Annotated in this window: 50 protein-coding genes and 3 pseudogenes (2 of these 53 cut by a window edge); 4 read left to right on the forward strand and 49 right to left on the reverse strand. The window is 37.0% G+C overall.

What is annotated here, in order from left to right; all coding sequences use genetic code 11:
* Positions 1-732, forward strand: partial view of an Ltp family lipoprotein gene (locus HCJ45_RS15120; RefSeq protein ID WP_376698128.1) — the 3' portion only. Its footprint begins 72 nt before the window's first position; 732 of the gene's 804 nt are visible here — the last part of the coding sequence; the start codon falls outside the window, past its left edge; the stop codon is at positions 730-732.
* Between the two features lie 221 nt (positions 733-953).
* Here HCJ45_RS15120 and HCJ45_RS05355 read toward each other — a convergent pair whose 3' ends face one another.
* The 5 genes from HCJ45_RS05355 to HCJ45_RS05375 all read right to left on the reverse strand — a co-directional run bounded on the left by HCJ45_RS05355 (position 954) and on the right by HCJ45_RS05375 (position 5,071).
* Positions 954-1,403: a hypothetical protein gene (locus HCJ45_RS05355; RefSeq protein ID WP_185380403.1), complete on the reverse strand. Its 450-nt coding sequence runs from the start codon at positions 1,401-1,403 to the stop codon at positions 954-956.
* A gap of 62 nt (positions 1,404-1,465) precedes the next feature.
* Complete coding sequence (locus tag HCJ45_RS05360) at positions 1,466-2,200, reverse strand: MurR/RpiR family transcriptional regulator (protein ID WP_185380404.1); 735 nt, start codon at positions 2,198-2,200, stop codon at positions 1,466-1,468.
* 97 nt (positions 2,201-2,297) lie between these two features.
* Complete coding sequence (locus HCJ45_RS05365; RefSeq protein WP_221636074.1) at positions 2,298-2,954, reverse strand: DUF1129 domain-containing protein; 657 nt, start codon at positions 2,952-2,954, stop codon at positions 2,298-2,300.
* 70 nt (positions 2,955-3,024) lie between these two features.
* Positions 3,025-4,155 (reverse strand): ABC-2 transporter permease, encoded by a 1,131-nt coding sequence (locus HCJ45_RS05370; RefSeq protein ID WP_185344200.1) that lies wholly within the window; start codon positions 4,153-4,155, stop codon positions 3,025-3,027.
* Positions 4,156-4,183: 28 nt separating this feature from the next.
* Complete coding sequence (locus tag HCJ45_RS05375; protein ID WP_185344202.1) at positions 4,184-5,071, reverse strand: ATP-binding cassette domain-containing protein; 888 nt, start codon at positions 5,069-5,071, stop codon at positions 4,184-4,186.
* Between the two features lie 175 nt (positions 5,072-5,246).
* Between HCJ45_RS05375 and gshAB the strand changes: the two genes are divergently transcribed.
* Positions 5,247-7,577, forward strand: a complete 2,331-nt coding sequence (gene gshAB / locus HCJ45_RS05380) for a bifunctional glutamate--cysteine ligase GshA/glutathione synthetase GshB (protein WP_185344204.1) — start codon at positions 5,247-5,249, stop codon at positions 7,575-7,577.
* A gap of 102 nt (positions 7,578-7,679) precedes the next feature.
* Positions 7,680-8,563 (forward strand): annotated as a pseudogene (locus HCJ45_RS05385) (IS3 family transposase).
* 87 nt (positions 8,564-8,650) lie between these two features.
* On the opposite strand, the gene HCJ45_RS05390 reads toward HCJ45_RS05385, so the two are convergent.
* From HCJ45_RS05390 to HCJ45_RS05545, 33 genes and pseudogenes are all read right to left on the reverse strand, one after another.
* Positions 8,651-9,007 carry a hypothetical protein gene (locus HCJ45_RS05390; RefSeq protein WP_185344208.1) on the reverse strand — a complete coding sequence of 119 codons (357 nt, stop codon included), beginning with the start codon at positions 9,005-9,007 and terminating at the stop codon, positions 8,651-8,653.
* Positions 9,008-9,085: 78 nt separating this feature from the next.
* Positions 9,086-9,583: a DUF2545 family protein gene (locus tag HCJ45_RS05395; protein ID WP_185344211.1), complete on the reverse strand. Its 498-nt coding sequence runs from the start codon at positions 9,581-9,583 to the stop codon at positions 9,086-9,088.
* 165 nt (positions 9,584-9,748) lie between these two features.
* Positions 9,749-10,849, reverse strand: coding sequence for a redox-regulated ATPase YchF (gene ychF / locus HCJ45_RS05400; protein ID WP_185380406.1), 1,101 nt, complete (start codon positions 10,847-10,849; stop codon positions 9,749-9,751).
* A 157-nt stretch (positions 10,850-11,006) separates the two neighbouring features.
* A complete protein-coding gene (locus HCJ45_RS05405) occupies positions 11,007-12,473 on the reverse strand; it encodes a catalase (RefSeq protein WP_185380407.1) in 1,467 nt (488 codons plus the stop codon).
* A 164-nt stretch (positions 12,474-12,637) separates the two neighbouring features.
* Positions 12,638-12,844 (reverse strand): DUF951 domain-containing protein, encoded by a 207-nt coding sequence (locus tag HCJ45_RS05410; RefSeq protein WP_185344215.1) that lies wholly within the window; start codon positions 12,842-12,844, stop codon positions 12,638-12,640.
* A gap of 6 nt (positions 12,845-12,850) precedes the next feature.
* Entirely contained in the window at positions 12,851-13,702 is an 852-nt protein-coding gene (locus HCJ45_RS05415; RefSeq protein WP_185380408.1) for a ParB/RepB/Spo0J family partition protein, read from the reverse strand.
* A complete protein-coding gene (locus tag HCJ45_RS05420; protein ID WP_185344219.1) occupies positions 13,695-14,456 on the reverse strand; it encodes a ParA family protein in 762 nt (253 codons plus the stop codon). The genes HCJ45_RS05415 and HCJ45_RS05420 overlap by 8 nt, the downstream gene beginning before the upstream one ends.
* A 223-nt stretch (positions 14,457-14,679) precedes the next feature.
* Entirely contained in the window at positions 14,680-15,402 is a 723-nt protein-coding gene (locus tag HCJ45_RS05425; protein ID WP_221636075.1) for a helix-turn-helix domain-containing protein, read from the reverse strand.
* Between the two features lie 188 nt (positions 15,403-15,590).
* A complete protein-coding gene (locus HCJ45_RS05430; protein WP_185380409.1) occupies positions 15,591-16,394 on the reverse strand; it encodes a purine-nucleoside phosphorylase in 804 nt (267 codons plus the stop codon).
* A 13-nt stretch (positions 16,395-16,407) separates the two neighbouring features.
* Positions 16,408-17,400 carry an adenosine deaminase gene (add, locus tag HCJ45_RS05435; RefSeq protein ID WP_185380410.1) on the reverse strand — a complete coding sequence of 331 codons (993 nt, stop codon included), beginning with the start codon at positions 17,398-17,400 and terminating at the stop codon, positions 16,408-16,410.
* Complete coding sequence (locus tag HCJ45_RS05440) at positions 17,397-18,257, reverse strand: ribokinase (protein WP_185344227.1); 861 nt, start codon at positions 18,255-18,257, stop codon at positions 17,397-17,399. The genes add and HCJ45_RS05440 overlap by 4 nt, the downstream gene beginning before the upstream one ends.
* 23 nt (positions 18,258-18,280) lie before the next feature.
* Positions 18,281-19,090: an energy-coupling factor ABC transporter ATP-binding protein gene (locus HCJ45_RS05445; protein ID WP_185380411.1), complete on the reverse strand. Its 810-nt coding sequence runs from the start codon at positions 19,088-19,090 to the stop codon at positions 18,281-18,283.
* Entirely contained in the window at positions 19,087-19,947 is an 861-nt protein-coding gene (locus HCJ45_RS05450; RefSeq protein ID WP_185380412.1) for an energy-coupling factor ABC transporter ATP-binding protein, read from the reverse strand. Before HCJ45_RS05450 ends, HCJ45_RS05445 begins: the two co-directional genes overlap by 4 nt.
* Entirely contained in the window at positions 19,944-20,684 is a 741-nt protein-coding gene (locus HCJ45_RS05455) for an energy-coupling factor transporter transmembrane component T (protein ID WP_185344233.1), read from the reverse strand. The genes HCJ45_RS05450 and HCJ45_RS05455 overlap by 4 nt, the downstream gene beginning before the upstream one ends.
* Before the next feature lie 16 nt (positions 20,685-20,700).
* Complete coding sequence (locus HCJ45_RS05460; protein ID WP_185344236.1) at positions 20,701-21,318, reverse strand: ECF transporter S component; 618 nt, start codon at positions 21,316-21,318, stop codon at positions 20,701-20,703.
* 19 nt (positions 21,319-21,337) lie between these two features.
* On the reverse strand, positions 21,338-22,249 hold the full coding sequence (locus HCJ45_RS05465; RefSeq protein WP_185344238.1) for a nucleoside hydrolase: 912 nt from the start codon (positions 22,247-22,249) through the stop codon (positions 21,338-21,340).
* 119 nt (positions 22,250-22,368) lie between these two features.
* Complete coding sequence (locus HCJ45_RS05470; protein WP_185344240.1) at positions 22,369-23,367, reverse strand: LacI family DNA-binding transcriptional regulator; 999 nt, start codon at positions 23,365-23,367, stop codon at positions 22,369-22,371.
* 73 nt (positions 23,368-23,440) lie between these two features.
* Positions 23,441-23,740 carry a hypothetical protein gene (locus tag HCJ45_RS05475; protein WP_185344242.1) on the reverse strand — a complete coding sequence of 100 codons (300 nt, stop codon included), beginning with the start codon at positions 23,738-23,740 and terminating at the stop codon, positions 23,441-23,443.
* A 12-nt stretch (positions 23,741-23,752) separates the two neighbouring features.
* Entirely contained in the window at positions 23,753-24,610 is an 858-nt protein-coding gene (noc, locus tag HCJ45_RS05480; protein WP_185344244.1) for a nucleoid occlusion protein, read from the reverse strand.
* Positions 24,611-24,938: 328 nt separating this feature from the next.
* Positions 24,939-25,643: an N-acetylmannosamine-6-phosphate 2-epimerase gene (locus tag HCJ45_RS05485; protein ID WP_185380413.1), complete on the reverse strand. Its 705-nt coding sequence runs from the start codon at positions 25,641-25,643 to the stop codon at positions 24,939-24,941.
* A 165-nt stretch (positions 25,644-25,808) separates the two neighbouring features.
* Positions 25,809-26,525 carry a 16S rRNA (guanine(527)-N(7))-methyltransferase RsmG gene (gene rsmG / locus HCJ45_RS05490; protein ID WP_185344248.1) on the reverse strand — a complete coding sequence of 239 codons (717 nt, stop codon included), beginning with the start codon at positions 26,523-26,525 and terminating at the stop codon, positions 25,809-25,811.
* A gap of 99 nt (positions 26,526-26,624) precedes the next feature.
* Positions 26,625-26,795: pseudogene (locus HCJ45_RS05495) on the reverse strand (hypothetical protein); the annotation flags it as partial.
* Positions 26,769-27,213, reverse strand: a pseudogene (locus HCJ45_RS14960) (hypothetical protein); the annotation flags it as partial. The pseudogenes HCJ45_RS14960 and HCJ45_RS05495, both read right to left, overlap by 27 nt.
* A 118-nt stretch (positions 27,214-27,331) precedes the next feature.
* Positions 27,332-29,221: a tRNA uridine-5-carboxymethylaminomethyl(34) synthesis enzyme MnmG gene (gene mnmG / locus HCJ45_RS05500; RefSeq protein ID WP_185344252.1), complete on the reverse strand. Its 1,890-nt coding sequence runs from the start codon at positions 29,219-29,221 to the stop codon at positions 27,332-27,334.
* A gap of 24 nt (positions 29,222-29,245) precedes the next feature.
* The gene (gene mnmE / locus HCJ45_RS05505) at positions 29,246-30,619 is read right to left on the reverse strand and encodes a tRNA uridine-5-carboxymethylaminomethyl(34) synthesis GTPase MnmE (RefSeq protein WP_185344254.1); all 1,374 of its coding nucleotides are present in this window, start codon (positions 30,617-30,619) and stop codon (positions 29,246-29,248) included.
* 388 nt (positions 30,620-31,007) lie between these two features.
* Positions 31,008-34,829, reverse strand: coding sequence for an immunoglobulin-like domain-containing protein (locus HCJ45_RS05510; RefSeq protein ID WP_185380415.1), 3,822 nt, complete (start codon positions 34,827-34,829; stop codon positions 31,008-31,010).
* Between the two features lie 313 nt (positions 34,830-35,142).
* Entirely contained in the window at positions 35,143-39,777 is a 4,635-nt protein-coding gene (locus HCJ45_RS05515) for a collagen binding domain-containing protein (protein ID WP_187124221.1), read from the reverse strand.
* A gap of 133 nt (positions 39,778-39,910) precedes the next feature.
* Positions 39,911-41,152 carry a DUF1015 domain-containing protein gene (locus HCJ45_RS05520; protein WP_185380417.1) on the reverse strand — a complete coding sequence of 414 codons (1,242 nt, stop codon included), beginning with the start codon at positions 41,150-41,152 and terminating at the stop codon, positions 39,911-39,913.
* Positions 41,153-41,239: 87 nt separating this feature from the next.
* On the reverse strand, positions 41,240-42,427 hold the full coding sequence (locus tag HCJ45_RS05525) for a phosphoglycerate dehydrogenase (protein ID WP_185380418.1): 1,188 nt from the start codon (positions 42,425-42,427) through the stop codon (positions 41,240-41,242).
* On the reverse strand, positions 42,420-43,511 hold the full coding sequence (gene serC / locus HCJ45_RS05530; protein WP_185380419.1) for a 3-phosphoserine/phosphohydroxythreonine transaminase: 1,092 nt from the start codon (positions 43,509-43,511) through the stop codon (positions 42,420-42,422). Before serC ends, HCJ45_RS05525 begins: the two co-directional genes overlap by 8 nt.
* 381 nt (positions 43,512-43,892) lie before the next feature.
* Entirely contained in the window at positions 43,893-45,041 is a 1,149-nt protein-coding gene (locus HCJ45_RS05535; protein ID WP_185344266.1) for a lmo2826 family MFS transporter, read from the reverse strand.
* Positions 45,042-45,055: 14 nt separating this feature from the next.
* Entirely contained in the window at positions 45,056-45,478 is a 423-nt protein-coding gene (locus HCJ45_RS05540) for a MarR family winged helix-turn-helix transcriptional regulator (RefSeq protein WP_038406312.1), read from the reverse strand.
* A 106-nt stretch (positions 45,479-45,584) separates the two neighbouring features.
* The gene (locus HCJ45_RS05545; protein ID WP_003721123.1) at positions 45,585-45,938 is read right to left on the reverse strand and encodes a hypothetical protein; all 354 of its coding nucleotides are present in this window, start codon (positions 45,936-45,938) and stop codon (positions 45,585-45,587) included.
* A gap of 192 nt (positions 45,939-46,130) precedes the next feature.
* Here HCJ45_RS05545 and HCJ45_RS05550 point away from each other — a divergent pair, with 192 nt between their 5' ends.
* Positions 46,131-46,730 carry a nitroreductase family protein gene (locus HCJ45_RS05550; RefSeq protein WP_185380421.1) on the forward strand — a complete coding sequence of 200 codons (600 nt, stop codon included), beginning with the start codon at positions 46,131-46,133 and terminating at the stop codon, positions 46,728-46,730.
* Between the two features lie 58 nt (positions 46,731-46,788).
* Here the strand turns inward: HCJ45_RS05550 and HCJ45_RS05555 are convergent, their stop codons facing one another.
* From HCJ45_RS05555 to HCJ45_RS05605, 11 genes are all read right to left on the reverse strand, one after another.
* Positions 46,789-47,109, reverse strand: a complete 321-nt coding sequence (locus tag HCJ45_RS05555; protein WP_185380422.1) for a thioredoxin family protein — start codon at positions 47,107-47,109, stop codon at positions 46,789-46,791.
* A gap of 127 nt (positions 47,110-47,236) precedes the next feature.
* A complete protein-coding gene (pgmB, locus tag HCJ45_RS05560) occupies positions 47,237-47,899 on the reverse strand; it encodes a beta-phosphoglucomutase (RefSeq protein WP_185344272.1) in 663 nt (220 codons plus the stop codon).
* Entirely contained in the window at positions 47,899-49,017 is a 1,119-nt protein-coding gene (locus tag HCJ45_RS05565) for a glycerate kinase (protein ID WP_185344274.1), read from the reverse strand. The genes pgmB and HCJ45_RS05565 overlap by 1 nt, the downstream gene beginning before the upstream one ends.
* Positions 49,014-51,191, reverse strand: a complete 2,178-nt coding sequence (locus tag HCJ45_RS05570; protein ID WP_185380423.1) for a glycoside hydrolase family 65 protein — start codon at positions 51,189-51,191, stop codon at positions 49,014-49,016. The genes HCJ45_RS05565 and HCJ45_RS05570 overlap by 4 nt, the downstream gene beginning before the upstream one ends.
* Positions 51,188-52,219, reverse strand: a complete 1,032-nt coding sequence (locus HCJ45_RS05575) for a Gfo/Idh/MocA family protein (RefSeq protein WP_185380424.1) — start codon at positions 52,217-52,219, stop codon at positions 51,188-51,190. The genes HCJ45_RS05570 and HCJ45_RS05575 overlap by 4 nt, the downstream gene beginning before the upstream one ends.
* Before the next feature lie 56 nt (positions 52,220-52,275).
* Positions 52,276-53,070, reverse strand: coding sequence for a sugar phosphate isomerase/epimerase family protein (locus tag HCJ45_RS05580; RefSeq protein WP_185380425.1), 795 nt, complete (start codon positions 53,068-53,070; stop codon positions 52,276-52,278).
* 12 nt (positions 53,071-53,082) lie between these two features.
* Positions 53,083-54,135, reverse strand: a complete 1,053-nt coding sequence (locus HCJ45_RS05585; protein ID WP_185380426.1) for a zinc-dependent alcohol dehydrogenase — start codon at positions 54,133-54,135, stop codon at positions 53,083-53,085.
* Positions 54,136-54,153: 18 nt separating this feature from the next.
* Positions 54,154-55,005 carry a carbohydrate ABC transporter permease gene (locus HCJ45_RS05590; protein WP_185344284.1) on the reverse strand — a complete coding sequence of 284 codons (852 nt, stop codon included), beginning with the start codon at positions 55,003-55,005 and terminating at the stop codon, positions 54,154-54,156.
* Positions 54,992-55,873, reverse strand: coding sequence for a carbohydrate ABC transporter permease (locus HCJ45_RS05595; protein WP_185344286.1), 882 nt, complete (start codon positions 55,871-55,873; stop codon positions 54,992-54,994). The genes HCJ45_RS05590 and HCJ45_RS05595 overlap by 14 nt, the downstream gene beginning before the upstream one ends.
* A gap of 80 nt (positions 55,874-55,953) precedes the next feature.
* On the reverse strand, positions 55,954-57,255 hold the full coding sequence (locus HCJ45_RS05600) for an ABC transporter substrate-binding protein (RefSeq protein ID WP_185344288.1): 1,302 nt from the start codon (positions 57,253-57,255) through the stop codon (positions 55,954-55,956).
* Positions 57,252-57,671, reverse strand: partial view of a sugar phosphorylase gene (locus HCJ45_RS05605; RefSeq protein ID WP_185380427.1) — the 3' portion only. 1,281 nt of this gene lie beyond the right edge of the window; only the last 420 of its 1,701 coding nucleotides appear in the window; its start codon lies off the right edge, out of view; it ends in the stop codon at positions 57,252-57,254. The genes HCJ45_RS05600 and HCJ45_RS05605 overlap by 4 nt, the downstream gene beginning before the upstream one ends.

Consider the following 57,671-nt stretch of genomic DNA (forward strand, 5'->3'; position numbering starts at 1 on the left):
GACACAGAAGACGCTAAGAAAACGGAGCGATACGGAGATGCAATTAAAGAAAAGACAAAAACGAGCAACAACACTATTAAAGCGAATATTGATACAGATTTACCGAGTGGCATGTTATTCGAAATTTCCGCGAAATCTGATGATGGTACCAGATTAGAAAAACAGACCGGTGAAATTGGCGTTCTGGGCGGCATGAAAGGAACTTTTAAAAATGTAAAACCTGGTAAATATACACTCACATTTACAACATTGCCACTCCATAAACAAAGCGAAAAAGTACAAGAGAAAATAAAAGAAGCTGATAAAACTTTTGATGGACAATTTATTAAAAATGGCGTATTGAATAAGGTGGAAACTGTTACTCTTATGGAGAGCGATATGGAACTCACGGAAGATTCAGATGATAATTTAGATGAGTCAAGTGTTCCAGCAGAATATAAATCAGCCTTAACAAAAGCAGAACAATATTCTTCTATGATGAACATGTCCAAAGCTGGTATATACAATCAACTTACATCAGAGCATGGTGAAAAATTCTCCGCAGAGGCTGGTCAATATGCTGTTGATAATTTAAAAGCAGATTACAATGCAAACGCCCTAGCCAAAGCAGAGGAATATCAAAAGACTATGTCTATGGCACCCGAAGCAATTCGCGATCAATTAACATCTGATGCTGGTGAGCAATTCACTGCTGAAGAAGCTGATTATGCAATCAAAAATTTATCTAAATAAAAAATAAGTCCTGATAAATGTGTAGTGTGCGTCATGAATGTGAAGCGATTAACGAATTCGCTTAATTTATATGTCTACTTTTCTCTTGCCACTCCACTTTTTTGACAGCTCCAATTTTAAATAAAACAAATAAGGCTTCCACCCCTAATTTTGGCTGGAAACCTTATTTGTTTTCTCTACTAGAATTTTTAAATCATTCCGTATACCATTTTCAATTTCTATCAAGCATTTTCTTTCTTAATTCTAGAAATATTCACTAATGGCAGTATTGCTAAAAAAAGATAAATTAACTCAATTATTGGGATTGACCAACTAATAATTGTTGCTATTAAAGAAAGCCCCATACAAATAATAATGATAATGTACATTCGTTTTTTGGGAAGTCCCAACCGACGCAAACGGGCAAAATTTTTGAAACAAAAATAACTGAAAACGAAATATGCTGTAGTAATAAGCAGCATAATTATCCCAAAAACATATAATAATAAATTACCAGAGATAATAAGTAGTCTACCAACCATAGGAACCGTAGTAAATAAAGTAAAAACCCCTATCAGCAAACTCATAATACCTAGAGCCACTGTCAACTGGCGCACAACCGCACTTTTTTTCCAAAAATTTTTTTGTTCATCTGGCGCATCCTGACTTTCAGAATTAAATGGTTGTTCCAACATAATCTTCTCCTTTATTAAATAATATGTTAATCACGATGTATAGAAAAAATTTTATGAAGTTATTCTACCTGCTCCTGATTATAGTTCTTTTTTGCCATTGCCTCTAGTAAAAATAATACCGGGATTTGTGTTGTAATATTCGTTCTATCAACCATTTCCTGTGTTACATAGTACGGAATATTGACATCTGATAATCCTGCAAGTGTATTGTGACTTGTATTGGTGATACTAATAATCCGGCTACCATATTGCTGCATATTCTGCGCCTGCTCAAGTACCTGATCCGTTTCCCCTGATACAGATAAAATAATCATTACAGCTTTATTTTTAAATTGTTCTCCCGGATTAGGATAAAATGGATCTTTAATATAAAATGTCCGTTTTTTCATATTGGAAAAAAAGCGACTGCCATATTCCGCTAAAATTCCTGATGTCCCAATTCCAAAAAACACAACTAAGTCTGCCTCATTAATAATTTCAGCAGCTGCATCTAGGACTTGATCATAATCCCGATTCATCGTTCGTTCAAAAAATTCTTCTAAGACTTCGACTGTGTCTGCTGTTTTTTTCTTTTCACCTCGAGTTGCTTCTTGCTTCAGCTTCACTTTAAACTCCGAAAACCCCTCACAACCAACTTTTCTAGTGAAACGCACAATAGAAGCTGGTGATACATGGGTTGCTTCCGAAAGCTCACGAACCCGCATAAACATAACTTTATCTCTATTATCCATTATGTATCGGTATAAATGATGTTCTGTCTCTGTAAACTGCCTAATTACTTCATAGGAAAACATAAATCTATTCACCTCATCCAAATCAGTATTTCCCGGGAAATAAAAAACAGATGACCACCTCGCAATATGCAAATTAGGTCATCTGTCCGTATCCTTCTTATAAAGATGGAATATTTTTCTTTTTCTTTACATAGAATCGAAGGGCAATAATAATCGCACCGCCAACCGTATTAACCATCGGACTTAATGCTACGTTGATATTTGGAGGAATTGTCACTTGAACAATGGTCATTACAAACATCCATACAGCAATGACTCCAACTGCAACAAGTAAGTATTTTACTGTGCCGCCTTTTTGCCCAGCACGCATATTGGAAGCATATTTACGTAAAATCAGCATTGCAAAACCGCCGACTACTGCTGTAATTAGAAGTACAATAATCCCCAAAGTCTGCGCATTTTTTTGAAAAAAAGCACTAACTCCAGAAATTAACATCATCGCTCCAAGTACGAGCAAACCACCGTCTAGTACTAGCCACCATTTATCGGTATTTTGTTCTACTTGTTCTGCTTTTACGTCTAAAGAAACAACATATTCTGTTGGTGTTAAATTAAATAATTTTCTTGCTGTTATGCCTTTTTTCTGTTCTGCTAAAATCTTTTCACACATTTCATAGATGATGGTTTCTCGCTGTTCTTCACCGTAATGAGTGCCGCGCAAATGCTTTTCGACTTCCATTACATATTGCAAATTCCGCTTTGTTAATTCAGCCTTTAGTTCAGCCAATTGCGGTTTATTCGTTTCTGTGGTCAATGCTAAATCCTCCCTCACTTATACTACCTTCTATTATACCGGACTTATCAGCTATAAAAAAGCTATTTTTTCAATTCATTTTCGCTCCTTGAAAAAGTCCCCGTAATTTGCGCAAAAGATACATCATTAAAATAAAAATAACAATTATTGAACCTATCCCCCAACAAATATAGGCAACAAAACTTAAATCTGTATTCGCGGTAGCCAAATTCGCTATTGCAATACCAAGAACTAATGACAATATTATAAGAAACGGCCATTTTACCCAAGGAAATGCAAATAAGTAGCCACTACGCTCGATATGCTGTTTTTTATATAAAATTAAAATAGCTAGAACCATCATTATATTTAAAATGATACTAAATATCACTGGCCCAATCGCAACAGATTCAAACGAAAACAATGTAAAAACATTTAAATAATCTTCAAATCTAAGTAAAGTAGCCATTCCTGCTTCACCAGCATTCGGCCAAATATAATTATAGATATTATCAAGCATCGGATTTATCACATTAGGTGATAAAGTAACCCCAAAAGCCACTGCTGCAGCTGCAATCGGCGAACCAATTAACAATCCAATTAATACTGCTACTAAAAAAATAAGAATAAACGATGATAATCCACCTGCTATATCCATCCAAAATTTCGCTATATCTAGTTGAATATATTCACTTGGCACATGTTTTAAAAAATATAGCCAACCAAGTGCAGTTGAAATAATATAACTTAATGTAATCGTCGCAATCCCCAAAATCAATTTTACACCAACAATATGTGTTCTTTTATACGGCAGTGCTGCTGTAATCCGATTTCCTCGCGTATACCGTTCAAAAATAATAGCTAAAACGCCTAAAATAAACACACTTATCTTAATCAATGAAAAAAACATATCCATTTGAAAATAAAACATAAATGGCATATATTCTTGATATTCCTCTGCCACAAAAGTTGTATACATTGGGACAGCCAAATAAGCAACCGTCAAACTAGTATTTATCTCTTCATCCGAAGTCTTAAACTCTGGATCTGCTTTTTGTTGCTCCAAAAATTCACTAGTCTCATAATAATTTTTTTGACTTTGCCATCTGTCCGCATCTAAGACAAGACCCAAACTAATTCCTAAGAAAAATAATATTGCTACACCTAATAGCATCCACCTCATATTACGCCATTCTCTATACCACAAACCTCGATTAAACATTGCTAGCCTTCACCCCTCACTTTATGTCCTAAATCTCGTAATAATCAATTTTATCATTCGTTAAATGGCTCGTAAAAATATCTTCTATGGTAATTACCATCTCTTCATACAAAATTGGCTCTTCTTGCCGTAATTGCTTTGCGAATTCACTGGCATTTTCAGTAACCAAAAGCGTATATATTCTTCCGTTTCGATAAAGTAACCTTGCTTTTTCTTTTACAAAACCCGGAATTGTCTTTGTTTTAAAAGCCACTTGTATTTTCAACGCATTATCGCGCATATTCGCCAGATAATAGTCTAACTCCACACTAGCACCTTTTAAAACAATCACCCGGTCTGCAATTGCCTCAAGCTCATCTAAGCGGTGTGAAGCAATAACCACACTTGTTTCACGCATTTTAACCGTATTCGTAATGAGTGTTAAAATCTGTTTTTTAATAATCACATCCAGACCATCCATCGGCTCATCTAACAGTAAATAACGAACATTAAGCGAAAAAGCTAAAATAATGAAAAATAAAGCTCTTCTCCCCTTCGAAAAAGACATTAATTTTGCCTTTTTAGGAAGCTCAAATTGCTCCATTAAATCATTAAAAAAAGGCTCATCAAACGTCGTATAAATATTTTTATAAATTTTGACAACTGCATTCACACTATATGTATTATAATGGTTCATATTGTCTTCCAAGAAAAACAAATCACACTTTACTTCGGGATGCGCATAGATGCTTTTCCCATTTAAAAAAACGTCCCCCTCATCAGGTAAGTAAATTCCCGTCATCGTTGAAAATAGCGTCGTTTTCCCCACACCATTTCGACCAATAAGCGCAGTCACTTCTCCACCTTTTAAATCAAATGAAATATCCTTCAGCACTATCTTGTCTTCCATCTTTTTTGTTATCTTTCGAATTTCCATTTTTTCACCTCTCCAAACCATTATATAAGCTCCATGATAATTTTTCTATACTTTTTAAAATTTTCTACTAATTCCTTTCACAAACTTAAGGCCCAAACCAATCATTATACTAATTTCACATATTGCGGTAAAATACTTCTATATGAATTTATTTAACTCTCCCTGAGGTGAAAACATGATAAAACTAGACACTACTATGCTTGATTATTTTAAAGAAAACCCAACTCTCCGGAAATATTTATTTTCTGGTCATTTTGGCTTGGAAAAAGAAAATGTTCGCGTAACTGCTGATGGAAAATTAGCCCTTACCCCTCATCCAGCCATTTTTGGACCGAAAGAAGATAATCCATATATCAAAACTGATTTTTCTGAGAGCCAAATTGAAATGATTACACCAGTGACAGACTCCATTGACACTGTTTATGAGTGGCTTGAAAACCTCCATAACATCGTTTCCTTACGCTCTAAAAACGAACTTCTTTGGCCTTCTAGTAATCCACCAATTTTACCAGCTGAAGAAGATATTCCAATCGCTGAGTATAAAACACCCGATAGTCCCGACCGGAAATATCGCGAACATTTAGCAAAAGGATATGGCAAAAAAATCCAGTTATTATCCGGTATTCATTATAATTTTTCCTTCCCAGAAGCGTTGATTGATGGTCTTTATTCAGAAATCAGCTTACCAGAAGAGTCCAAACAAGCTTTTAAAAACCGCTTATATTTAAAAGTCGCCAAATACTTCATGAAAAATCGCTGGTTATTAATCTACTTAACTGGTGCTAGCCCCGTTTATCTAACTGACTTTACCAAAACAGAAAACGAAGAAACACTAACTGATGGAAGCAGTTCTCTCCGTGACGGAATTTCGCTTCGTAATAGCAGCGCCGGTTACAAAAATAAAGAAACACTTTTTGTTGATTACAATTCTTTTGATGCCTATATCGCTAGCATTTCTAATTATATTGAACAAGGTAAAATCGAAAGCATGCGCGAATTTTACAATCCCATTCGCCTCAAAAATGCCCATACTGATCAAACCGTTGAAAGTTTAGCAGAGCACGGCGTTGAATATTTAGAAATCCGCTCCATTGACTTAAACCCACTAGAAGCAAACGGCATTTCAAAAGACGAACTTAACTTTATTCATCTGTTTTTAATTAAAGGGCTGCTGTCCAAAGACCGTGAACTATGCGACAACAACCAACAATTAGCCGATGAAAATGAAAATAATATTGCTTTAAATGGTCTGGCACAACCAGCCATCAAAAATTGTGACAATGAGAAAATCAGCCTTTCTGAAGCTGGACTCCTAGAACTTACAAAAATGGATGACTTTGTTAGCGCCCTTCTTCCAAATGATACCTATTTTTCTAGTATCATCGAAAAACAAAAAGAGCGCTTGCTACACCCTGAAAAGACCATTGCTTATCAAGTAAAAGAGCAAACAGCAACAAACGGCTATATCAATTTCCATTTAAATCAAGCCCAATTATTTATGGAAGAAACCGATGCGCTAGCCTATAAACTGATTGGCGCTGAAGACATGGAACTATCCACACAAATCATTTGGAAAGATGCCATCGCACGGGGTATAAAGGTAGATGTTCTCGACCGCGCCGAAAATTTTTTACGCTTCCAAAAAGATAACCATGTTGAATACGTTAAACAAGCAAGCAAAACCTCCAAAGATAATTATGTCTCCGTCTTAATGATGGAAAACAAAGTCGTCACCAAAATGGTTTTAGCAGAAAATGGCATCCGCGTCCCATTTGGCGACAGTTTTAGCGACCAACTTCTGGCAAGTGAAGCCTATCCATTGTTTAAAGATAGAAAAATCGTTATTAAACCTAAATCCACCAATTACGGATGGGGTATCAGTATATTTAAAAACACCTTTACGCTGGAAGACTATCAAGCAGCTTTAAACATCGCTTTTAGTTATGATAGTTCCGTCATTATTGAAGAATTTATCCCCGGTGATGAGTTTCGCTTTCTAGTAATTAACGACAAAGTAGAAGCAGTATTAAAGCGCGTTCCCGCTAATGTTACTGGTGATGGCATCCATAGTATTCGCGAACTAGTAAACGAAAAAAATACCGACCCATTACGTGGAACAAATCATTTAAAACCACTTGAGAAAATCCAGACTGGCCCAGAAGAAACCCTGATGCTTTCTATGCAAAAACTTTCTTGGGATAGCGTTCCAGCACCCGGCGAAACCATATACTTGCGTGAAAACTCCAACGTCAGCACTGGTGGCGATAGCATTGATTACACTGCTGAAATGGATGATTACTTTAAAGAAATTGCAATTCGAGCAACACAAGTGCTTAATGCCAAAATTTGCGGCGTTGATATAATTGTTCCACGTGAAACAATTGATCGTGAAAAACATGCTATCATCGAGCTTAATTTCAATCCTGCGATGCATATGCACTGCTTCCCATATCAAGGTGAACAGAAAAAAATTGGCGATAAAATTTTAAATTTCTTATTTGATTAGAAAAGACCCCTTAGCTATTAGGCACTGCCACTAAAAAATGAGAATAAAAGAAAAACACTTTCGTTGAATTCATGTAAAATGAAATTAATGGAGGTGTTTTTTGTGCGTACAAGAGTTATATATCCAGTAGAAATAAAAGAAGAAGCAATCAAAATGAAGCTAGCTGGCAAAGCAACCAAAGAAATTATGGACGCTTTAAATATCAAGAATCCAACACAAGTGAAAATTTGGTGGCGCTGGTATCGAAATGGAGAAAATCGGTTTCATCAAGGTGTAGGAAAACAATATAAATATCAAAAAGGTCTTGTTGAATTACCAGAAATAGAGCAATTAAAAATAGCTCTTCGACAAAAAGAAGTGGAACTGGAAATCTTAAAAAAGTACAAGGCGTTGGAAAGGAAGGGAATCCCTCCTATTTTGTTTCCTTAGTAGAAAATCTAAAAGGAACCTATCTAGTCAAAGAAATCTGCCAAGCATTACAAGTTCCAATATCCACTTATTACCGCTGGAAAAAGAAAGATTTTACACGAACTACCGTGGAAAACAAAGTGGGGAAATTGTGTAAAACTTATCGTTATACGTGTGGTTATCGAAAGATTGCTGCACTAATGAAACAAGAAAAAACTATTGGTATCAATCAAGTTCAACGCATTATGCAGAAACACAGTTGGCAATGCCAAGTGAAAGTGAAAAAGAAAAACCGACCTGGCTCTGTGTACACTTCTTATGAGTATTATCAATGTTGTCAAAAGAAAAACGTTATCCGCAGTATGTCCCGAAAAGGGACACCAGCAGATAACGCTCCCATAGAATGTTTCCATTCCTCGCTAAAGTGTGAAACATTCTACCTCAATAAAGCGTATAAATACGCTAAATCTATTGTAATCCAAATTGTAAAAGATTACATTAAATATTATAATGAAAAAAGAATTCAACAAAAATTAGGCTACCAGTCTCCTGTTAATTTCAGAAAACAAGCAGCCTAATCAAAGGTGTTTTTATTCAATTCTCACTTTTCCATGTCAGTGCAATTATTGTAAATTGCTAAGGGGTCTTTATATATAAGACATTGTTCAAGAGGTTTCCTCGATACAATTTTCTTCAATCAATACTACTTCATCCATTTGATTAATGACATTCTTCATAAATTTATACCTGCTTAGCTTATCTGCATTTCTGCCATTAGTAAATGCTACTTCTACCAAAGTATTGAATTGCTTATTTTCTGCATACAACCATTCTTGTGAAGAAGCTACATAATTATCAGTAATAGTTAACTTATCCGCATAAAGTCCTTTATAAAGAAAGTATACACCAAAAAACAAGCTATCATGCTCTGAACATATTATATCCCACTTATCTTCAAAAATATTTTTTATTTGCTCTTTAGATAATTTAGTTCCATATTCTGAAAAATAAGATTTCCTCATACACTCACTTCCTTTTAAGTTTATCTGTTTTTTAATAACAAAAAGAGCATTAAATTGGACTTAATGCTCTTTTTGTTATTAAGCTAAATTTTCCATTTGTGCCAAGAATGCTTTTTGCCATTTCTTTTCGTTCAAGAATTCAATTGGAAATGATGGGTCTAGTTTATGGAGGATTTTCGCCCATGCATCTGTTCGCAAAGATGATGATTGACGAATCGTCATAACAAACAATATAATGATTCCAGCAATCAATACCAAAAAACACAGAATGCCAGTTACTATTGCTGCTGAATTTTGGGTGTTTACCGCAAAGAAAGCGGTAAGTGCGCCTAAAACAATAACCAAAACAAAATATGATGGTATGAAAAGCAGCGTTTTCTTCCGGCTTGCCCGATAAGTCGAAACGTCTAATTGCTTTTCAAGTAACGCTAACTGGCGTACCGGATTTTTCTTCTTCACAACGGGTATTGCATATTTATCTATTAGTAAATGTGCCGCCTTTACTTCTTCTTTATTGTTCTTTGGTATAAGAACAAATAAAACAATTAAAAATACAATTCCAATTAATTGGATCAAATAAAACACTCCTAAAATCAAATTTTACATTTAATTATAGCATTTAAAACTATTATCAGGTTTGTAGCTTTTGTGAACGTTTCTTTCATAAATCCGTTAAAAAGTACGAAAAAAAACAATTTCTCGACTATAGGTTTATCAAGAAATTGTTTCACGTGAAACATATTAAACGTTAAAGCGGAAATGAACTACATCTCCATCTTTCATTTCGTATTCTTTACCTTCCAAACGAACTTTTCCTGATTCTTTAGCTGCCTGTTCAGAGCCATATTCAACTAAAGCATCGTAAGCAACTACTTCTGCACGAATAAATCCTCGTTCAAAGTCCGTATGAATAATTCCCGCACATTGAGGAGCTTTCATTCCTTTAATGAACGTCCATGCACGAACTTCTTGAACTCCTGCTGTGAAGTAAGTAGCAAGTCCAAGCAATGTATACGCAGAACGAATAAGTTGATCTAAACCAGACTCTTCAATACCCAATGCTTCAAGAAACTCGATTTTGTCTTCGTCTTCTAGTTCAGCGATTTCTTCTTCTGCACGAGCACAAACAACGATAACTTCGGAGTTTTCACTTGCAGCAAACTCACGTACTTGTTGCACGTATTTATTATCATCAGGGTTAGAAACATCTTCTTCACTTACATTCGCCACATATAAAACTGGTTTTCTTGTAAGCAAGAATAAATTACGAACAATTTTTTCCTCATCGTCGCTGAATTCAATGGCACGAGCTGGTTTATCATTTTCAAAGGCGTCACGTAATTTAACTAAAACATTAAATTCTGCAACAGCATCTTTATCTTTTTGTTTAGAGAGCTTCTCCACACGACCAATGCGCTTCTCTACTGTTTCCAAATCCGCTAAGATAAGTTCTAAGTTAATTGTAGAAATATCATCTAACGGATCTACGCGGCCTTCTACGTGCGTGATGTTCTCGTCATCGAAACAACGAGTCACATGACAAATCGCATCTACTTGGCGAATATGTGATAAAAATTTATTCCCAAGCCCTTCCCCTTTACTGGCCCCTTTCACAATACCAGCAATATCTGTAAATTCAAAAGTGGTTGGAACTGTTTTTTTCGGTTTTACAAGTTCGGTTAATTTGTTTAAGCGGTGGTCAGGTACTTCTACAATACCAACATTTGGGTCAATCGTCGCAAATGGATAGTTCGCAGCCTCTGCTCCTGCTTTTGTGATTGCATTAAAAAGTGTCGATTTCCCTACGTTAGGAAGCCCGACTATACCAGCTGTAAGTGCCATTATATATAAACTCCTTTTCATTAACTTCATTTTCAAATGCCCGTCAAATAGACATTTTTTCACTAACGTATATTATAAAGGTTTTTCACACAAAAAGCCACCCAATAAAAAAACGAAAACCCTTTACATAGTGTAGGATTTTCGTTTTTCTTTTAGCTTATTTTAAATCTATTACATGTTCTGCGAGATTAATGCCCGTTCCAGCAGCAACACGCTCTGCAAATTCAGGCTCCACTTGATAAAAATTACGCAGGTTGCGAATCTTAATATCTTCACGAACGCTTTCCCAGTCATCCACAATGTTTTTCACAAGTGCCGCACGTTCTGCATCTGAATAACGATTCCAAACTTCTTTCGCATGTCCAAAGTTATTTGGTTTTTCAGCAGCAAGGCGACCAGAAATATCACCGCGAATTTCTTGCTCAGGTTCGATAAATGCTGGATTTTCTTTTGGTTCAGTCTCACAACTATTAGGCTCATAATTAATCGAGCTTGTTTGTTGTTTAAATGGCATATAACCATCACGTTGATTGTTAGCAACCGTTGATTTCGGGCTGTTAATTGGAAGTTGCAAATAGTTTGGTCCAACGCGATGTCTTTGCGTATCAGAGTAAGAGAACAATCGCCCTTGAAGCAAACGGTCCTCAGAAGGTAGCATTCCAGGCACAAGCACACCTGGGTTAAAGCCAACAGACTCTGTTTCGGCAAAAATATTATCCGGATTACGATTTAAGGTCATCGTTCCGACTAATTCGTATGGAAATACATCCTCAAACCAATCTTTGGTTGCATCAAGTGGGTTGAAATCATAGTTATCCAGATCTTTTGGATCAAGAACTTGCACATATAAGTCCCACTCAGGATAGTCCCCATTTTCAATCGCTTCATATAAATCACGACTAGCATGATTAAACTCTTTTGCTTGAATTTGTGCCGCTTGCTCGGTTGAAAGGTTAACAATTCCAGCTTTTGGAACCCAGCGAAGTTTTACATAAACTGTCTTCCCTTCTGCATTAATCCATTTAAAAGCATGCACACTGGAACCACGAATTTCACGATAAGAAGCCGGTGTTCCTTCATCACTAAACAAATAAGCAATCATCGTCGTCGCTTCGGGAGTTAAACTAAAGAAATCCCAATAACGATTCCCGTCTTGAATATTCGTACGTGGATCTGGCTTCAAAGAATGAATTACATCCGGAAACTTAATCGCATCACGAATAAAGAATACTGGCAAATTGTTTCCCACAAAATCATAATTTCCTTCTTGCGTATAAAACTTAACAGAAAAACCACGTGGATCACGTAAAGTCTCTGGTGAATGCAGTCCATGAATAACTGTTGAAAAACGTGCAAAAACTTCTGTCTCGGTTCCCTCTTCTTGTAAAAATTGCGCTTTTGTATATTTTTTCATGCTCTTTTTCGTAACAAATTTTCCGTGCGCTCCTGCACCACGAGCATGTACAACGCGTTCTGGAACACGCTCTCTATCAAAATGCGCCAACTTCTCAATCAGCATATAATCTTCTAGTAATGTTGGTCCTTTTAATCCCGCTGTCATCGAATTTTGGTTGTCCCCAATTGGTACTCCTTGATTCGTTGTTAAATTCTTTTTATCTGGCATATGTATAAACCTCCAATAAAATAGTTTGATCATTTTTATTTATAATTATTATTAAATGATACTATTTATATTCTAAAGAAGGTTTTCTCAAACTTCAACTAAAAGGCTTTAAAAAAACAATCCTTCCGTTACCTAAAATAAAAGATAACGAATGGATTGCTTTTTTAGTTTTCTTCAGCCTTCACTAAAATCTTTTTCACTTTTCTTTCAAAATCTCGACGCGGAATCATCACACTATGTCCGCAGCCTTCACATTTAATTCGAATGTCCATTCCCATGCGGATAATTTTAAAACGATTCGTTCCACAAGGATGAGATTTTTTCATTTCTACAACATCATTTAAATCGAAATGCTTTTTTTCCATAAACATCACAACCTATTCATCATCAAACTGAATATCTAGAATTTCTAAAATACGATCTAAGTCATCATCAGATAAAAACTCAATTTCAATTTTACCTTTTTTATCGCGACGTTTAATAGATACAGCAGTTCCAAATTTTTCGCGTAATTGACTTTCACTTTCACGAATAAAGATAGGAACACGAGCTGGTTTTAATGTTTCACGTGAAACATTTTCGTTTAAGTTTGCTACAACCTCTTCTAACTGCCGTACTGTTAAGCCTTGTGTAATAGTCTTTTGGGCTGTTGGAACAATATTTTTCTTAAGTTTTAGCCCTAACAACACACGACCATGTCCAGCTGATAATGAGCCATCTCGAAGCATCTCTTGAACTTCTTCCGGTAGCGTTAAAAGGCGGACAAAGTTAGCAATATATGGTCTGCTCTTACCAAGACGTTCTGCTAATTTAGCTTGCGTTAATCCCAATTTTTTCATTAGGAATTGATATGATTCAGCTTCCTCTAAAGGAGATAAATCTTCCCGTTGTAAGTTTTCAATTACAGAAAGCTCCATCATTTCTTCTTCTGTTAAATCACGGACAACTGCCGGAATTTCTTTTAATTTGGCTTCTTTTGCTGCTCGGAATCTACGTTCACCTACAACAATTTCATATCCCTTAGCAGCATTCCTTAAGATGATTGGTTGTAATATCCCATGAACTTTAATTGAATCGCGTAATTCATTGATTGCTTTTGTATCAAAAATTTTACGCGGTTGATATGGGTTTGGTTTAATTTCTTTTATAGCAATATTTTGAACGGTTTCTTCATTTGTATCAACATTATTAAATAGCGCATTGATTCCCTTACCTAGACCCTTAGCCATGTGCAACCACTTCCTTTGCTAATTCTAAATAAACTTCTGCACCTTTTGATTTTGCATCATACAGCAAAATTGGTTTACCGTGACTAGGCGCTTCACTTAAACGTACATTACGTGGAATAATCGTGTTAAACACTTTGTTTTGGAAGTATTTTTTCACTTCTCCAATTACTTGTATACCTAGGTTTGTTCTTGCATCAAGCATTGTTAGTAAGACACCTTCAATTTGCAAATCCTCATTAAGATGTTTTTGAACAATTCTTATTGTGTTTAAAAGCTGGCTTAAACCCTCCAGCGCATAGTACTCACATTGAACAGGAATTAATACGGAATCTGCTGCTGTTAAAGCATTTAGTGTCAAAAGCCCAAGCGATGGCGGACAATCAATAATGACATAATCATAGTCGTCACGAATTGAGTCGATTGCTTTTTTCAATCTAATTTCACGTGAAATTGCTGGAACAAGCTCTACTTCAGCGCCTGCAAGCTGAATGGTTGCCGGAATTACATTTAAATTGTCCAAATCTGTTTTTTGTAACACATCTTGAATGGCTACATCGTCAACAAGGACATCATAAATACAATGTTCTATTTCACCTTTATTTACACCAACCCCACTGGATGCATTTCCTTGTGGATCAATATCTACTAGTAATACTTTCTTGCCTAAAAAAGCTAGGCTAGAACTTAAATTAACGGATGATGTTGTTTTACCAACTCCACCTTTTTGGTTCGCTAGTGCAATCACTTTGCTCAATCTTTTTCACCAACCCTTATTTTGTACCGAAATTTCCGGTTCTTTTATCTTCTATTCTACCAAAAGATTTTCATTTAGTCTTACAAAAAGTAAAAATAAATTTAAATTCGTGTTTTCAGAGCAAAAAAAGCGTGAAAATATTATTTTTTATTTTAAAATGTTTCACGTGAAACATTTTAAAATAAAAAAAAGCAACCAACCTAAGCTGATTACTTCTCTAAACTCAATCGACTGAAAAAGTTGTCTTAACGCCTAGAACCGTACAAACTTTCTGATACATTCTAAGAGTTAAATCGGGATCTCCAGCTTCTAAACGACCAATAATTACTGGTGATAGATCGGATTTTAAAGCTAAATCCAATTGCGACCATTTCTTTTCCATTCTTTTGGCAAATATATATTTACCTATACTTGCTGAAAAACTTTCTAAGTAATGAGCAATTCCTTCGTTTTCTAATGCTTGTTTTTTAAGGGTTTCAAATTGATAATCTGAATTACCAATACTTGTTTCTACATCAATCCGTCGTAAGAAAACACGTTTGGCTTCTTCTCGATAAGAGCCCATTTGATCAGTGAACGGGTTTTTATCTTTAAAATAACCTTTAACAAAACAATAATAAGTTTCATCTCCACTAAAGGCAGTGAAGTAAATTAAACGGCTATTTTTATCTTTAAAATGTGCCTTCATTTCTTGGATTGGTTGATCTACCGTTGTTTCGATACGAGTTGTTTGTAGTGAATAGGCTTGACTTTTGCCAATAATTAAATGTACATCAGGGAGAATTTGCTTTCCAGTACTAAGCTTTCTTGTTTCTGCTGTTTCGAGTTGTAGTAGGCCTTGGAATACTAAGGTGGCCATTAGTGGTTCTTCTACAATTAAATTTTGTAAAAAATCATACGCTTGGAACTCATTTTGTTCGTCTTTCACAAAAATGATTTTTGCCATTCGTTTCGTGATTCCACTCCTACTTGAGCGAATCACTCCCTCCTTTACAACTTTACCTAATTCTATTGTACTTTTTTCTGCTCAAAATTGCACTTATTTTCTCTAATCTTTCTAAAATACATAACAATTACTCTTTTAAATATAAATCAACTCAAAATGAGTCGCTTTTTTAAATAAAAAAGAGCCACTTACTTGTGCGGCTCTTCCTGAATAAAAGTCTTAATTAATCTTTTAAAATGCGCCTTTACTTTTTCGGTTGTTTCCACCACTTCTTGATGATTTAATGTTTCTTGCATTCCCGCTGCTAAATTGGTAATGCAGGAAATACCCGCAATCCTTAAGCCGCAATGGTTGGCAACGATAGTTTCACTAACAGTAGACATCCCAACCGCATCTGCGCCCATCAACCGAGCCATACGTATTTCTGCTGGTGTTTCATAAGATGGTCCTGAGAAGCCCATATAAGTGCCTTCTTGAAGTTTGATTTCAAGCTTTTGAGCAATACGCTGCAAGCTATGTTGGTACGCTTGATCATAAGCTCTACTCATATCTGGAAAACGTGGTCCCGCTCCGTAGTTAGGGCCAATAAGAGGATTTGTGCCAGTGAAGTTAATTTGATCGGAAATTAGCATTAACTCTCCCTGTTTAAACTGCTCATTAACTCCCCCAGCTGCATTAGTTAGTATAACTGAATGTGCCCCTAACTTTTTCATCAGTCGGATTGGCATGGTTACTTCTTCCATCGAGTAGCCTTCATAGTAATGAAACCTTCCTTGCATACCAAGAACCCATTTTCCCATTAATTTTCCATATACGAGTCTTCCTTTATGTCCTTCTACAGTAGAAATTGGAAAGCCCGGAATAGTATGGTAATCAAAGTAAGCTGCATCCTCTATTTCATCTGCAAGTTCTCCAAGACCCGATCCTAAAACGAGACCAAAATCCAACGCTTGAATGCCGTGTTTTTTTAGAAAAGTGACTGCTTCTTTCATTGTTTCTCCTTTCCTAATCAAATGAAGTAATTTTTTCCTTTAGTAATTGTTTTTCCTCGTCCGTAGCAAATGAGGCTTCCAAGGCATCTAAGGTGATTTTTTGAATGACTTCTGTTGTTACTTGTAATGTTTGCCATTCTTTCGTTAAAGTGGTTCTCGATACGCTACGGTTATCTGTATTAATAGAAAGAGAGATCCCCGCATTATAAAACGCTTGAAATGGGTATTCGTCCATTGTGGAAATAGCTTTTGTTTGTAAATTACTAGTTGGACACATTTCGATATGAATTTGATGCTGGATGCAAGTAGCCATTAAATCTTGATGTCCTCGCATGCTAGTTCCATGACCGATACGCTTTGCTCCAAAAACAATTGAATCACGAATATTTGCAGCCGAACCACATTCACCAGCATGAATGGTTAAATTAACTGCTTTTTCTTTTGCATAATCAAACCATTCAAGGTACATCTTTGGCGGATACGCAGCTTCATCACCAGCTAAATCAACGCCTACAACACCAATTTTTCGATAAGAAACTGCATAATCAATAACACGTTTATTTGTTTCTAAATCATGCCCTCGCATAGCGCAAAGAATCATATTACTGTGTACACCATAATCCAAGTACCCTTGTTTCAGGCCGGATGCAACACTCTGAATTATTTCCTGCTCACTTAACCCTTCTAACTTAAATAACATTGGTGAAAAGCGTACTTCGATATAAATTATATTTTCATCTGCCGCCTGCGCAATTAAGTCATAGGCGGCGATTTTTAACGCTTCTTCATTTTGCAAAAATGGCATTACCGTCTCAAAACATTTTAAATAACTGGCTAAACTCTGACAATTTGCTGCAACGTGCAGATTTCTGCTAACTTCTTCGTCCGGCGGTAGCTTCTTACCAGCAATTTTTGCTAATTTTTTTAAAGTTGCTAGCGAAATGGAACCATCCAAATGCGAATGTAGCTCTATTTTTGGAAGACGTTTGATTGTTTGAAAGGTCATTTTAGCATCATTCTAGTGGGCATGCCGGTTTGAGCACCTTTTGACTTCACAGAAAGAGCACTTGCTTTCACGGCCCATTTTACCGCTTGATCAAAGCTTCCTTCTAATAAGGTTGCTGCAAAAACACCTGCGAACGTATCCCCCGCACCTGTTGAGTCAACTGCTTCTACCTTCTCAGCTGGAACATTTACTTGAATGCCATTAGCAAAGTAACTCACACCTTCTGCACCTTTTGATAGGATGATTTTCTGCGGATTCTTTTCAAGCAGTTCTTTCTCTGTAGTACGCAATTTACGCGCTATATCACTGAATTCCATTTCATTCGGTGTGATATACGTTGCTTTTTCAAACATTTCTGCTGAAAATAACTCAGAAGGTGCAGGGTCTAAGATGGTAGTAATTTCGTTCTCCACGCAATAAGTTAGTGCATCTAAAATGATTTCTTTAGGTAATTCCAATTGGAGCAAAACAATATCCGCATCACTAAAAATGGAAGAAAAGTCAGTTACTGTAAATTGATGATTAGCTCCCGGGACGTAAATAATTGAATTATCCCCGTCTATAATGGTAATTACAGCCGCTCCAGTTGAAGCCTCCACCTCTTTTAAAAAGTTCGTTTGAATTCCTTCATTTTTAAAATTAGCTAAAATTTGTTTTCCCGCTTCATCATTTCCAACAGCTCCAACGAAAGCAACATCCCCGCCAAAACGCTTAGCTGCAACTGCTTGGTTTGCACCTTTTCCACCAAAATATTTTTGGAATTCTATGCCTTTAATTGTTTCGCCTTTTTGCGGCTGATGCTCTGTTTCCACGACATAGTCAATGGAACAGCTCCCCAAAACAACTATTCTACTCATGCTATCTTCCTCTCGCATAAAATTTATGCTCTATTTGTTTTAATTGCCTCAATCATTTCATTTATATCTAAAATTTGATTTCCTATCCCAAGTTGTTTAGCAACTCGACTGATATATGGTTGTTTTAAATTTGCTTTTTCTAAAATATCAAAATCCCAAAACACTTTACGCCTTGAGGAATCAAGTAATTTCTGTTTATTTGCCATAACAATAACTCGTTCAAAATTACTTACGACAAACTCCATATCATGAGTAATGGTAATAATGATTTTATTTTCCTTTTGCAACTCAGAAATAATCTTTCCTAGTCTAAGCATTGATGGATAATCTTGTCCTGCAGTTGGCTCATCGAGAATGATAACGTCTGGATTCATCGCGATAACCGCAGCAATCGTTATAAATTTCCGAATTGAAAAAGGTAAATTATAAGGATGTTCTTCTAAATATGGCTTAAGCCCAGTTAATTCCACTGCTTTATTTACGTTTTCTTGTACTTGTTTCTCTGAAAGTTTAAGATTTTTTGGTCCAAACTGAATTTCACTTAGCACATCACTATGAAAAATTTGATCATCTGGATTTTGAAAAACATAGCCAACTTTTCTTGATATTTTCGCCGTTGTATAATCTTTTGTATCCCAACCATCCACTACAATTTTTCCAGAAGTAGGTCGAAGCAAGCCATTCATAAGTTTCACAGTCGTTGTTTTTCCTGCGCCATTTTGGCCAACGATTGCAACAGCCTCGCCCTTTTCAAAAGACATGCTAACATTTTCTACTGCACTAAAACCACCTGGGTATGAAAATGAGACTTGATCTAACTGTAAATAACTCAAAATGTCTTAACCTCCCCTAAAAGTGCTTGAAGTTGTTTCACGGCCGCGTCTTCTGTTAACGGAATTTCTTCTAACGGAATCCCCGTCTTCATAAGTTCTAAACCTAAAATCGCAAATTGAGGAATAACTCCACCATATTCAATGACTTGTTCTTTAGATAATATAGCTTGTTTTTCCCCCATCATTTTAATTTCGCCATCTTGCAACAAAATGATTTCGTCCGCATATTCAGCAACAAGTTCAATCTTATGCTCTACTAAAATAATCGTGGAACCCAAGTCTTTCATCATTTTAATAATTTTAAATACATCTTCTGTTCCTTGAGGGTCTAACTGAGATGTAGGTTCATCAATAATTAGAATTTCTGGTTCCATCACAATAATGGATGCTAGAGAAATTCGCTGTTTTTGCCCTCCAGAAAGGAAGTTAGGGTTTTTATCACGTAAAAAATCAATTTCCAATAAATCCATAATCGCATTTACTTTTTCTCGGATTAGCTCTTCTGGCATCCCTAAATTTTCAAGCCCAAAAGCAATTTCTTCAAAAACAGTTTCCTTAGAACCACTGATTTGTGTAAATGGATTTTGGAAAACATAGCCAATTTTTTGCGACAAATCGCTTAACGTCCATTCTTCTAATCGTTTTCCAAAAACTACTACTTCCCCTACTAATTGTCCGTGATAGAAATGCGGAATAAATCCTCGAAGCAAATTGCACAAGGTTGTTTTTCCCGCATCATTACTTCCAATTAAGGCATAGAATTTACCTTTTTCAATGGATAAGTTAATATTTTGCAAGACTTCTTTATGACCAATAGGATATTTGTAAGAAACGTTTTCTAAAGTTATTACATTCATAGTATAAGACCCCTCACAGCTAAGAGTATAATCAAGATAATGAAAATAGTAGAAATCCAGTAATCTTTCTTTGATTTTTTAATGGAATAAATATTGGTTTTCTTTACTTTTGCGGAAAAAGCTCTAGATTCTAGTGTTAACACCCGTTCTTCTGATGATTCTACGGATGAAAGTACTAATGGTCCTAATATTGGTAAAAATGATTTCGCGCGTATAAGCAGGCTTCCTTCTGTTTCAATTCCTCGTGATCTTTGCGCGTCCATAATTGTTTTAGAGAGTTCTTTCATTTGAGGTGTAATTTGGAGTGTCGACATGATAACATAGGTTACTTTTTTTGGCATGCCCATTTTTTCTAATGAGTAAATAAAGTCCTTTGTTTTCGTAATACGGAAAAATAAGATGATAATGGAGCTAATAGCAACAATTTTGGAAGTTAATACGAGACTATATACAATCCCCTCCATATTCACCGTGAAAATCCACCAGCTGAAAAGCACTGTAGTTCCTGGATAGAATAGCCCTTGAATAACAAAAATAAAGATGATAATTGTAAAAATAGCTTTCATAAATAAGCTAAAAAATTCGCCACCCTTACCTGCAAGCATCGCAATTAGTAAACACACGGGAAAAATAGCATATTGATATAAATAACCCGGAATAAACATGCTAGATATTATTACAAAAGCAACAACCCACAGTTTGGTCGTTGGATAGAGACTAAGAATAAATCGCTTCATATCACAAACTCCTTTTTTATACGATTTTTGTAGTATTTAACTCTTGTTTTTTAATATATGGCATTCCGTAATTTTGCTTCGATAGATAACGAGCCGACATTTTTTTTACAATCAGCCATGCAATCAGCAAGTTTACAACCGAATTAATACTTCCAATTATGAGTGTTTGTGAGAATACTGCTGTCCAAATTTGCTCCCCAGTAGATAGTAATGTTGCTGTAATTAAGTCAATGGATGACCCTGTAACACCGCCAAACAAAATAACTTGAACGGGTGCAGAGGTAATGGATGAAACAATAGTCACAATAACAGAGGAAATTAGTAACAAGATTATATTGTTAAACATTTTAACTCTTGAAAGCATCCCGACAGTCCAACCAACTGACATTGAAACCAGTGCAAAAGGGATTGCAACAGGATTGAGCATGCCATTTACTAAGCTCCCCAGTCCCCCAGTGACAAGCCCAACCCAAGGACCAGCAATCATACTAACCAGTGCGGTACCCATTAAATCTAAAAACACAGGTAATTTTAAAATAGAAGACAATTGGTACCCAACAACATTAATTGCCACTCCAATCGGTATTAACAAAATCGACAGTAACGAAAAATCATATTTCATTCCGCGCTTCATTTAAAAACCTCCATATAATTTATTTTCCTTTTAGTAAAACCCCTAGTAATAGTTCATTAAAACGTTCACTGTCCACATCTAAACATAAATCCACATTGCCAGATTCATCATAAGTAGCAACAGTTTGACCGGTCGGATGTCTGTGGTCATATTCCACTTCAATTGTTACTTTTTCAGTCTTCACTAAACTTCTATCAAGAAGCAGTGATACGGTAAGAGGATCGTGCATTAATGTAAAATCTTCTTCAATAAAGTCAAACCATCTATCTAACATTTTAACAAGCGCATCATTTAATGGTAATGCCGATGCTTTTAGTTGGTCCCGCTCTGATTTGGTGAATTTCACTTTCATTGTTACGTCCAGACCAACCATAGTAATTTTGGCTTGACTGCGAAAAACTAACGAGGCTGCTTCTGGGTCTGATTTAATATTATGTTCGATTTGGCGTATCTTTAATCCGTTATCACCAAGTCTTGTTACACCACCCATTAAAATAATTTCTTTTACATTTTCTGCTACTTTTGGTTCACGAATAATTGCGGCTGCTATATTTGTTAGCGGTCCAATTGGGATAAGGGTAATTTCATGTGGATTATCCATAATAGTTCTAATAATGAAGTCAACACCATGCTCTGCCTCCACTTCAAGCGTCTCATAATCTTCTAAAACACCATCCCCTTCATGCCCAGCCATCCAAACTTCTCGGTTGTGTAGAAGCGGTAGTTCAATCCCAGGATAAACTTTTACTTCTTCAGCATCTCCAAGCGTTAATAATTTTTTTGCTAGTTTTGCTCTTAGAAGGGTATCGCCATATACGGTTGTTACTCCCTCGATGTAAATTTCATCCGACTTCATCGCAAGTGCAAGTGCCATTGCATCATCAATATCACTGCCTACATCTGTATCAATAATTACTCTATTTGGACTCATTTTTTTAAACTACCTCCTAATTTATTAAAACGTTTTAACAAAACGGTAAAGCCATATTTGTGAGCGCTGTCATTTTTTAAAGCATAAATTAAAACGTTTTAAAAGTCAACCGCTTCTTTTTAGTTTTCTTCTAGTCTAACACTCGATCTTTCAACCAAAGTAACTGGTGCTACATAATTTTCTACAGCCTTATTATTATTTTGAATCCGCCAAACTAAATTTTCCACAGCAACCTTGCCAATTTCCTCGATGGGTTGTTGAATGGTTGTTAGCTTAGGTGTTAAGTATTGTGCTGTTGTAATATCGTCAAATCCTAACACTGAAATATCGCTTGGAATCACTTTGCCGAGCTCATTAGCCGCTTCATAAACGCCTATTGCCATTAAGTCATTGCAAACAAATATTGCCGAAATATCTTTTTTACAGATGGCCATACCTTCTTCATAACCACTTTCAACAGTCAACGTCCCATTTTCTGAATAAATGGGTGTTAATTGATGCTTTCTCATTGTTTCTAAATATCCTCGACCACGTTCAGAGATATTTACAAACTTTTCCGCTCCACTTAAACAAGCAATTTTAGTGTGCCCTTTCGCAATTAAATGCTCTGTTGCAATCACTCCACCAGCATAATCATCCACAAAAACACCATTATTTACCACTCTACTAGGTCGATCCATTAAAATATATGGCACATTTGATTTTCCTAGTTGCTGTATTGTTGCTTCAGTTAAGTTTTCAGCACTAGCAAAAATGATTCCTTCAATCGAACGGTATAGCATTTCATTAATATATTTTTGTTCGCGTTCTAAATCGTATGCGCTATTGCATAGAAATAGTAAATAACCCGCCTCATTAAGCGCGTTTTCAATACTATTGGCTAATTTAGAGAAGAACGGATTGGAAACATCAGGAACAATTAAACCAATTGTATTACTTTTAACACTATTTAAGTTTTTAGCAAAATAATTAGGTTGATAGTTTAGTTTTTCAATGGCTTCATTTACTTTTTTGACCGTTTTCGGGCTAAATAATTCTGCCTTTCCATTGATAATTAATGAAATGGTCGCAATGGAAACCCCCGCTTCTTTTGCGATGTCTTTTATTGTCGTCTTCACACTCTCTCCTCCTTCCTTTTTATATTAAATAGGTAGAAAAACCCGCTTAAATAGGCGGGTTAACTGGTTGCGCTTATTTTTTCGTTTCTTTTGCAATTTGATACCAACTATAGATTTTCACTATCGCAAAGAAGGTATATGCAAAAGCGATAAGAAACGCTCCATAATTAATAAATAAAATATTAATGGCACTTCCCCAACCGGATTCTTCTGCGACAGCAACTGCTCGGGTATAAGGACTGGTGAAAAAATACGTAATATATAATGGGTTAAAACTTAGGATGGCACTAGTGACTGCTATTACAAACGATGGAAGTACCATTAAGCAACTAATAACCCCAATTACATGTCCAATTATCTTCAAAAACCTCACTATTACACCTCTTTACTTCTTTTTAGGGATTTGAATGGTAATTTGATAAAAATCATCTGTTTCTTCTTCTTTAAAATCTAGTTCCATTCCGTTATCTTTAACCATCGTAACAGATTGCTTAATTGTATTCATAGCAATCCGCACATCACGACTGATAGCTTGGCGTTTCGGCTTGGTTTTTTTAGTTGCAACTGGTTTCTTCGCGACTAATAATTCCTGAATTCGTGCTTCAGTTTGTTTAACGTTCCAGTGGTTTTCTTCTATTTCTGCTAAAAGAGATATTTGTTGCTCTTCTGTCTCTAAAGCTAGTAATGAACGCGCATGACGTTCTGAAATCTGTTTATTAAGTACTGCTTTTTGAACAGCTTCTGGTAGTTTTAAGAGTCGCATTTTATTAGCAATGGCAGATTGGCTTTTCCCAACACGCTGCGCAAGTGCTTCCTGTGTCACATCTTGCATATCTAGCAAACTCCGGTACGCTTTTGCTTCTTCAATAGGTGTAAGTTCTTCTCGCTGCAAGTTTTCAATTAAGGCAATCGCAGCTACTTCTTCATCATCTAAATTTTGAATAATTGCTGGGATTTTCTCCATCTCTAAAGATAGGACAGCTCGAAAACGGCGCTCTCCTGCAATGATTTCGTAATAATCCGGCTCCATCTCTCTAACCACAATAGGCTGAATTACCCCATGAATTCGGATAGTTCGAGCAAGTTCATCAATTTTCTCTTGATTAAACACCGTCCGTGGTTGAAATTGGTTTGGGAAAATTTTGTCCATAGGAAGTTCTTGTACGCGTTGTACTCCTTCTTCTACTATATCATCCATTTGATTATTCTTATCTTTTTTTCCAAATAAACGTGAAAAAGGCATCTGGGTCCTTCCTTTCCGGAAAATCTTGGGCGCTAAGTAAGTAAATCCTTCTATCCACAAGTCTCATTAACTATTTTAGCAGAAATGGCACAGAAAAACACGTTAATTCTGTCGTTCAATAAAAAAATAGATGGTGCTGTTAAAGTTACACAGTCCCATCTATTTTCCTAATTGCTGTTAATGAAATTCATCGGTTACTGTATTGGTTGGCAAAATATCTTTTACTTTTGCTAACAGCCCTACTTATGAGAGTTTTTGATAAATTTCCGCATGATATTGCCCCATTTGTTCTACATTAATTATGTCAGCAAGGATTTACTTTGTTAGATCAATTAGTTCTATCTTTTTGGATTTCATTTGTAAAACGGGTGGTTATTTCCTGTGGCCGAGTTATTGCACCGCCAACAACGACGGCATAACAACCTAAAGCAAGAACTTGTCTGGCTTTACTGGGCGAGTCGATTTTTCCTTCTGCAATCACCGGGCGATTTGTACTTTTCAACACTTCTTTCAAATGAGAAAAGTCGTGGTCGCTGATATTTTTATTCGCTGTTTCCTTGGTGTAGCCATAAAGTGTGGTGCCAATTAAGTCAAAACCGAGGGAGTCAGCGTAATAAACGTCTTCCATACTACCTGTATCTGCCATGAAAAGTACATCTGGAAACTCTTTTCGAATGGTGCTTAAAATTTCTTTGAGGTCTTCATTATGTGGTCTTTTTCTAGTTGTCGCATCCATTGCAACAATTTCTACTCCTGTTTCACATATTTCTCTGGCTTCTTTTAAGGTTGGTGTAATAAACACGTTTGAATCATCATAATCTTTTTTGTAAATACCAATAATTGGGACATCTACCTCGCTTTGGATTGCTTGAATATCTTTTGCTGTATTTGCTCGGATGCCAACAGCCCCACCTTGAACTGCGGCCAGAGCCATTTTCGACATAATAAATGCACTATGAAGTGGTTCCTCTTGTAAAGCTTGGCAGGAAACCACTAACCCGCCTTTTATTTTTTCCATTGCTGAATTCCTCACTGATACTCCCCCTCTATACTGTATTCCAGTGTAAAGTATGTGTTTTCAAGCAGACTATATCACAAGAAAATGATTTTATCAATGCAGCTTATTTGAAACTAACTTTAAAAAATGACGTTGCTATTAAAAATAAAAAAGTCCTCTCATTTGAAAGGACTTGCTTCATTATTCGATTGGTAATTTGTTGGGTGTTCCTGGTTTACGTGGATATTTATTGGGTGTTTCTTTTGTTTTATTAATGACATAGATGTTTCGTTCGCTTTCTTCTACTGGTAATAGGAAGGAGAAATGATCCACCACTTTTCCACCAAAAAGTTTAATAGCTTTTTCGGCTGTTTGTAGCTCTTGTTCGGCTTGGGCTGCTTTCATTACTAGGAAGGAGCCATCTTTTTTAACAAGCGGCATACAAAGTTCGGATAATACGCTCATCCTTGCCACGGCACGAGCAGTTACGAGGTCATACTTTTCACGATGCGCTTTGTTTTGCCCGAATGTTTCAGCGCGGTCATGATAAAAATGAACATCTGATAGCCTTAATTTTTCTGCTAGCGCATCTAGGAAAGTCATGCGTTTTTTCAAGGAGTCAACGATGCTTACTTTTAGATGTGGATAGCAGATTTTAATTGGGATGCTTGGAAAACCAGCGCCAGCCCCAACATCACAAATAGTTTCAAAGTTAGTAAAATCCACATAAAACGTGGCCGAAATCGAATCATAGAAATGCTTTAAATATACTTCTTCTTCGTCGGTAATTGCTGTTAAATTCATTTTTTCGTTCCACTCTACTAACATTTTAAAGTAGTCATGGAATTGTTTCATTTGCATATCGCTGAGTTCTATTCCTTTTTCAGCAAGCGCCATTTTGAACTGCTCTGGATTCATGTTTTTTCCTCACTTTACTTTCGCGAATTAATAGAGTCTCATTTCTATTGTCTTTATAAAGTATAAATTTTTTCTCCTTAATTATCAACCGCTTCATCTCTAACATTTATCCAACTTGCCTGTAATTTCTTTAAAGTTTTCTTTTGCTTGAGTCACCCATTTCCCTTTTGCTGTTGTAGAAATCCCGTCGACATAGCTTATGCAGTTACTTTTTATATCTGCTAATTGGTCTTTTTTCATCATTTTCTTACGAGTCTCTGATGTCGTATGACCAATTGTCGGGTCTCCAATACCGTAACTTATTGGTACATAATCTTTTCTGTCTATGAAATTAAATAGTTTATCTAAGTCTGCAATAGCATTCTCTAGTATTCATGAATACTAGAGAATGCCCATAAACATATACTTAAGCATCTGGGTAAAGTTTCTGCGGATGGATTGAAACACTGAGATTATCCATATTTGGTGCCATAGAACCTTTGTAAAGGATAGTGAGTTTTTTCACTTGGTTTCTTGCGGTGAGTGGAGCTGTGGGCGGTGTATATTTATCTGTGATAATGAAAGATTGTTCGCTGGTGGGTTTGTTGGTTATTTGGGATATGACACCAATTGTCTTCTTGCTTTTCCCTATTCCCACTGAATCCAACTCATTATATGAATTCTATTGCTGCTTAGCTATATTCAACATTTTTCAACTTTTCCCCTTCAAAAACTTTTCTCGCTATTTAAGCAAAAAGAAAAACCGCATCATTTATAAAAGGGTTAAAACTTTCATGAATGATGTGGTTTATTGGTGTTGAATTATGTCATTTGCTCACTTTCGCAATTTTCCCTTGTTCAATATAGACTAGTAATATCGAAATATCAGCTGGGTTGACTCCGCTAATACGGCTAGCTTGGGCAATGGATAGTGGCTCGATTTTCTTCAATTTTTCTAATGCTTCGGTTGCTAATCCGCTAATCGCATCATAGTCGATGTTTTCTGGGATTTTTTTGTCTTCCATGCGCTTCATTTTTTCTACTTGAAGCTTGGATTTTTGGATATAGCCTTCGTATTTTATTTGAATTTCTACTTGTTCGGCGATTTCATCAGTCACAAATGTTTCACGTGAAACAATTTGGGCGATTTTGTCGTAGGTTATTTCGGGACGACGGAGTAAATCGGCTGCTAAAATACCATCTTTAAGCTCGCCTGAACCGATTTCTTTTAGCATTGCTTGTACTTCAGCAGTTGGTTTAATACGTGTTTTTTGTAGTCGTTCTTTTTCTGCTTCAATGGCACTTTGTTTAGCTAAAAAGCGTTCATAACGTTCGTCGCTAATTAGACCGATTTCATGTCCAATTTCTGTTAAACGTAAATCAGCATTATCGTGACGTAGTAGCAGGCGATATTCGGCACGAGATGTAAGCAAACGATAAGGTTCGTCTGTTCCTTTAGTTACTAAATCATCAATTAAAACGCCAATATAAGCTTGATCGCGACCGAGGATAACAGGTTCTTTTTCAAAGACTTTGCGTGCGGCATTGATTCCTGCCATTAGCCCTTGTCCGGCTGCTTCTTCATAACCACTTGTACCATTAATTTGTCCGGCTGTAAAAAGTCCTTCAACTAATTTAGTTTCAAGCGATGGCCATAATTGATCAGGCATAACAGCATCATATTCGATTGCATACCCAACACGCATCATTTCTACATTTTCAAGACCAGGAATAGTTCTTAACATTTCACGTTGTACTTCTTCCGGCAAACTGGTGGAAAGACCTTGGACATATACTTCTTCTGTATTTTTGCCTTCTGGTTCAAGGAAGATTTGGTGTCTTGGTTTATCACTGAAACGAACAATTTTATCTTCAATTGATGGGCAATATCTTGCGCCAGTTCCTTTTTTCGTAGCTGTAAACATAGGTGAACGATGCAAATTCGCTTGGATTATTTCGTGGGTAGTTTCGTTTGTATAGGTTAACCAACATGGTAATTGATCTAACATCATTTCGACCGTATCAAAGCTAAATGCTCGCGGATGATCGTCACCTGGTTGTTCTTCCGTTTTTGAGTAATCAATTGTACTTGATTTTACTCGTGGTGGCGTACCTGTTTTAAAACGACGTAATTCAAAACCTAGTTCTTCCAAATGCTCTGATAGTTTGACAGATGGTTGTTGGTTATTTGGACCACTTGAATAGCGCAGTTCGCCGACAATAATCTCGCCACGTGAAAAGGTTCCTGTAGTAATAACGACTGTTTTCGCGTAATAAATGGCACCACTATTTGTAATAACGCCTTTACAAACGCCATCTTCCATGACTAAACGGTCAACAAGTCCTTGGCGCAAAGTAATGTTTTCTTCTTTTTCAATTGTATGTTTCATTTCATGCTGGTAATCCCATTTATCTGCTTGAGCACGTAACGCACGAACAGCAGGTCCTTTACCTGTATTTAGCATCCGCATTTGAATGTAAGTTTTATCTGTATTACGTCCCATTTCTCCGCCAAGTGCATCAATTTCGCGCACAACGACGCCTTTTGCTGGGCCTCCGACAGAAGGATTACACGGCATAAAAGCGACCATGTCTAAATTTATTGTTAACATCAACGTTTTGGCTCCCATTCGGCCACTGGCAAGACCTGCTTCTACACCCGCATGTCCTGCACCAACAACGATAACATCAAAAGTTCCTGCATCATAGGTTTGCATTTTATAAAAACATCTCCTAAAAAATCATTTTCCAAGGCAAAATTGATTAAATAACTGATCCAGTAGTTCATCCTGAACAGAATCACCGGTAATTTCACCTAGTAAATCCCATGCACGAGTCATATCAATCTGGACAATATCAACTGGCATACCAAGCTGAATCCCTGTTGTAACAGCATTTAACGCTTCTAGTGCTTGATGAAGGAGCGCAATATGTCGAACGTTTGATACATAGGTTGCATCACCGGCATCTATATCACCAGCAAAAAATAGTGTTTTAATTGCTTCTTCTAAAGCCTCTAAACCTTCATCATTTACTAGAGAAGTTGAGACAATCGGGTTTTCCCCGGCAAGTTCACGCACTTTATTTATATCAAGCTTTGTTTCCAAATCGGTTTTATTTAAAACAACAACATAGTTATGACCTGCTGCCGCTTCAAATAATGCTTCATCTTCCACTGTTAGCTCTTCATTTTGGTTTAATACTAAAAGGATAAAATCAGCATCCGCCAGCGCTTTTCTTGAACGTTCTACGCCAATTTTTTCGACTATATCTTCTGTTTCACGGATTCCGGCTGTATCAATTAATCGTAAGGGAACGCCACGAACATTGACATATTCTTCTATAATATCTCTTGTCGTTCCAGCGATATCTGTAACAATCGCTTTTTCTTCTTGAATTAGCTGGTTAAGCAAGGACGATTTTCCAACATTTGGTCGACCAATAATAGCTGTTGCTAGACCTTCGCGAAGAATTTTCCCCTGGCTAGCAGTTTGCAAAAGTTGCTCGACGGAAGCGCGCACTAGCTCTGTTTTCTCTAATAACATTCGCTGAGTCATTTCCTCTACGTCATCGTACTCAGGATAGTCAATATTTACTTCGACTTGCGCTAATGCATCTAAAATTTCTTGGCGCAAATTACGAATTAGCCTTGATAAGTTGCCATCCATTTGCCTAATTGCAACACCCATCGCACGATCAGTCTTAGCACGAATTAAATCCATCACTGCTTCTGCTTGAGATAAATCAATTCTTCCATTTAGGAAAGCGCGTTTTGTAAATTCACCCGGTTCTGCTAAATTAGCACCATTTCGCAGTAATAGTTGTAGCACTCGATTAACCGAGACAATGCCGCCATGTGCATTTATCTCAACTACATCCTCACGTGTAAAGGTTCGCGGGGCACGCATTACTGTGACCATTACTTCCTCAATCACTTCGCCATCTTCTTTTATATGACCGTAGTGAATTGTGTGGCTCTCGGCTTCACTTAAGCTATTTTTGGCATAAAAAATACGATCCGCTATCTGAATCGCCTCTGGACCGCTTAATCTAATAATAGCAATGGCCCCTTCTCCCGGCGGTGTTGAGATTGCAGCAATTGTATCAAATTCCATTCTTTACTCATCCTTTCTCATTAGAATTCCAGCTCAAATAAGCCTCATCCTACTTTGAATAAATTTTGGCACATGATTTTGTGCATTATCAACAACTTACGCTCCGCTTTGACCAAAGCAATTAAATTGTTAGTATTTGGAAGGTTATCCATAGACTTTATACACATATCCACAGAAAAACCAATAATAAAATTTCATCCCTACTATTTTAACTTATCCACATGTGAATAACAATAGTTTTATCTTTGCTATTTTAAAATGTTTCTATGATTTGTCCAAATTTTGTCCTATTCACTTGTTCAATTACGAATAAAATACGATGAGGTACAACTACTAAACAAAAAAATACCCATAAGTTTGTTGGCTTATAGGTATTTTTTGATTAAAATTATTTTTTTCTACGGAAGAAAGCAAGTAATCCTACTGCAAATAATCCGAGTCCTGCTAGACCAGTTGAAGCATTTGATTGATCCCCTGTTTTTGGAAGAGCAGCTTTTTCTTCTGGCTTCACATCAAGTTGTTTTTCTGCTGTATTTTCTTTGATTTCATTTTTTCCAGATAGTCTATCTGACGGCGGATTAGTTGTATCTTTTGGTTGTTCAGAAGGTTGTTTGATTGAATCTACCACAACTGTACGGGTAAAAGTTGTAGTGTTTCCATCGCTATCTGTCACTTCATATACTATTTGATAGGTCCCTGGAATATTAATATCCACATTATTAGAAAGAATTTTTATTTGTTTCGTTAAGTCCCCATTCTCTTCATCTGTTGCGGTAATGCCCTCCATTGGATCAAAGGAATCTTCTGATGTGATATGTGTTTCGTTATCTCCAGAAATCACGGGCGCTTCGGTTACAGTCACGGTACGGGTAAACGTTGCTTTATTGCCATCGCTGTCGGTCACTTCATACGTCACTTCGTAGTTGCCGGGTTTCGATGTATCTACAGTGTTGTTTGTTATTTTTACTGCGCTTGTGATGTCGCCGTCTTCTTTATCCGTTGCCTGAATCGTACTCATTGGGTCGAAGTCTGCGTTTGGATTTAATCGGGTTTCGCTGTCTCCGGTGATAGTTGGCGCTTCCGTCACGGTTACGGTACGAATAAAGGTGTCTGAAATATTGCCATCGCTATCTGTCACTTCATAGGTTACTAGGTAGCTTCCTGGTTTCGACGTGTCGACCGTGTTATTGGTTACTTGGATATTTTGTGTAATATCGCCATCTTCTTTATCTGTTGCTTTCATGGTGCTCATTGGATCAAAGTCCGCGTTTAGATTTAAAATGGTTTCACTTTCACCAGTGATAATCGGTGCTGCAGTGACGATAACGGTTCGGGTAAAGGTTGCTTTATTGCCATCGCTGTCAGTTACTTCATACGTCACTTCATAACTTCCCGGTGTTAATGTATCCACTGGGTTGTCTATCACCTTAACATTGCTTGTGATATCACCATCTTCTTTATCCGTTGCTTGAATTGTGCTCATTGGGTCGAATATCGCACTAGGATTTAAGATGGTTTCGCTATCTCCGGTAATGGTTGGTGCTTCCGTCACGGTTACAGTTCGGGTGAAGGTTGCTTTATTGCCATCGCTGTCAGTTACTTCATACGTCACTTCGTAGTTGCCGGGTTTCGATGTATCTACAGTATTGTTTGTTATTTTTACTGTGCTTGTGATGTCACCATCTTCTTTATCCGTTGCCTGAATCGTACTCATTGGGTCGAAATTTGCATTTGGATTTAATTGTGTTTCACTATCTCCTGTGATGATTGGCGCTTCCGTCACGGTTACAGTTCGGGTAAAAGTAGATTTATTACCATCGCTGTCAGTTACTTCATACGTCACTTCGTAGGTACCGGGTTTCGACGTATCTACCGTGTTGTTTGTTATTTTTACTTCGCTGGTGACATCCCCATCTTCTTTATCCGTTGCTTGGATGGTACTCATTGGGTCGAAGTCTGTGTTTGGATTTAATCGTGTTTCGCTATCTCCCGTGATGATTGGTGCCTCTGTCACAATAACAGTACGGGTGAAAGTAGATTTATTCCCATCACTGTCGGTTACTTCATACGTTACCTCGTAGTTGCCAGGTTTTGAAGTATCAACCGGGTTGTTTGTTACTTTTATCTCGCTTGTAACATCGCCGTCCTCTTTATCTGTTGCCGTCATGGTACTCATTGGGTCAAAAGTAGTGCCGGGACTTAGATACGTTTCGCTATCACCGGAAATTTGAGGTGGCTCTGTTATAGTAACTGTACGGGTGAAAGTGGATTTATTCCCATCGCTGTCAGTTACTTCATAGGTCACTTCGTAGCTTCCTGGTTTCGATGTATCAATAGGGTCGCTAATGACTTGAATATCTTTAGTGATGTCACCATCTTCTTTATCTGTTGCTGCCATGGTACTCATTGGATCAAACGTAGCATTCGGATTTAAAATAGTTTCGCTCTCACCAGTAATGGTTGGAGCTTCGGTGACAATAATTGTACGTGTAAAGGTAGCTTTATTGCCATCGCTGTCGGTTACTTCATACGTCACTTCATAGCTTCCCGGTTTTGATGTATCAACCGGATTATCTACCACTTGAATATTTCCTGTAATATCACCGTCTTCTTTGTCTGTTGCGGTCATGGTACTCGTTGGATCAAAGGTGCTGTTTGGATTAATATCCGTTTGTGTATCACCTGAAATCGTTGGTGCTTCGGTTACAATGACGCTACGTGTAAAGGTCGTTTTGTTTCCGTCGCTATCGGTGACTTCATAAACAACCTCATAGCTCCCCGGCGTACTAGTATCTACATTATTACTAATAATTTTCACTTGGTCAGTTAAATCGCCATCTTCTTTGTCTGTTGCTTGAATCGTGCTCATTGGGTCATCGAACGTTTCATTTGGATTTAACCGTGTTTCCGTATCGCCAGTAATAATAGGAGCTTCCGTCACGACTACCGTACGAGTGAAGGTCGCTTTATTTCCATCACTGTCGGTCACTTCATAGGTTACTGTGTAAGTACCTGATTTCGACGTATCAACAGGATTATCTATCACTTGAATGTTGCTAGTAATATCACCGTCTTCTTTATCCGTCGCGGTCATGGAACTAGTTGGATCAAAGGTGTCTCCCGGTTGAAGTGTGGTTGTCGTATCTCCTGCAATAGTTGGTACTTCATTACTAGTGATTTCTACAGAAGTGTCTGTTGCTTCTACTGTCGTAATTTCCTCATCAAAATTTTCATCATTGTAGGTAACGGTTGTATCTGGAGTAGCCGAACTTGTCTCGATTTGTCCGGTTAAAGGAATGGTAATCTGGACAGATGCATCTTTTTTTATACTATCCGTTGTAAATGTCAATGTCCGAGTTGCTTCATCATAATTTTCTTCCGTAATAGTTGTATCACTAGAAGAAAGTGTTCCCGGAGTATAAGTCAATTCGTTAGGTATTTGTACAGAAAAATGGTTGTTTGCGGCAGGCATTCCACCAGAGTTCACTGCTTGAATTTGATAATCCACTTGGTTCTTTGCTTGAATACTGGATTCTGAAAAAGTTCCGTCCACAGTTAGTATCGATCCTGTCGCAAATTGGACATTATCTAAGAGGTTCCCAACACTTGCTCCACCTGTACTACTCACCGCTCTGAATTGAAAGCGAGTCGTGGTTTGCCCTTCTGGAATCGTATAAGTACCCTTATAAAGCCCCCAAGTTGCCGTTCCATCCGACATTTCTGCTTGCTGAACAAGCGTTCCCCCTGGCGCACCAAATTCTACTAGCGCTACATCAGTGCCTTTTCTACCTTTATGATAAACTTGCCAATGGACTTTAACTCCCGGAGTGGTAGGAATATCTTGATATAATGCTGCAACTTGATTCGCATTTAATTCTGCCCACTGATTTCCACTCTGCGCTGTAGTTGAGGCGTTATTACTTTGTAATTCAATCAAATTATCGCTACCTGTAGTTTCCCAGCCAGGTACTATACCAGCATCAAATAATTGATAGTTGCTTGAAGACATTACGAGAGGGGTTTCAAAATCCCCATTTTCTAAAGAGATAACCGGAGAATCCGCTTGAACATTACTTACTGTCAGATTTGTTGCCGCATTTACTTTTTCTATAGATGTATTTATATTCACTGGAGATACTACTAGGCCCGTTACAAGAACTGCCATGGATGTAAGTCGAATGCTTTTTTTTACCTTTGTTTTTTTGCTCATTCATTTTAGCTCCTTTTCCCTCGTTTACTTAACTTAAGGATACTTGTTTTGCCAACCTTCATCGTGTGATAATTACACACTTTTTCGTAATATGTATGACAAATTTTAGACTAACTCCCTGTGCAAAATTAATTGGATGATTAGAATGTTAATGTACATTTTTATGTATAAGTCTTTTTTATTATCCATATAAAGGGGAAAAATATATTACTAAAAAATGGCAAAATAAGTTTTTTTAAACAAAAAAACGGAAATGAAAATCCATGTAGATGATTTTCATTTCCGTTTTCTAATTTTAAGACTTATTGGCTTCTTAACGATGTCTTCTTGCTTGACGGATAAGCGTCACACTTGCAAAACCAATTAGTATTAAGCCTAAGCTTGCCCACCATATTGCATTATCTGTATCGCCTGTTTCTGGCAAGTTCGATTGTTCCATTCGCACATTTGGTTGTTCTTTTACCTTAGAATTATTTGTGTTGTTTGTCCCATTTCCCCCATTTGTCCCATCTGTTCCGTTCTTTCCATCCGTCCCCGGAGTGTTAGGGTGATCTTTTTCATAATTTATAGCTGTTACTGTAATGCGGGTTGGTTTTCCAGCAAATTCCGTTGTTACTTCAAATTCAATCTTAGCCGAATTTAATTGATAACCATCTTTTGCTTTTGTTTCAACAAAGTAGTATTTTCCTGGAGCCAAATTATCAACTTGGATTTCTCCCGCTTTATTTGTTGTTAGATTTTGTTTCACTAGCGTACCATCTTCGGTATAGAGGTCAAAATACACACCGGAAAGAGTAGCGCCGGAATCACTGTTCTTAATGAGCTCTACACTGCCTTTATAATTAATAAGTGAATCTAATTGAATCGTTCCTGGATCGCCTTCATTTGTATCAGCTATAGTGAATTCAACCGGCTTCGTATTCAATATATATCCTCGAGGTGCGCGTATTTCTACTAAACTATACGTCCCCGGAGCCAAATTATTCACAGCTATATGTCCTTCTCTGCCTGAAATAACACGTTTAACCACATTTTGGTCTGCATCCCTTACTTCAAACACAGCGCCCGCTAATTTTTCACCAGATTCACTCTGTTTTACAGCCTCAATGCTTCCAGTGTAGTTAATAAATGGTCCCAATACAATATCTGGAATTTGGCCATCCTCTGCTTCAGAAACTGTAAATGGAATTGGCTCGGTGTTCAATATATAGCCAGCTGGAGCAAAGACTTCCGTTAATCGATAATCGCCCGGTAAAAGACCATCAATTTCGATTTCACCATTTAAATCTGTTGCAAAAGTTTCGTCCGTTCTTATTTTATTCCACGAACCACCAATATTTTGTTCCAATTGGAATTCAGCACCAGATAAAGGATCTCCTGACTCGTTTGCTTTTTTAAGCGTAACCTTATTGGGATTGTTTACAACTGGGATTGGTTCTGTTGCATTAGTAGTTTCTTCACTTATAGTAACTTGTTTCCCAGCTGCCAACTCATCACTTATCGTATACCCAGTTGGCGCCTTTGTTTCTTGGAGTATATAATCTCCATAAGGCAAGTTTCCGAAAGAAAGTTCTCCATTTGCATCAACGGTAGCTTCTCTGAGAACAATCGTCTTATCTTTATTCCAAAGCCTAAATTCGGCGCCTGTAAGAGGTTCATTATCGCCATTTACTTTTTGGAAAACAATACCACCTGTTTCTCCAACAGCAGTACCTGAGCCATTTAGGACAACCACATCTACCGTTGTATTGTCCCCATCGTTTACCGCTACTTCATTATTCCCAGATACCGTTACATCATTTGTCAATTTCTGATTAGGCTCACTATTTACAAAAACAAATGAACGATACTCAATAATGTAAGGAGCTTTGATTTGATGAAGAAATTCAATTTTTAATTCTTGCTCTCCTGTTGTAGCATTAGTTGTTAAAGAAACTGAGTAATCCGTTCCTTCTTTGAGCGGCAAATAAGGGTTTTTCACTATACTGCCATCTGGTTTTACTATTGTCCGGTAAACGACAATCGAGCTCTCATCTATTGCTTGATTGGAAGAAGGATGGTCCGTTACAACCACGTCATTTAAAGTAGAACCACTAGGATTGACGGTGATGGACCAATTGGCAAAGCCGTCTTCATCCTGGTAACCACTTTTGTTAACAAAATCGCCACCATTATCAATAGATACCTCGGCCGTCAAATGATGCGGTTGGGTATCTCCATTTGTAAACGTGGCATCATTATCATATGTCGGTTCGATAACTTGACCATTTAATGTAGTTTTAAATTCTACAATATAAGCAGCTGATTGATCATCTGGAAAACGAACTGTCAATGTTTGATTGTTAGCCTCAGAAGGTTCAATTATCGTGAAATCACCATAATTGCTCACTTCATCGCCTTTTTCAATGCTACCATCTGGATTAACAGTATAATGGTAAATCTTAACGGAATTTGGAACATATTGTTGATTTCCTTGTATTGGATCAACTAATGTTGCATCTTCTAGTTCTTTTGAATCGTAGTTTACACCGATAGACCATGTGATTCTGGAAGTAGTTGCATTATAGCTACCATTTTTAAATCCGTTATATTTCGCCGCATCATTCGGATCGAACGTAGCTCCGTCACTGCTTGAATGTGAATCTCCATTTTCATCTGTCCATGTAGTAGAAGCATTGTTTGGAAAAATTCGGTCTGGATCATCTACTCCATCTACCCTTGTATCAAAAGTAGTTTTATAAGTGATACGGAAGTCATGGTCTGTCCCTGCTGCATACGTATTTAAAAATCGAACTGTAAATTGACGACTTGCTTCATCATAGACTAAAGAATAATCCTGTTCTTTCACTAAGGTTGCTCCAGTTACCATATCTTTCATAACAAAAGTTTCTGGTAATAAAGTTAGCCCCGGACTCAGTTGATCAGTTAGTTGCCAATTTGTCATCATATAATGATTTTTATTAATGTCAATTTGCCAAGAAACTTCTTTAGCGTCATAATCCGCTGCTCCGACCGTCTTAACTACATTTTGCTGAACAATACCTCCTGAAGAATTACTACTATCTCCTGTATCAGTTGTGACCGTATTATTAATTGTGACATTGTCATCAACCGTACCCGTAATAGTAGTCTTATATGTTATCTTAACTGCATAATCAATATCGTGTAAAAAGACAATATCAAAGCCATTTTCTGTCATCTCTATCTTATAATCTACACCCTCAATTAATTTCCTACCTTGAACTTCTGATCCATCCTCATCAAAAGTAATAATATTCATTTGCACTGAACCATCAACTAATTGCATGCTACTATCTCCAAATACATCATGAAGTGTTGCATCTTCCTCAGCAATCGATTTCTCTCCGTAGTTGTATTTGATAGTCCATTCTGAGGTTTGAGTAGTCGGATCATAATTACTAGATTGTTTATTTAAAAGTGTCCCATAAGAAGCCACTACCGAAGCTTTTGCCGGTAGCTCTGTCCCATCGGCATTAAGAACGGCTGTATTTTCAAAAGTTTTACTTCCACCTGCTTCTGGTTTAGCATCTTCATCGATTTTAGTCGTATATTTTAAACGATAAGCATCACTAATAGGTGTTGTAAAAGTGACGTTCCCTGCTGCGTCAACCGTATAGCCAGAAGTCACTAATTCCTCACTTCCGGGATACACTTCGCCGTATAAATCTACCTTCACCTTATAAACTTCCACTGATTGATAAGTCGTCCCAGGTGGAAAAGTCTCATTTACGACTGCATTGTCAATCGTATCTAATGATTTGTTAATATCCACTTGCCAATAAATATAATCCGGGTTAAATTCTTTATCAAAATGCCCACTTTTTTCGATAGTACTATCCACAGCAGGCTTGACATTAATATCTACCGGTGGAATATTATCTTCAAATGGTATTTTAATAGTAATTTCTCCTGGACCGTCAATGTCCTCTGCATTAAGTTGTGTATCAAATTCTAGCGTCCCATGGACATTGGAATGCGTTTGAACCTCATCTGTAAAAATGAATTTTACAGTTCCGTCTGTACTAACTTCCACATTTGCATACGGATCAAGTGGAATAGTTTGATTTTGAGAAACTTTCACTGTATCAGGCAATTTAAAAGTATAATAATCACCTGCTTGAATTTCTGCACCAACATCATTTGGTATCGCCCAAGTGAATTTGAAATGCACATAATCGTCCACTGTAGGATTCTCAACCGGATTACCGTCTGCATCAAAATAAGTTAATTCCATTCCAGTTAAAATCGTAGAGTCTTCCTCTGAATATCCCAAGCTTGCAAAAATATCTTTTACATCTTGTGGTTCATCTGCAGCGACCGCTCTTTCTTCTGGTGCTTTTTGGACTTCTTTTTGATCAGCTACTGGTTTATCTCCGTTTGCCTCTGTTGATTCTGTTGGAGTTGATTCTGTTGGAGTGTCAGCTTTAGGAGGCTCTGTTTCTTTTGGTTCTTGTGGTTCTTGATAAAGTGTCACTTCACTAGTTAACTGATTTGTCTCTGTTGAAAATTCCACCTTATCTTTTTCAAGTTTGCTCGATTGTTCTAAGTAAGTTGTTGCGATTTCAAGGCTAATCGTACCATCCTGCCCTGCCGGAACATCGAATTGGATCTCATTCCCATTAATCTTATATTTCCCAACTTCCTTATTTTGTTCGTCTAAAATCTCTCCTTCATTTTCAAGCTGTAGAGAAACATTATTAGATACAGTAATACTTGTTTTTTGCGGTTCTAATGTTTCATTTTTGACTTGTGCTGTCACTTTAAACCGAAATTGATTGTCCTTTGTTACTTGTTCCTCTTTTTTCTCTACCTTAGTAAGCTTTACACTAGCTGTTCCCCCCGCAGAATCATCTGCTTTTGCAAGATACGGGAAAAATACTTGTGCTATTAATAAGCCAACAAACAATAAGTACAACGTTTTTTTCAAATTAATCCCCCCAAATTAACATTTGCATTTGTTACAATTGTCAGTAGTTACTTTTTCCCTTTTGCACTATAACCAAACACTATTTTCTATATAAAAAGGAACTTCCCTGTTTATTTAGAGAAGTTCCTAATTCTTATTTACTTTCTAGGTCATGCACAAACAATCCACTTAGTAATTTCGGCTCAAACCAGGTTGATTTTGGAGGCATAATTTCTGATGCATCAGCGACACTAAGTAAATCATCCATTGTCGGCGGGTACATCGCAAACGCAACAGAATGGCTTCCCTTATTCACTAGACGTTCTAGTTCACCAAGCCCACGAATTCCACCAACAAAATCAATTCGATTATCACGGCGAATATCTTCAATTCCAAAAATAGGTGTTAAAATTTGTTCCTGCAAGATAGAAACATCTAGTTTTCCAATCACATCGCTTGGAATCACATCGCTTTTGGCAACTAATTTATACCAATCCCCATCTAGATACATACCAATTTGTTTTGGACTCTCTGGTTTAAAAGTCGCTTTGCCCATTTCTTCTACATTAAAACTCGCTTTCACTTTATCTAGAAAATCTGCTTCTACTGGCACATTTACAACCCGATTATAATCTAAAATTTCCAACTGCTCTTCTGGAAAAACAACAGATAAGAAGAAATTAAATTCTGCTTCCGGGCCAGCATCAGGAAACTCCGCACGGCGCTTTAAACCGACTTTTACGGCTGATTCTGTCCGGTGATGTCCATCAGCAATATAAAATGCTGGTACTTCTGAAAACGCCGCTGATAGGTCTTCTAGAATGTAGGCATCTGTAATAGCCCAAACTTTATGTTCCACGCCATGAAAACTCTTAAAATCGTATTCAGGCTCATTTTCTTTCACCCAAGAGTTAATGAGCGTATTAATCGCTTCTTTTCCACGATAGGTTAAGAAAATTGGACTTGTATTCGCATCACATGTATCAACATGACGAATTCGATCCAGCTCCTTTTCTTCACGGGTTAATTCATGTTTTTTAATTTTTCCTTCTGTATAATCATCAATCGAAGTACAAACAACAAGTCCCGTTTGCGGTCGCCCGTTCATTGTTAATTGATAAATATAAAATGCTGGATTTGCTTCTCTTCCAAGCCAGCCGTCCAGCTCAAATTGTTCCAGATTATCAGCTGCTTTTTGATAAACAGCTGGATCATAAGGGGAAATATCCTTACTTAAATCAATTTCCGCCTTATCAATATGTAAAAATGAATATTGGTTGTTATTTCCCAGTTCACGCGCTTCGTCTGAATTTAGCACATCATAAGGTAGTGAAGCCACTTTTTCTGCCAAATTTTTAATCGGACGAATTGCTTTAAATGGTCTTATCTTTACCATAATTATCCTCCTTTTTAGTAAAAGAGTATGAATCATCTGGTCGTCACCATGAAGTTTCATACTCTTATTATTTCCCGGGTAATAATTTTAGACTGTCACGCCTAGAGGTTCGATTACACGAACACGCAAAACACCTTGAACTGCTAATAAATCGTTTTTTAATTGTTCTAAATTAGCTGGTGTTTCTTTATCAATATCAATTAATGTATAAGCATATTCATTTTTGCTGCGATTAGTCATATCCAAAATATTTAAGGAGTATTTCCCTAATTCGGTTGTAATTTGCCCAACCATATTAGGAATATTTTGGTGACAAATACCAATTCGAGGATGCCCGTTATATGGCATCTCCACATTAGGATAATTGACAGAGTTCTTGATACTTCCCGTCTCTAGATAAGCTTGCAACTCTTTCGCAGCCATTTTAGCACAGTTTGTTTCTGCTTCTTCTGTAGATGCGCCTAAGTGAGGAAAAACATGCACTTTCTTATGCCCTAACAGCTCTTTTGTTGCAAAATCAGTAATATATAAACGTAAAAGTCCAATATTCAAAGCGTCTTTGATTGCTGTTGTATCAACTAACTCACCACGAGAAAAATTTAATAAAACTGCATTATCTTTCACTAGTTGTAATGTGTCTGCATTAAACATGCCACGAGTTTTATCAGTTAAAGGTACATGAACAGTTAAATAATCACACGTCGCAAGTACTTCTTCTATCGTCATCGCTCGTTCTACTTCCTTAGATATTCTCCATGCTGTATCCACCGAAACGAAAGGATCATAACCTACAACATCCATTCCTAGTGCTAAAGCGTCATTCGCAACCAATGCGCCAATTGCTCCTAACCCGATAATTCCAAGTTTTTTTCCCGCAAGTTCTGTTCCTGCAAAAGCTTTTTTGCCAGCTTCTACTTTTTGCTCCACATCGTCTGCAGCAGGCAATTCTTTCACCCACTCAGTACCTTCCAAAATCGGTCTTGCAGAAACAAACAAGCTAGCGAGCACTAATTCTTTTACTGCATTCGCATTTGCACCAGGTGTATTAAATACCACAACTCCTCTTTCCGAACAACTTTCTACTGGAATGTTATTTACTCCAGCCCCCGCTCTTGCTACTGCTTTCACTGAATCTGGAAAGTCAAAATCGTGTAGGTTATAACTACGTAGTAAAATCCCGTCTGCCGCTTGATTCGCATCAATCACATACTTTTCAAGATCGAAAGTTTTTAATCCTTCTTTAGCAATCGCATTAAACGTTTGGATATTAAACACGTACTTCTCCCCCTTTTCGCGCATTCGCAAATTTTTCCATAAAGGTAATTAGTGCTTCAACTCCTTCAATTGGAAATGCGTTATAAAGGCTAGCACGCATTCCGCCAACTGAGCGATGACCTTTTAAATTAACAAAACCATTTGCTTCTGCTTCTTTAACAAAGGCTTTATCAAAATCTACCGAGCCTGTTACAAACGGAATATTCGTAAGCGATCTAGCAACAGGGTCAACTGGTGAAGAAAAGAAATCTGATCCATCAATATAATCATATAATAAAGCTGCTTTTTTACGATTCAATGCTTCTATTCCAGCAACTCCACCCTGCTCTTTTATCCATTCAAATACAAGTTTTGCCACATATATAGCAAATGTTGGTGGTGTGTTATACATCGATTCATTGTCCGCTTGCACTTTTAAATCAAGCATTGAAGGTAGTCCTTCCACTTGTCCAATTAAATCTTCACGAACAATAACTAGCGTCAGTCCAGCAGGTCCAATATTTTTTTGAGCGCCTGCATAAATAAGACCGAATTTTTTCACATCATATACACTTGATAAAATGTTTGAAGACATGTCGGCAACAATTGGTACAGCTGATTCTGGTACATCAAACATCGCTGTTCCTTCAATGGTGTTGTTTGTAGTTACATGTAAGTAGGCTGCATCACTAGAAACAGCAGGTATTTCAGGAATATAGCTAAAATTACGATCTTCTGAAGAGGCAATCACCTCCACCTCAACACCTTGAATTTTTTTAGCTTCTGAAATGGCCTTTTTTGCCCAAGATCCAGAGTTTACATAAGCTGCTTTTTTCCCATTTGCTAGATTCATTGGTACCATATTAAATTGTAAACTTGCACCACCTTGCAAAAATAGCACTTTGTAATTCTCGGGAATCTCCATCAATTCTCGAATCAAGCGCTCCGCATCGTCCATGATGTTTTGAAACAATTCTGATCTGTGACTCAGCTCCATAACGGACATTCCTGACCCATTATAAGAGAGCAATTCTCTTTGAACCTTTTCAAGTACCGATACTGGTAATACAGCCGGTCCTGCCGAAAAATTATAAACACGTTCCACTCAACATCTCTCCTGTCCATCAAATTTCCCCAATACTTACAAAAAATTTTCACCAGCAATAGATATTATTCTATTTTTACCAGTCAGATATGAGCCTTCCTCGTTAAACTTGTTGCTTTTTCGAAGTTCTATTCTTAAGAAATAAAAAAGCGAATCTGTGATATTCCACACAATATTCGGATTTTTCAGCACTTAAAAGAAAACACTGCCTTTTGTACTTTTGTATATTATAGCAGAAATAGTACTGTTTTTCAGAAAATTTATACTAAAACTCTAAATAAATGTGATGTTTAAAGATTCTGACATAAAAAAAGAGTGAGTAACAGCTGTTTAAAGCCATTCTCACTCTTTCTTTTTTTGAAAAACAGTTCACAAAAGATGTTAGCTATTATGTGCTTTTTTCCCTAAAGTAAACCAATACACTATAAAAAATACTACTAGCGCAATAATTGCAGTTCGATACATAATCGCATAGGTATAATAAGTAGCTACAATACTAAGACCAAAACTCCCGACAGCCATGCCAATATCCATACCTGAAAGAAAAGTTCCATTTGCCGTTCCTTTGTTATGTGGTGCAGCTCGGTCAACAGCAAGTGCTTGAAGTGCCGGTTGCGCCATCCCATACCCTAAACCAAAAAATAGTGAAGCAATAAATAAACTAATTGCTCCGGTTGCAAAGGAAAGAACTAAGATCCCCACAATCATTGAAATCGCTCCCGGAATAATAACAAAACGGTGTCCCTTTGTATCATATAGACTTCCTGCAAACATACGGCTGACAAGTACCATAATTGCTTGTCCAATAAAATAAACCCAAGTTGTAGTAATACCAATTTCTGTACCATAAACCATCATAAATGTTTGAATACCACCAAGCGGAATCGCCATAAGTAAACAAAGTCCAGCAGGTAGCAAAGCCGTTTTTTCAAATAGTTTCATTTTTTGATGAACCACATTTTCGGATTTTGGAAGTTTTAATTGCATCATTAATAACAAAATAATTACCATCAACACAAGCGAAAAAGTCACAAGTACATTAAAAGAAAAGTAATTCATAATTAAAATAGCAATAATCGGTGCGAGCGACATACCAAGTGCCGTCGTAAGCCCATAAAAACCAATACCTTCCCCTGTTCTGCTAGGTGGTACTAACTTTGAAACACCAGTCGCAATCGACGTTGTTCCAATCCCCCAACCAGCCCCATGGAAAAGTCGCAATATTAGCAATGCGGCAACCGCTGTCGACCAGTAAAAATTCACTGTAGTTAGTATTAATATCAAAAATCCGATAATAATTAATTTTTTCGGTCCAAATTTATCGTTCCAACTTCCTGCAATCGCACGCATAAACAATGCAACAACTGAAAAAAGCCCTACTGCAAGGCTTGCTTCCATTTGAGTTCCACCAAGTTCAATTATTCGTGCAGGTAATGTGGGCATAAAAACCATAAACCCAATATAAAGCATTACACTTCCAATTAATAAAAATATATAGTCCTTCGTCCAAAGTTTTGTCTTGTTTTCCAAATTATATTCCTTCTTTACTCTAAATTAGCAGAAACGCTTTTCAAAATAGCTGTTAGTTGCTCCACATCTTTCTGTGGAATGCCTGCAAATATTTTTTCACAACTAGCTTCCACAATGTCTCGCAGCTCATTCGTTTCTATTCGCCCTTTTTCTGTTAATGACAAAAGCGAGATTCGTCTGTCTTCTGTACTTACCTCTCGGACAATAAGTTCCTTCCTAAGGAGTACATCTACAATCCGATTCACGGTTGGTGTATCTTTCTTCGTCCAAAGTGCTATCTCTTTTTGCGAAATTGGCTCATTAGCTTCAATTCCTTCCAAAACAGACCATTGTTCTGGTGTTACATCATAGCTTGCAATTGCTCTCATCAAAAATAAATGCATTTTCTTTGCCGTAGTATTTACACTAAAAGAAACCTCGTCATAGTATCCGCGCATCTCTATCCTCTTTTCTATTGTCATAACAATAATTGTCATAACAACTATTATACATAATTATCTACAACATTGCAAGAAGAACAACCATTTTTTTATGACTGTCCTTCTATAATAGCTCCACAGCAAGAATGTCTCTAAACTCAATAATATGCTCTCGCCCAACTACATCCTCTAAAATAACTTCTTCTGTTAACATATCTATTTCTATTGGCACCAAATCGAGTTTTTCTATTTCTCCTAAACCTAAAAATGCAGCAGGATATTCAAAAGATGCAAGCTTTAAAGAAGAAACATCTGCTTCATGAAAATAGGTTAGTCGGACAAGCCATGCTCTTTTTTTCGCATCATTTAATGTGATAAAGAAACTTTCTCGTTCTAAATAATCTACTTCTGGCCGACTTGTTAAAAATGCGGCATTCTTTTGTATTGGTAATTGTTCTTTACGAATGGCTGTAACCATAATAATCACCTCTTACATTTATTATACGAACAAACGTTCTAAAAAGCAATTATTTTACTCAAAAGTTTTTTAATAAGCGTCGCAACTGGTTTAGCGCTTACATAAAATATTTTCGACAAAAATACTTGCAAATTAATAAATAGTTGCTATACTTATGTAAGTAAATAACATTAACAAAGGAGTTTTATTTTTATGACTAATACATTTTTAGATTCCATTAAAGTTCGTCGTTCCATTTATGCACTAGACAAAAACGTTTCATTAGAAGATTCCAAAATTGAAGAAATCGTTAAAGATGCTGTAAAATATAGCCCTTCTTCTTTCAATTCTCAAAGTTCACGTGCGGTTATTCTTTTAGGAGAAAACCACAATAAACTTTGGGACATTGTAGAAGATACTTTGCGCGCTATCGTTCCTGCCGAAAACTTTGCATCAACTGCTGAAAAAGTTGGTTCTTTCCGCGCTGGATACGGAACAGTTCTTTTCTTTGAAGATAATGCTGTTATTGAAGGTTTACAAGAAAACTTTGCTTTATATGCAGATAACTTCCCAGTTTGGGCTGAACAATCTACAGGTATTGCACAACACTCTGTATGGGTTGCTCTTGCAAATGCTGGTATTGGTGCTTCTCTTCAACATTATAACCCTCTAATTGACGATGCTGTTAAAGCTGAATGGGATATTCCTGCAAGCTGGAACTTACGCGCTCAAATGCCGTTTGGTAATATCGTTCAAGAAGCTGGGGAAAAAGAATTTATTGATGATGCAGAACGTTTCCGCGTTTTCAAATAATAAATGTTTCACGTGAAACAAAAAAATTCCGCGACCATTAACTGGTATCGCGGAATTTTTATTTTGCTAGACTTCGAAATCTACTTCTTAGCTCTTCACAGCTAACAATGCCAGCAATAGCACCTTTGATTTCTCCATCCACTAGAACGAGTGAATTAGGTATTCCTTTTACATCAAATTGTTGTGCTAACGCTCGTTCTCTATCTACATTAATCTTTACAACTTGAATGTTACCTTCTTCCACCTCAGAAAACTGCTCAAGTGTAGGCCAAAAACAACGGCAAGGAGCACACCATTCTGCCCAAAAATTAAGCAATATTTTAGGATGGCTACTAACAATCTCTTCCAAATCCTCTTCTTTTGCAAAAATAATCGCCATTCATATCCACCTCACATTCAGAATATTCCAAAGTTGTATTATGGTCAAGTAAAGGGTTCTAGAATAACTATATATCTTGCTTTTTGTTCATTTTTTGACATATTTAAAATGTTTCACGTGAAACATTTTATTTGCTATGTAATATTTCTAAAATACGTAAATCAAGCAAACCAGTGTGTTTTACAGTCATATCTGCATTACGAAGACCCGAACCAACACCTACACTAACAATATTTGCTGCATTTATTGCTTCAATTCCTGCTTGAGCATCTTCAATCCCAACAACTTCTGATGGAGTAAGTCCTAACCCACGAGTTGCTTCAATAAAGATTTCAGGATTTGGTTTTGATTTAGTGATCTTTGCTGCATCAACAATATAGTCAAAATCTTGTTCCATTCCTAATGCACTTAAAACTGTACGTGCGTTTTTAGATACAGAAGCAATTGCACATTTTAAGTTTTGCATTTTTAGTTCTGCAATCAACTCTTTAATCCCTGGTAGCACATCTGCAGGTGAAATTTCTTGAAGTAAACTAACATAGAATTCATTTTTATCAGCAGCAAGTGTTTCGAGCTCTTCTTTTGTAAAGTCATTTTCACGGTTATCTTTCTTTAAAATGAGTAGCAGCGAATCCATTCTACTCACTCCCTTTAAATTCTCATTAAATGCTTCATCAAATTCAATCCCAATACTCTCTGCTGTTTTTTTCCAAGCAAGGTAATGATAATGTGCAGTATCTGTGATAACACCATCTAAATCAAATAATACTCCTTTTAAAGCTATTGTCATTAAACTCTTCCTTTCCAAACTGCCGCCACATTTCGCGCGGTTCTTCTTAAATTATTAGGGGTTTCTTTTAGTATTTCTTCTAATGTTGCTGGTTCTGCAATAGATGGGAAAATAGCAGTAATTCCAGCTTTATAAACAGCATCTAAACCTGTCCCTACGCTTCCACAAATTGCAATAACGGGTGTTCCTAATGTCACTTGTTTTGCTACGCCTACTGGTGCTTTTCCTTCCGCAGTCTGCCCGTCCATTTTTCCTTCCCCGACGATAACTAAATCAGCATCTTCACAAACCGCTTGCATTTGAAGAGCTTCAATAACAAAATCGATTCCAGAGAGTAAATTTGCTTGTAAAAATGTCATGAGACCAGCGCCAATTCCGCCACCAGCGCCAGCACGAGGCATAGTGAGCATCATTGGATTTGCCAGCTGATAAAAATGCGCCATTGCTGCATCCACTTCTACTAAATCAGATTTCGGTAAACCTTTTTGAGGACCAAAAACAAATGTAGCTCCCTTTTCCCCACATAACGGGTTTTCAACATCAGTAACTACATTAATGGTGATGTTTTGCAACTCAGCTGGAACGTTTCTGGCGTTGATTGTTGCAACTTTCGCTAGGTTGGCGCCAATTGGTTGTAGCTTTTGCCCATCTTTATCCAGAAATTCATAGCCAAGCGCACTTGCCATGCCAATTCCGCCATCATTTGAAGCGCTTCCACCAATGCCAATAATAATCTCTGTTGCGCCTTTTTGGATAGCATAGAGAATTAATTCACCTACTCCTCTAGTACTGACTTGGAGCGGGTTTCTTTGACTTAAAGGAACTAAATGTAAACCACAAGTTTCAGCCATTTCAATAAGTGCGGTTTTATTTCCATCAGTAAAAGCAATTTCTGCCGGGAGAATATCTCCAAATGGACCAGAAACATTGACTTTCATTTTTGTTGCCAAGAAAGCCTCGCTTAAAATCGCTAACGTCCCTTCTCCACCATCACCAATTGGAAGTAAATGATAATCTGCATCAGGATAAACTTCTTGAAAGCCCTCTTTAATATACTCTGCTACCTCCTGCGCCGTCAAACTTTCTTTAAAAGAGTCCGGTGCGATAACGATTTTCATAAAGACACCTCCTTTTGTTCAAAGTTAATAATTAATTTATCCGTTAATAGCTGCTTTTCCCCTAGGATAATTAATTCTAGCACGCTTTTAGTCGCTTTTGAAAGTTCTAGTGTTTCTGATGTAATTTTAAAACTAATTTTTTCACCTTTCCAGATAAATTCAAAGGCTACCGATTTCCATGCATCTGGTAATTTCGGCGTAATTTGGAGTATTTCAGCGCTTGTATCAATACCTGCAAATCCAAAAATCACAGCCAGCCAAATAGCACCAAGGGAGGCAGCGTGGAGTCCGTCATCTGATGAATGTGGTTCTGGCCCAAGATCAATTAAACACGCCTCTTGGAAAAATTGATATGCCTGCTGTCTATCGCCTATCCGATTTGCTACTATTGCATGGATTGCTTTACTTAATGAAGAATCATGAATTGTCCGCTTTTCATAAAAATCTAAATTTTTCTTCATTGTTTCCATATTAAAAATTGTTGGAAAAAGATAAAATAACATGACCAAATCAGCCTGCTTCAAGATTTGCAATTCATTCACTTCTTGCCGAGAATAGTCCAGTAAAATTCCTTGTGTACCTTGATTTTTCTTATATTTATCCAAATTTATCCAATCTTTTTGAAGAAATGTATCATCTTGCGGAATTATCCCCGTATCACTCGCCACTGGCAAATACAAGTTTGCTAAAAACGCTTCCGCACGTTTTTGGAAGTTTTTATTTGCTTTATTCCAGTCCATAGCTTTTTTCACATTATAGTACGCCATGTAATTAGTATACGTATTATTATCGATATGCTCTGTGTATTCATCCGGTCCAATAACATCGAGTATTTCCAGGCGCCCATTACGATTAACAGCCCGACTTATCCAAAATTCAGCTGTTTCTAAGAGCATCTCGACCCCATAATTTTGCATAAATTGCTCATCTTTTGTTGTTGCTTCATATTCACACACTGCAAAGGCAATATCCGCTACTAAATGATGCTCTGAAATTGCTGAAGCCACCTTTTGGCGTGTTCCCGTCCGAATATTAATTGCTGCAAATTCTGGCGTTTCTTCTTCCCCAGAAAATGCGCTTTCCCATGGATAAAGTGCTCCTTTGTAGCCGTTTTTAATTGCTTTTTCTTTTGCTTCTTTTAAATGTAAATAACGATATTGAAGCAATTGTTTCGCAGTTTTCGGTTGATTATATAAGAAAAATGGTAGAATAAATATTTCTGTATCCCAGAACACATGACCTTTATAACCTTCTCCAGTTAGCCCCTTCGCCCCGACACTACAACGAATGTCATCTTTTGGTGTCATAATCTCTAAATGATAGGTAGCAAAATCCAGCGCAAATTGATCCACTACATTTACACTGTCCACTTGAACTCCAGCAGATTGCCAAAAATCGTTCCAAGCTATATCTGAAGCCATTTTTAGTTCATGATAAGTGGTACTCGGAATTTCTTCATCCAATTTACCAAGTGTTGTATTAACCGAACTTATTTTTTCCAAAGTAAATGTTTCATTGGCCATCACATGTTGTTTTACTTCCGTCATCAACTGGCGGTTTTTAGCAGTGAAGATCCCTTTAGCACTTACTTTAGTTGCCACAACAATTTGTTGCTTACTTTCTATCGTCTCATATTCGCCAACCATCAATTCTTCATCAAAAATCCGCATGCTCAACTCTGCTAACTGTTGTGTGCCAAAATTTGTTTGTTGCGCATCAATTCCAGTTCGCACTTTCACTACCGCATTATCCGTTAAAGGGGTAATTTCAACTTTAGCTGCAATGAGGTGTTTCGCTACTTTGGAAACAAATCGTCGAAAATTAATCTGATATTTTTTATGTGCGCTATTTTCCCAAGTAATTTTTCTGACTAATTCTCCTGTATTCATATCTAAATAACGTTCATAATGGTGAACTATTCCCGCTTGCATGGAGAAAACCTCGTCGTCAAGTGTCAACTGAAACCGCATAATATCTGGTAAGTTCACTAGTTCAGAACTTGTTGATCCGCTTGGTCGATTGTAAATTCCTGCTACATACATCCCGCGAACTTGCTCTGGATAGTCTTCCTCCAATGCTCCGCGAATACCCAAATAACCATTCCCTATAGTCATTTGGCTTCCATATTTATTTAGATAATCTACTGCAAATTCCTTCTCGATTATTTTCTTCATAAAAAAACACTCTCACCTTTTTCTGCCGATTCGTATAAACTTTCAACAATTTTTTGAATTCTATAACCTTGTTCTGCACCCGCAAGTTGTTCATCTGACAAACCGAGCACGCTATCAACAAAAGCCTTCATACTATTTTCATGCTTATTCTCTTCAAGTGCTCCAAGTTGCTCTAACAGCTGGAACTCACCTGCATTATCCGTATAAATCTCAGCTGGATATAAACTTCCTCCTGCCAAATCCCCAAAGAAATCTACATTTAAAATGCTCTCCGGCTTAATATGTAAAGCAAAAGAAGTATCTAACTCGATTAATCCACCATTTTCCAGCTCAATAAAGCCAAATAAAGCATCTTCCACTGTATACTTCGTTGGATCCCATGAACCAAATGTGCCCTGGCTTTTTTTCGTGCCAATTTTTTGGAAACTTTTTGCCGTAACTTTTTTTACTTTTGGAAATCCAAGTACAAACATCGCCGCATCGAGCATATGAATTCCCATATCAATCAACGGTCCGCCGCCTTGCATCTCTTTATTTGTGAATGTGCCCCATCCCGGTACCCCTGAACGTCTAAGCGCAGTTGCTTTTACACAATAAATTTCTCCAAAAAGAGCCGCGTTTTGCTTTAAAAACCGTGCTTCACTTGAAAAACGGTGATGAAAATCATAGGCCAAAATAGTTTTTTTCTGCTCTGCTAAATCCCACATTGCTTTAGCTTCCGATGCACTCATTGCGGGTGGCTTTTCACACATAACTGCTGCCCCATGCGCAAGTGCCAACATCACATTATCAAAATGAAACCGATTTGGCGTACAAACACTAACAATATCTAATCGTTCAGCAGCAAACATTTCTTCTGCGGTAGCATAATAACTTTGAAAGCCGTTTTTCACTTGAAATTCTGCTGCTCGTTCTTTACTTGGGTCGCAAACAGCAACTAGTTCTAGCTCATCTCTTGTTTGATAATATGCCGCATGAACCTTCTCTGCAACTTGTCCTGCTCCTATAATTGCCACTCTTTTTTTCATATCCGAAACTCCTTTTAGAAAAATCCGCCCGCTTCAATTGGGGCGGATTTTCTATTTTAAATTAAACAGTTTTTTAAGTGCGCTAATGCATCTTTATAAGCTTGCTCAGGATTCTCACTACGAACTCGACATTCAAAAGTTAAAAATCCGTTATAGCCGTTCTTTTTCAATTGATCAAAACTTGTTTTAAAATCAAGGCTACCGCTTCCTGGTTGATAGCGATGATTATCTGCAACATGAATGTGCCCTATCGAATCTTTATAGGTACGAAGCGCTCCTGGTATGCTGTCTTCCTCAATATTCATATGATAAAAATCAGCAATGATTTCAACATGCTTCAAGTTGTTTGTATCAATATATTTCTGCGCATCACTTAGTAAATTAATCATATGATCTTGATAGCGATTAAGTGGTTCAAGATAAACTTTTGTCCCTGTTTCTAAAGCAATTTTATCCAAGTACATAAGCGATTCACTTACTGCTTTAAAATCACCTGCTTGAGATCGAGGTGAAGTCATTGGTGGCAATCGATATGTGAACATCCCCCACGCTGCTGGAACAACAATCCCTTGACCGCCAACCTCTTGCAAAGCTTCAAGAATCGTTTTAATTTCTTCCAAACCATTCAATCGGCGTTCTTCAATAAAGTCACCAATCCAACCATCATAGCCGCCACACGCTGTTGAAACAGGTAATCCGGTTTTCTTAATTGCCGCTTTGACTTCTTCCAAATTTTCAACAAGTAATTTACCGTCAATTTCAAATCCTTCAAAACCCATTTCTTTTATATAAGCAAATTTTTCTTCTATATTTTCAGGAAAAAACGCTTGATTTTGTGTTCCTAATTTCATTTTTATCGCTCCTTATAAGGTAATCCCCATTTTAATACTTAAATCGGGTTCTCTATCCACGTATTTCATATAACTTTCCGCTGATTCAGCAAATGGAACTACCGGATCAATTAAATCACTACAATCTAAGTAACCATTCATAAGCAGTTCCCAACAAGTTTCTTCAATTCGCTTGCGGTCCCAACGCGGATAATCAGGGTTAGGTTCACTTGCTGCACGTGAAAAGACAATTTTTGCATTATTGAAATGTGCTTCACGACCAAGATTAAAGCCATCTGGGAAAGGTTTCGCAAAAGCGACATAGGAAATCGTCCCACCATAAGCAATCCCGCGAAGTGCTGCTTGAAGTGCCGCAGAATTACCACTTGTTTCAATAATAGAATCTGCACCAAGTTTACCAGTAAGTCGTTTTACTTCTAGACCAACATCTGTATTAATCGGATCAAAAGTAGCGTCTGCACCGTGTTTCTCTGCAATTTCACGGCGATGGCTAAGTGGGTCTACGCCAATAACAATACTTGCTCCAGCTTTCTTTGCTAGTTGAATCGCAATTTGCCCGATTGCTCCTAGCCCCACAACGACAACATAATCACCCGCACGAACATGGGCATCACGTACACCGCTCATTGCAAATTGGGCCGGATCATAACAAACTGCATTTTTCCAATTAGCACCTTTTGGCATTTTGCGTAGTTTATAATTATCGACAGCCTTCACAATTACTGTTTCCATAATTGGCCCGTAAGAACAAACAATATCGCCAAGCTCATATTCCGTCACTTTACTACCAAGTTCCGTGATTTCACCAACAACCATATTTCCAAGCTGGAACTCGCCAAAGACAATACCTCGTGCGCTATTTGTTTCACGTGGAACAAATAGATTCCATTCTGGTGAAAACTCTTCATCAATAAAAGGACTAATTCCACGGAAATCCACTACTTCTGTTCCATGTTTTGGAGAAGCGAATTGCACTTTAATTTTTACTTCATCTTCTAAAACTTCCCGGTCAAAATACTCTACTAATTCTGCCACGCGCGGTGCAGTTGCAACTAATTTTTTCATTTATATAAACTTCCTTTCTTATCCTTTAACTCCGCCATCAGTTAAGTTTCCTTTAATAAATCTTTCTGAAATTGCGTACATAATAACAACTGGTAGCGCCGTAACAAGCGATGCCGCCATCATTCTACCCCAAATGTAGTCTGGTGTACTAAAGAGTGTGTTAAGTCCAATTGGTAATGTGAATTTCTCTGAGCTTGATAAGAATATCGAAGCAAACAGATAGTCATTCCAAGCAACCATAAAGCAATATACAAACACTGATACAATACCTGAAATCGCTAGCGGTACAATAATCCGCAAAATTATCTGGAATCGGTTCAGCCCGTCCATCATTGCAGCTTCTTCAATATCAGTTGGAATTGTATCAAAATAACTTTTCAACATAAATACTGCTGTTGGAAGTGTTTGTACAACCATCGTGATAATTAAAGCTGTTTCCGTATCATATAAACCTAAACTTGAAATAATTTTAAATAAAGGAACAATTAATAAAATCCCTGAAAACATATAAACTGTATAAAAACTTGCATTAATCGTAATTCGCCCTTTAAAGCGTAATTTTGAAAGGGCATACGCGCCTAAAATCCCTAAAACAACCGCAATTCCGGCTGCAAAAACCGAAACGATTAAACTGTTTTTAAAATAGGTTACAAACGGAAAAATATCCGGGTTAAAAATATCTATATAGTGTTGGAAAGTGAAATCCTTTGGAAAAAATGTTGGATGTGTCGAAATGGCCTCTTTGCTGCTTTTAAAAGAAGTCATTAACATAATCAAAAATGGGAACAAGGTAATACATAAAAATGCAACCATCGTCACATAAAAGGCGATTTTCTTTGTTCTTTTTGACTTTTTACTACTTACTGCCATTCAAATCCACCCGCTTTCTTGCAAAAATAATCACAACAAAAATAATGACAAATAATATCACAGAAATCGCTGCTGCTTTTCCTAAATCATTGAATGCGAATGCTGTTTTATATAAATAAACTCCAAGGATATTTACTTTATTCGTGAGTAAGTATACATCGGTAAACATATAGAACATCCAAATCGCCCGAAGCGTAATAACTGTTGCTAAAACCGGCATAATTGCTGGCAAAGTAACGATTTTGAATTTATCCCAAATGTTCGCTCCGTCCATATCAGCCGCCTCATAAAGCGACTTATCGACCGTTTGCAAAATTGCCAAAAACGAAATAAATGCATAAGGAAAATAACGCCATATCGCAAAAAATGTTACTAAAAAGAAACTAGAAACTGGATTATCAAACCATAGTGGTGCTTCTTTAAATAGATGAAGTACGTCCACTGTCATAAAATTAATCACGCCATATCCATTGTTAAACATATATTTCCATGCAAAAATCAGGGAAATAGATGGTGTTACATAAGATAAAATAATTAGCGATCGAGCTGTCTTTCTAAACCTAAATTCACGGTTAAAGAATATCGCCACAAGCAGTCCCATCCCAGTGCTTCCGACTACTACAAGCGCTGTATACGCTATTGTCAATCCTAATGATTTATAAAACTCTGGGTCTTTTAAAATGTCGATATAATTTTGTAAACCAATAAAGATTGATTTAATATTCGGGTTAAGCGGCATATCTAAAAAACTGATATGGATATTAGAAATCATCGGGTATAAAACCAGTGCCGCCAGTAAAACAAAACTTGGTGCGAGTAAAATCATTGCTAACTTAAAGTCTGATCTTTTATATACTTTCGTTTTCATAATGCCTCCTTAAATCAAAAAGCGACGTACTAGACTGTCAAAAAAGACGGGGAGAAACCTATATTCTCCCCGCTATTTTATTAATTACCTTCTTCGGCTTTTTTCTGCGCAGCTTTTAGATCATCTGAAACATCCCCGCCGCCAACAGTTACATTATTAACCATTTGGGCAATAATTCCTGAACTAGTAATATCTCCCATTTTCGTGAAGTTTTTACCGTCAACAAGCCCAAAAACTTGGATGTCATTGAAAGAAGCTGCAATTTCATTCGGAAGATCTCCAAACGATTTAATTACTTCATTTTCTTTGTAAGCTTTTTGTTCTACTACTTCTTTATTTACTGGTTGAGCGCCACCTGGAGACATAAGTACCCAAGTTGTCATATTTTTTGGTTCTGATAGATATTCAATAAATTTCTTTGTTGCTTTCTTCTGTTCATCATCTAAACCAGCTGAGATAGTTAAGCCAGAAACTGTTCCATAAACTGCTTTCTCTTTTTCTTCTGGAATGGCGAATCCAATATTAGATGGATCTCCTTCTTCATAGACTGACGGAAGAATATACGTAGAATACATTGCCATTGGAACCGTTCCATTCATAAACGCGTCCTTAATTTCTGTTACGTCATTAGAGCCGGGCATTGTATAAGCTGATAGATCTTTATAGTATTGCAAAGCTTCTTTCATTTCTGGTGTATCAATAGTTATATCGCCTTTTTTATCTAAAACGTTTGCTTTGTTAGAAAGGGCGAACTGTGAAAATGCTTGCTCACTAATTGTGCTTTCGGCAGTTGGAATTGCAATGCCATATTTTTTATCTGCTTTGTTTGTGAATTTTTTTGCTACTTTTTCAACATCAGCCCAGCTTTTAGGTTCTTCAAATCCAGCATCACTAAGTGCTTTTTTGTTATACCAAATACCTTGAATCCAACCACTTAGAGGAACTGCAATATAGCTGTCACCATCTTCAGAGCGAACTAGGTTAGTTGCGCCTTCATAGTAGTTATCTTCTCCCACGGATTTAATAACATCTTTTACTGCATCTTGATCAATTAGTTCATCTTTATCCATTACTTTAGCAAAATCTTGACTTACTTCCATTACTGCTGGAAGTTTACCAGAACGAGCAAGCGTTACTACTTTTGTATTAAAAGCATCTTCCTCTACTGGAATTTGTTTTACTTTAATTTTTGGATTTTCTTTTTCAAAATCAGCAATTAATTTTTTAATAACATCTAAACGTTCTTTTTCAACAGATGAATGCATAAATTCAATCGTTACTTCACCGCTACTACTACCGCTAGAACTTTTCCCTCCACATGCAGCGAGTATCGCACTTAGAACCAACACAACAACAAGTAATCCAAGACTCTTTTTCTTCATTTTTGTTCCTCCCTGTAATTTTTGGTTTTTAGCCAGCAGAATTCGTAGCCACTAAGTTTTATGGAATCGCTCCCAGTTATAGTGGAGTTTGTATAGATATTTGTATAAACGCCGCTGTCTAGTGAGTAATCTACTTCCTTCTCAGATAAATTATGAATCAATATAAGAGATTCTGTTCCTGCCGATCTTTTGATAACAAACAACTCTGCAGGAGAATCGATAACTTCCATCTCAATTTCTGGATGGAAAAGTGATTCCATTTTTCGTACATTAATCAGTTTTGTTAATGCTTCATAAGTCTCTTTTCGTAAAGAGCCATTCTCTTCTAATTCAGCTGTAATTTCAGCTAAATCATATTTTTTTCTATTAATGGAACGATTTTGACCTGTTTTTAAAGCTCCAGCAGTATCATTTCT

The organism is Listeria immobilis, from assembly GCF_014322845.1.
GTDB lineage: Bacteria > Bacillota > Bacilli > Lactobacillales > Listeriaceae > Listeria > Listeria immobilis.

Bases quoted from the DNA above. Each gene is read 5' to 3' on its own strand.
- HCJ45_RS05540 (WP_038406312.1), bottom strand. From the start codon at position 45,478: ATGCGCGGATACTATGACGAGGTTTCTTTTAGTGTAAATACTACGGCA.
- HCJ45_RS05520 (WP_185380417.1), bottom strand. From the start codon at position 41,152: ATGGTAAAGATAAGACCATTTAAAGCAATTCGTCCGATTAAAAATTTG.
- HCJ45_RS05510 (WP_185380415.1), bottom strand. From the start codon at position 34,829: ATGAGCAAAAAAACAAAGGTAAAAAAAAGCATTCGACTTACATCCATG.
- noc (WP_185344244.1), bottom strand. From the start codon at position 24,610: ATGCCTTTTTCACGTTTATTTGGAAAAAAAGATAAGAATAATCAAATG.
- HCJ45_RS05425 (WP_221636075.1), bottom strand. From the start codon at position 15,402: ATGGCAAAAATCATTTTTGTGAAAGACGAACAAAATGAGTTCCAAGCG.
- HCJ45_RS05600 (WP_185344288.1), bottom strand. From the start codon at position 57,255: ATGAAGAAAAAGAGTCTTGGATTACTTGTTGTTGTGTTGGTTCTAAGT.
- ychF (WP_185380406.1), bottom strand. From the start codon at position 10,849: ATGGCACTTACAGCTGGTATAGTCGGGCTTCCTAACGTAGGGAAATCG.
- HCJ45_RS05405 (WP_185380407.1), bottom strand. From the start codon at position 12,473: ATGCCAGATAAAAAGAATTTAACAACGAATCAAGGAGTACCAATTGGG.
- gshAB (WP_185344204.1), top strand. From the start codon at position 5,247: ATGATAAAACTAGACACTACTATGCTTGATTATTTTAAAGAAAACCCA.
- HCJ45_RS05390 (WP_185344208.1), bottom strand. From the start codon at position 9,007: ATGAGGAAATCTTATTTTTCAGAATATGGAACTAAATTATCTAAAGAG.
- HCJ45_RS05570 (WP_185380423.1), bottom strand. From the start codon at position 51,191: ATGAAGAAAATAATCGAGAAGGAATTTGCAGTAGATTATCTAAATAAA.
- HCJ45_RS05585 (WP_185380426.1), bottom strand. From the start codon at position 54,135: ATGAAAAAATTAGTTGCAACTGCACCGCGCGTGGCAGAATTAGTAGAG.
- HCJ45_RS05460 (WP_185344236.1), bottom strand. From the start codon at position 21,318: ATGAAGCGCGGAATGAAATATGATTTTTCGTTACTGTCGATTTTGTTA.
- HCJ45_RS05410 (WP_185344215.1), bottom strand. From the start codon at position 12,844: ATGTTTATGGAAAAAAAGCATTTCGATTTAAATGATGTTGTAGAAATG.
- mnmG (WP_185344252.1), bottom strand. From the start codon at position 29,221: ATGCAAACCTATGATGCAGGAACTTTTGATGTTATCGTTGTTGGTGCA.
- HCJ45_RS05375 (WP_185344202.1), bottom strand. From the start codon at position 5,071: ATGGAAATTCGAAAGATAACAAAAAAGATGGAAGACAAGATAGTGCTG.
- HCJ45_RS05595 (WP_185344286.1), bottom strand. From the start codon at position 55,873: ATGAAAACGAAAGTATATAAAAGATCAGACTTTAAGTTAGCAATGATT.
- HCJ45_RS05360 (WP_185380404.1), bottom strand. From the start codon at position 2,200: ATGTTTTCCTATGAAGTAATTAGGCAGTTTACAGAGACAGAACATCAT.
- HCJ45_RS05415 (WP_185380408.1), bottom strand. From the start codon at position 13,702: ATGGCTAAGGGTCTAGGTAAGGGAATCAATGCGCTATTTAATAATGTT.
- HCJ45_RS05430 (WP_185380409.1), bottom strand. From the start codon at position 16,394: ATGAAAGAAGCAGTCACTTTTCTAAAAAAACACGGCATTCAAGCGTTG.
- HCJ45_RS05575 (WP_185380424.1), bottom strand. From the start codon at position 52,219: ATGAAAAAAAGAGTGGCAATTATAGGAGCAGGACAAGTTGCAGAGAAG.
- HCJ45_RS05555 (WP_185380422.1), bottom strand. From the start codon at position 47,109: ATGGCGATTATTTTTGCAAAAGAAGAGGATTTGGAAGAGATTGTTAGT.
- HCJ45_RS05545 (WP_003721123.1), bottom strand. From the start codon at position 45,938: ATGGTTACAGCCATTCGTAAAGAACAATTACCAATACAAAAGAATGCC.
- HCJ45_RS05370 (WP_185344200.1), bottom strand. From the start codon at position 4,155: ATGTTTAATCGAGGTTTGTGGTATAGAGAATGGCGTAATATGAGGTGG.
- HCJ45_RS05465 (WP_185344238.1), bottom strand. From the start codon at position 22,249: ATGAGTCCAAATAGAGTAATTATTGATACAGATGTAGGCAGTGATATT.
- rsmG (WP_185344248.1), bottom strand. From the start codon at position 26,525: ATGAATCCAGAGCAGTTCAAAATGGCGCTTGCTGAAAAAGGAATAGAA.
- mnmE (WP_185344254.1), bottom strand. From the start codon at position 30,619: ATGGAATTTGATACAATTGCTGCAATCTCAACACCGCCGGGAGAAGGG.
- HCJ45_RS05550 (WP_185380421.1), top strand. From the start codon at position 46,131: ATGACTAATACATTTTTAGATTCCATTAAAGTTCGTCGTTCCATTTAT.
- HCJ45_RS05450 (WP_185380412.1), bottom strand. From the start codon at position 19,947: ATGAATGTAATAACTTTAGAAAACGTTTCTTACAAATATCCTATTGGT.
- HCJ45_RS05565 (WP_185344274.1), bottom strand. From the start codon at position 49,017: ATGAAAATCGTTATCGCACCGGACTCTTTTAAAGAAAGTTTGACGGCG.
- pgmB (WP_185344272.1), bottom strand. From the start codon at position 47,899: ATGACAATAGCTTTAAAAGGAGTATTATTTGATTTAGATGGTGTTATC.
- add (WP_185380410.1), bottom strand. From the start codon at position 17,400: ATGACCTTTCAAACAATCAAACGTCTTCCAAAAATAGAGCTACATTCG.
- HCJ45_RS05590 (WP_185344284.1), bottom strand. From the start codon at position 55,005: ATGGCAGTAAGTAGTAAAAAGTCAAAAAGAACAAAGAAAATCGCCTTT.
- HCJ45_RS05455 (WP_185344233.1), bottom strand. From the start codon at position 20,684: ATGAAGCGATTTATTCTTAGTCTCTATCCAACGACCAAACTGTGGGTT.
- HCJ45_RS05440 (WP_185344227.1), bottom strand. From the start codon at position 18,257: ATGAGTAGAATAGTTGTTTTGGGGAGCTGTTCCATTGACTATGTCGTG.
- HCJ45_RS05580 (WP_185380425.1), bottom strand. From the start codon at position 53,070: ATGAAATTAGGAACACAAAATCAAGCGTTTTTTCCTGAAAATATAGAA.